At 69.3% G+C, this 56098-nt stretch carries 54 protein-coding genes (1 of these 54 running past the window's edge); 32 read left to right on the forward strand and 22 right to left on the reverse strand.

From position 1 onward, the window contains the following. Nucleotides 1-158: 158 nt before the first annotated feature. Together G406_RS0124270 and G406_RS0124275 are read right to left on the reverse strand one after the other, a co-directional pair. A complete protein-coding gene (locus G406_RS0124270) occupies nt 159-1010 on the reverse strand; it encodes a mycofactocin-coupled SDR family oxidoreductase (RefSeq protein WP_028935763.1) in 852 nt (283 codons plus the stop codon). Between the two features lie 35 nt (nt 1011-1045). Continuing rightward, complete coding sequence (locus tag G406_RS0124275) at nt 1046-2044, reverse strand: DODA-type extradiol aromatic ring-opening family dioxygenase (protein WP_028935764.1); 999 nt, start codon at nt 2042-2044, stop codon at nt 1046-1048. A 237-nt stretch (nt 2045-2281) separates the two neighbouring features. Between G406_RS0124275 and G406_RS0124280 the strand changes: the two genes are divergently transcribed. The 10 genes from G406_RS0124280 to G406_RS0124325 all read left to right on the forward strand — a co-directional run bounded on the left by G406_RS0124280 (nt 2282) and on the right by G406_RS0124325 (nt 12554). Further along, nucleotides 2282-3190 (forward strand): dihydrodipicolinate synthase family protein, encoded by a 909-nt coding sequence (locus tag G406_RS0124280; protein WP_028935765.1) that lies wholly within the window; start codon nt 2282-2284, stop codon nt 3188-3190. Then, entirely contained in the window at nt 3187-4065 is an 879-nt protein-coding gene (locus tag G406_RS0124285) for a dipicolinate synthase subunit DpsA (RefSeq protein WP_028935766.1), read from the forward strand. Before G406_RS0124280 ends, G406_RS0124285 begins: the two co-directional genes overlap by 4 nt. Then, a complete protein-coding gene (locus tag G406_RS49520; protein ID WP_051342601.1) occupies nt 4062-5672 on the forward strand; it encodes an N-acyl-D-amino-acid deacylase family protein in 1611 nt (536 codons plus the stop codon). Before G406_RS0124285 ends, G406_RS49520 begins: the two co-directional genes overlap by 4 nt. 8 nt (nt 5673-5680) lie before the next feature. Continuing rightward, entirely contained in the window at nt 5681-6793 is a 1113-nt protein-coding gene (locus G406_RS49525) for an FAD-dependent oxidoreductase (RefSeq protein WP_051342603.1), read from the forward strand. Nucleotides 6794-6820: 27 nt separating this feature from the next. Then, nucleotides 6821-7597, forward strand: coding sequence for an SDR family oxidoreductase (locus G406_RS0124300; protein WP_028935767.1), 777 nt, complete (start codon nt 6821-6823; stop codon nt 7595-7597). Nucleotides 7598-7718: 121 nt separating this feature from the next. Beyond that, nucleotides 7719-8162, forward strand: a complete 444-nt coding sequence (locus G406_RS0124305; protein WP_028935768.1) for an ester cyclase — start codon at nt 7719-7721, stop codon at nt 8160-8162. A gap of 153 nt (nt 8163-8315) precedes the next feature. Further along, complete coding sequence (locus tag G406_RS0124310; protein ID WP_169736777.1) at nt 8316-9722, forward strand: aldehyde dehydrogenase family protein; 1407 nt, start codon at nt 8316-8318, stop codon at nt 9720-9722. Between the two features lie 56 nt (nt 9723-9778). Next, the gene (locus G406_RS49530; RefSeq protein ID WP_156935133.1) at nt 9779-11254 is read left to right on the forward strand and encodes an amidohydrolase family protein; all 1476 of its coding nucleotides are present in this window, start codon (nt 9779-9781) and stop codon (nt 11252-11254) included. Between the two features lie 198 nt (nt 11255-11452). Further along, nucleotides 11453-12043 (forward strand): TetR/AcrR family transcriptional regulator, encoded by a 591-nt coding sequence (locus G406_RS54505; protein ID WP_156935134.1) that lies wholly within the window; start codon nt 11453-11455, stop codon nt 12041-12043. A gap of 85 nt (nt 12044-12128) precedes the next feature. Next, complete coding sequence (locus G406_RS0124325) at nt 12129-12554, forward strand: pyridoxamine 5'-phosphate oxidase family protein (protein WP_028935771.1); 426 nt, start codon at nt 12129-12131, stop codon at nt 12552-12554. Nucleotides 12555-12572: 18 nt separating this feature from the next. Here G406_RS0124325 and G406_RS0124330 read toward each other — a convergent pair whose 3' ends face one another. The 3 genes from G406_RS0124330 to G406_RS49540 form a co-directional block, all read right to left on the reverse strand. Further along, complete coding sequence (locus tag G406_RS0124330; RefSeq protein WP_028935772.1) at nt 12573-13016, reverse strand: ATP-binding protein; 444 nt, start codon at nt 13014-13016, stop codon at nt 12573-12575. A 185-nt stretch (nt 13017-13201) separates the two neighbouring features. Next, nucleotides 13202-13765, reverse strand: a complete 564-nt coding sequence (locus G406_RS0124335; RefSeq protein WP_028935773.1) for a Chromate resistance protein ChrB — start codon at nt 13763-13765, stop codon at nt 13202-13204. Between the two features lie 28 nt (nt 13766-13793). Further along, complete coding sequence (locus tag G406_RS49540; RefSeq protein ID WP_084216359.1) at nt 13794-14459, reverse strand: TetR/AcrR family transcriptional regulator; 666 nt, start codon at nt 14457-14459, stop codon at nt 13794-13796. A 132-nt stretch (nt 14460-14591) separates the two neighbouring features. Between G406_RS49540 and G406_RS0124345 the strand changes: the two genes are divergently transcribed. Next, entirely contained in the window at nt 14592-16133 is a 1542-nt protein-coding gene (locus G406_RS0124345) for an MDR family MFS transporter (RefSeq protein ID WP_028935774.1), read from the forward strand. On the opposite strand, the gene G406_RS0124350 is transcribed toward G406_RS0124345, so the two are convergent. Next, entirely contained in the window at nt 16134-16643 is a 510-nt protein-coding gene (locus G406_RS0124350; RefSeq protein WP_028935775.1) for a MarR family winged helix-turn-helix transcriptional regulator, read from the reverse strand. It abuts the gene before it with no gap. Nucleotides 16644-16741: 98 nt separating this feature from the next. On the opposite strand from G406_RS0124350, the gene G406_RS49545 reads away from it, so the two are divergent. Further along, the gene (locus G406_RS49545) at nt 16742-18253 is read left to right on the forward strand and encodes a DHA2 family efflux MFS transporter permease subunit (protein WP_051342611.1); all 1512 of its coding nucleotides are present in this window, start codon (nt 16742-16744) and stop codon (nt 18251-18253) included. A 9-nt stretch (nt 18254-18262) separates the two neighbouring features. On the opposite strand, the gene G406_RS0124360 is transcribed toward G406_RS49545, so the two are convergent. Beyond that, on the reverse strand, nt 18263-19525 hold the full coding sequence (locus G406_RS0124360; protein ID WP_028935776.1) for a M20 family metallo-hydrolase: 1263 nt from the start codon (nt 19523-19525) through the stop codon (nt 18263-18265). Nucleotides 19526-19605: 80 nt separating this feature from the next. Beyond that, nucleotides 19606-20988 carry a dihydropyrimidinase gene (gene hydA, locus G406_RS0124365; RefSeq protein ID WP_028935777.1) on the reverse strand — a complete coding sequence of 461 codons (1383 nt, stop codon included), beginning with the start codon at nt 20986-20988 and terminating at the stop codon, nt 19606-19608. 294 nt (nt 20989-21282) lie between these two features. Here hydA and G406_RS54510 point away from each other — a divergent pair, with 294 nt between their 5' ends. From G406_RS54510 to G406_RS0124390, 5 genes are read left to right on the forward strand one after another with little or no spacing between them, the layout of a single operon-like run. Continuing rightward, nucleotides 21283-23286 (forward strand): SCP2 sterol-binding domain-containing protein, encoded by a 2004-nt coding sequence (locus G406_RS54510; RefSeq protein ID WP_051342612.1) that lies wholly within the window; start codon nt 21283-21285, stop codon nt 23284-23286. A 7-nt stretch (nt 23287-23293) separates the two neighbouring features. Further along, nucleotides 23294-24178 (forward strand): FAD binding domain-containing protein, encoded by an 885-nt coding sequence (locus G406_RS0124375; protein ID WP_028935778.1) that lies wholly within the window; start codon nt 23294-23296, stop codon nt 24176-24178. Then, nucleotides 24175-24699: a (2Fe-2S)-binding protein gene (locus G406_RS0124380; protein WP_156935135.1), complete on the forward strand. Its 525-nt coding sequence runs from the start codon at nt 24175-24177 to the stop codon at nt 24697-24699. The genes G406_RS0124375 and G406_RS0124380 overlap by 4 nt, the downstream gene beginning before the upstream one ends. Next, entirely contained in the window at nt 24692-27040 is a 2349-nt protein-coding gene (locus G406_RS0124385) for a xanthine dehydrogenase family protein molybdopterin-binding subunit (protein WP_051342614.1), read from the forward strand. Before G406_RS0124380 ends, G406_RS0124385 begins: the two co-directional genes overlap by 8 nt. 1 nt (nt 27041) lies before the next feature. After that, a complete protein-coding gene (locus tag G406_RS0124390; protein ID WP_028935781.1) occupies nt 27042-28055 on the forward strand; it encodes an LLM class flavin-dependent oxidoreductase in 1014 nt (337 codons plus the stop codon). A 13-nt stretch (nt 28056-28068) separates the two neighbouring features. Here G406_RS0124390 and G406_RS49555 read toward each other — a convergent pair whose 3' ends face one another. The 3 genes from G406_RS49555 to G406_RS0124405 form a co-directional block, all read right to left on the reverse strand. Next, complete coding sequence (locus G406_RS49555) at nt 28069-29115, reverse strand: LacI family DNA-binding transcriptional regulator (RefSeq protein ID WP_051342615.1); 1047 nt, start codon at nt 29113-29115, stop codon at nt 28069-28071. 7 nt (nt 29116-29122) lie between these two features. Next, nucleotides 29123-30583 (reverse strand): uridine transporter UriT, encoded by a 1461-nt coding sequence (uriT, locus tag G406_RS49560; RefSeq protein ID WP_483826427.1) that lies wholly within the window; start codon nt 30581-30583, stop codon nt 29123-29125. Nucleotides 30584-30648: 65 nt separating this feature from the next. Next, a complete protein-coding gene (locus G406_RS0124405; RefSeq protein ID WP_028935782.1) occupies nt 30649-31581 on the reverse strand; it encodes a nucleoside hydrolase in 933 nt (310 codons plus the stop codon). Between the two features lie 314 nt (nt 31582-31895). Between G406_RS0124405 and G406_RS0124410 the strand changes: the two genes are divergently transcribed. After that, a complete protein-coding gene (locus G406_RS0124410) occupies nt 31896-32591 on the forward strand; it encodes a GntR family transcriptional regulator (RefSeq protein WP_037078320.1) in 696 nt (231 codons plus the stop codon). A 12-nt stretch (nt 32592-32603) separates the two neighbouring features. On the opposite strand, the gene G406_RS0124415 is transcribed toward G406_RS0124410, so the two are convergent. Next, nucleotides 32604-33344 carry an SDR family oxidoreductase gene (locus G406_RS0124415; RefSeq protein WP_028935784.1) on the reverse strand — a complete coding sequence of 247 codons (741 nt, stop codon included), beginning with the start codon at nt 33342-33344 and terminating at the stop codon, nt 32604-32606. Between the two features lie 103 nt (nt 33345-33447). On the opposite strand from G406_RS0124415, the gene G406_RS0124420 reads away from it, so the two are divergent. Further along, nucleotides 33448-34008 (forward strand): TetR/AcrR family transcriptional regulator, encoded by a 561-nt coding sequence (locus G406_RS0124420; protein WP_028935785.1) that lies wholly within the window; start codon nt 33448-33450, stop codon nt 34006-34008. A gap of 24 nt (nt 34009-34032) precedes the next feature. Here G406_RS0124420 and G406_RS0124425 read toward each other — a convergent pair whose 3' ends face one another. Next, nucleotides 34033-35001 (reverse strand): LysR family transcriptional regulator, encoded by a 969-nt coding sequence (locus G406_RS0124425; RefSeq protein ID WP_245607208.1) that lies wholly within the window; start codon nt 34999-35001, stop codon nt 34033-34035. 57 nt (nt 35002-35058) lie between these two features. On the opposite strand from G406_RS0124425, the gene G406_RS0124430 reads away from it, so the two are divergent. The 3 genes from G406_RS0124430 to G406_RS0124440 all read left to right on the forward strand — a co-directional run bounded on the left by G406_RS0124430 (nt 35059) and on the right by G406_RS0124440 (nt 38295). After that, nucleotides 35059-36216 carry an acyl-CoA dehydrogenase family protein gene (locus tag G406_RS0124430; protein WP_028935787.1) on the forward strand — a complete coding sequence of 386 codons (1158 nt, stop codon included), beginning with the start codon at nt 35059-35061 and terminating at the stop codon, nt 36214-36216. Nucleotides 36217-36231: 15 nt separating this feature from the next. Beyond that, complete coding sequence (locus tag G406_RS0124435) at nt 36232-37374, forward strand: CaiB/BaiF CoA transferase family protein (RefSeq protein ID WP_028935788.1); 1143 nt, start codon at nt 36232-36234, stop codon at nt 37372-37374. Between the two features lie 177 nt (nt 37375-37551). Beyond that, nucleotides 37552-38295, forward strand: a complete 744-nt coding sequence (locus G406_RS0124440) for an IclR family transcriptional regulator (protein ID WP_084216442.1) — start codon at nt 37552-37554, stop codon at nt 38293-38295. Nucleotides 38296-38322: 27 nt separating this feature from the next. Here G406_RS0124440 and G406_RS0124445 read toward each other — a convergent pair whose 3' ends face one another. From G406_RS0124445 to G406_RS0124455, 3 genes are read right to left on the reverse strand one after another with little or no spacing between them, the layout of a single operon-like run. Next, nucleotides 38323-39387 (reverse strand): oxidoreductase, encoded by a 1065-nt coding sequence (locus G406_RS0124445; RefSeq protein WP_028935790.1) that lies wholly within the window; start codon nt 39385-39387, stop codon nt 38323-38325. After that, nucleotides 39388-40182, reverse strand: coding sequence for an alpha/beta fold hydrolase (locus tag G406_RS0124450; RefSeq protein WP_028935791.1), 795 nt, complete (start codon nt 40180-40182; stop codon nt 39388-39390). 43 nt (nt 40183-40225) lie between these two features. Continuing rightward, a complete protein-coding gene (locus tag G406_RS0124455) occupies nt 40226-41353 on the reverse strand; it encodes a CapA family protein (protein WP_028935792.1) in 1128 nt (375 codons plus the stop codon). Between the two features lie 117 nt (nt 41354-41470). On the opposite strand from G406_RS0124455, the gene G406_RS0124460 reads away from it, so the two are divergent. Genes G406_RS0124460 through G406_RS0124470 form a run of 3 tightly spaced genes read left to right on the forward strand, consistent with a single transcriptional unit; the run spans nt 41471 to nt 45143 of the window. Then, on the forward strand, nt 41471-42667 hold the full coding sequence (locus G406_RS0124460; protein WP_028935793.1) for a dipeptidase: 1197 nt from the start codon (nt 41471-41473) through the stop codon (nt 42665-42667). 11 nt (nt 42668-42678) lie between these two features. After that, nucleotides 42679-43971 carry an MFS transporter gene (locus G406_RS0124465; protein ID WP_051342616.1) on the forward strand — a complete coding sequence of 431 codons (1293 nt, stop codon included), beginning with the start codon at nt 42679-42681 and terminating at the stop codon, nt 43969-43971. Continuing rightward, nucleotides 43968-45143, forward strand: a complete 1176-nt coding sequence (locus tag G406_RS0124470) for an amidohydrolase (protein ID WP_028935795.1) — start codon at nt 43968-43970, stop codon at nt 45141-45143. Before G406_RS0124465 ends, G406_RS0124470 begins: the two co-directional genes overlap by 4 nt. 138 nt (nt 45144-45281) lie before the next feature. On the opposite strand, the gene G406_RS0124475 is transcribed toward G406_RS0124470, so the two are convergent. After that, nucleotides 45282-46694 (reverse strand): amidase, encoded by a 1413-nt coding sequence (locus G406_RS0124475; protein WP_028935796.1) that lies wholly within the window; start codon nt 46692-46694, stop codon nt 45282-45284. Between the two features lie 238 nt (nt 46695-46932). On the opposite strand from G406_RS0124475, the gene G406_RS49565 reads away from it, so the two are divergent. Next, nucleotides 46933-47163 (forward strand): hypothetical protein, encoded by a 231-nt coding sequence (locus G406_RS49565; RefSeq protein ID WP_037078323.1) that lies wholly within the window; start codon nt 46933-46935, stop codon nt 47161-47163. A 58-nt stretch (nt 47164-47221) separates the two neighbouring features. On the opposite strand, the gene G406_RS54515 is transcribed toward G406_RS49565, so the two are convergent. Then, nucleotides 47222-48049 (reverse strand): HlyD family secretion protein, encoded by an 828-nt coding sequence (locus tag G406_RS54515; protein ID WP_051342617.1) that lies wholly within the window; start codon nt 48047-48049, stop codon nt 47222-47224. A 1-nt stretch (nt 48050) separates the two neighbouring features. Then, on the reverse strand, nt 48051-49640 hold the full coding sequence (locus G406_RS0124490) for a DHA2 family efflux MFS transporter permease subunit (protein ID WP_051342618.1): 1590 nt from the start codon (nt 49638-49640) through the stop codon (nt 48051-48053). Nucleotides 49641-49784: 144 nt separating this feature from the next. On the opposite strand from G406_RS0124490, the gene G406_RS49575 reads away from it, so the two are divergent. Beyond that, nucleotides 49785-50498, forward strand: coding sequence for a TetR/AcrR family transcriptional regulator (locus tag G406_RS49575; protein WP_084216362.1), 714 nt, complete (start codon nt 49785-49787; stop codon nt 50496-50498). A 90-nt stretch (nt 50499-50588) separates the two neighbouring features. On the opposite strand, the gene G406_RS0124500 is transcribed toward G406_RS49575, so the two are convergent. Both G406_RS0124500 and G406_RS57300 read right to left on the reverse strand, forming a co-directional pair. Next, the gene (locus G406_RS0124500; protein WP_028935798.1) at nt 50589-50843 is read right to left on the reverse strand and encodes an SDR family oxidoreductase; all 255 of its coding nucleotides are present in this window, start codon (nt 50841-50843) and stop codon (nt 50589-50591) included. Next, nucleotides 50840-50989, reverse strand: a complete 150-nt coding sequence (locus G406_RS57300; RefSeq protein WP_156935136.1) for a hypothetical protein — start codon at nt 50987-50989, stop codon at nt 50840-50842. Before G406_RS57300 ends, G406_RS0124500 begins: the two co-directional genes overlap by 4 nt. Nucleotides 50990-51135: 146 nt before the next feature. On the opposite strand from G406_RS57300, the gene G406_RS0124510 reads away from it, so the two are divergent. From G406_RS0124510 to G406_RS49585, 3 genes are all read left to right on the forward strand, one after another. Continuing rightward, the gene (locus G406_RS0124510) at nt 51136-51714 is read left to right on the forward strand and encodes a Clp protease/crotonase-like domain-containing protein (RefSeq protein WP_028935799.1); all 579 of its coding nucleotides are present in this window, start codon (nt 51136-51138) and stop codon (nt 51712-51714) included. Nucleotides 51715-51744: 30 nt separating this feature from the next. Then, entirely contained in the window at nt 51745-52590 is an 846-nt protein-coding gene (locus G406_RS0124515; protein WP_028935800.1) for an SDR family NAD(P)-dependent oxidoreductase, read from the forward strand. 111 nt (nt 52591-52701) lie between these two features. Next, nucleotides 52702-53313, forward strand: a complete 612-nt coding sequence (locus tag G406_RS49585; RefSeq protein ID WP_156935137.1) for a TetR/AcrR family transcriptional regulator — start codon at nt 52702-52704, stop codon at nt 53311-53313. A gap of 397 nt (nt 53314-53710) precedes the next feature. On the opposite strand, the gene G406_RS0124530 is transcribed toward G406_RS49585, so the two are convergent. After that, nucleotides 53711-54595, reverse strand: a complete 885-nt coding sequence (locus G406_RS0124530) for an SDR family oxidoreductase (RefSeq protein WP_028935801.1) — start codon at nt 54593-54595, stop codon at nt 53711-53713. An 84-nt stretch (nt 54596-54679) separates the two neighbouring features. Between G406_RS0124530 and G406_RS0124535 the strand changes: the two genes are divergently transcribed. Together G406_RS0124535 and G406_RS0124540 are read left to right on the forward strand one after the other, a co-directional pair. Then, nucleotides 54680-55255 (forward strand): TetR/AcrR family transcriptional regulator, encoded by a 576-nt coding sequence (locus G406_RS0124535; protein ID WP_028935802.1) that lies wholly within the window; start codon nt 54680-54682, stop codon nt 55253-55255. A 198-nt stretch (nt 55256-55453) separates the two neighbouring features. Next, nucleotides 55454-56098: the 5' portion of a dienelactone hydrolase family protein gene (locus G406_RS0124540; RefSeq protein ID WP_245607209.1), read on the forward strand. Its footprint extends 174 nt past the window's final position; 645 of the gene's 819 nt are visible here — the first part of the coding sequence; it begins with the start codon at nt 55454-55456; its stop codon lies beyond the right edge, outside the window.

Raw genomic sequence — 56098 nt, forward strand, 5'->3', positions numbered from 1 at the left:
GAACCCGCGCGAGGCCGGCGCCAGCCGGGGGTTGAGAGCGGGCGGCCACGCCAAGCACACTGAAAGCCAGCGGGGATGCACCTGTCACGCCAAGCACACTGAAAAGCCAGCGGGGATGCACAACCGACGAGCCAGCGGGGATGAACCCAGTGAACCGGTCAAGCGTGCGGGAGCTTGAACGGCGCCAGCGCGCCCGCGTCGACGACCAGGGTCGTCCCGGTGACGAAGCGGGCATCGTCGGACGCCAGGTACAGAACGGCGTTGCTGACGTCGAGCGGGTCGATCGCGGCGATCGGGAACGCGTTCTGCGCCCGCAGGGCCGCCATCGCCGCTTCCCGGGTCCCGTGTGGATCACCGCCGGTCAGCAGCGTGTAGAGGTACTGGTTGTTGATCATTTCGGTGTCGACCGTCGTGGGATGCACGGAGTTGACCCGGATGCGGTGGCTCGCCAGCTCCACCGCGAGGGACCGCATCAGTCCGACCACGCCGTGTTTGGCCGCGACGTAGTGGGCCGTGTGCGGAATCGCGGCGAGCCCGGCGGCCGAGCTCGTCATGATGATCGATCCGCCCGCGCCCTGGTCGATCAGGATCGGGATCGCGGCGCGCACGGTGTTCCACACACCGGTCAGATTGATGTCGATCATCGTCTGCCATTCGAGCTCGGTGAGCTCCCAGGCCTGGCCGAAACCCATCACCCCGGCGTTCGCGACGACGATGTCCAGACGGCCGAGCTCGGCGACGCCGTCCTGGACGGCGGCGCGTACCGAGTCGAACCGTCGGACGTCGGCCACGTGCGCGACCACCCGGCGGTCGAGCTCCTCGACGAGCCTGATGGTCTCGTGCAGATCGGCCTCGGTCGGCCCCGGATAGTGGATGGACTCGATGTCGGCGCAGACGTCCAGCGCGATGATGTCCGCGCCCTCGGCAGCCAGGCGAACCGCGTGGCTCCGTCCCTGCCCCCGGGCGGCGCCGCTGATCAGCGCCACCTTCCCGTCGACCCTGCCGCTCATCTGCTCTCCCGAGGTCCGACCTGCACGGCGACTCACTAGCTCCAGGTCCCGAAGGCCATCCCGCACCCGGTACCGGCCGCCGACCGGTAGCAGGGGATGTAGTCGATCTCGTCGAAGGACAGGTCGGCCAGCGCGGCGCCCAGCACGAACCAGTTCTTGACCTCCGAGTTGCCCGACTGGAGGTGCTTCTCGGGAATGTCCAGGACGGCGCTGAAGTCGCCCGTCTTCATCGAGTCGAGCACCTGCCGGTCGAGCTTCTCGTCGACGACGAAGTGGCTCAGCCCGCCGGATGCCACGATCCCGACGGTCTTGTCGCTGTCCCAGCTGTCGATCGCCGAGCGAATGGCACGGCCGAACTCGAGACACCGTTTCGTGCTCGGCTGGTTCGGCGCGTAGAAGCAGTTGACGAAGACCGGGACGAGCGGGCGTACGTCCTCACGCATGATGCGCCGGTGGATGTAGGTGTACGCGTGACTCATCGAGACGTCGTCGGATTCGAGCAGGACGGTCGATGGGTCGAAGCCCTGCTGTCCTAGTGAGGTGATCAGGTGCTCGCCGAGGCCGGCATCGGCGGGATAGCGGGTCGGCTTCTCGTCGTACCAGCCCCACAGGCCGTGCCGCAGGTTCGGTGGGACGTGGTCGATGTCCGGCGGGACGTTCATCATGTGGTCGCCCCGGTACACGGCGAACGACGGCATGTTGGTGTCGTGGAACAGCTCCTGCTGGTCGTCGCCGATGGCGATCACCACGTCCGGAGCCGCCGCCGTGAGCGCTTCCCCGGCCTTCCGGATGGCCGTCTGACAGGCCTCGTACGCCGTCGCGAAGTACTCGTCGGTGAGCCGCTCCCGGATCCCGGGATCGGCTCGTAACGCCAGCTCGTCGAACGTGTAGAGCTCGCCGTCCGTGCCGAGCAGCTTCTCGCCGAGGAACTTCGGGAGATCCCGGTCCTTCTCGATGAACGACGGCCACTGTTCGAGTGGCGTGCTCAGCATCGGACTGTGCGAGGCGCCCAGTCCGAACACAACCTTCGCCATGGTTTTCGCGCCTAACTGTCGCAACGGATATGGGTCGAGGGGACTCGACGGTCATAATGACCTGCGGTCAGTATATGGACCATGGAAGCTAGGTCAACCACAAAGTTTGTAGTTGACACAGACATGACTGATAGTCACTATTGGGCTGCCTTCGAGGACGGTGCGGTCCGATCAGGACCCGGAACAGCCTCGGACCACCACGGGCGGCACGCCGCCGATGAGGGAAGGACCACCCGCATGGCCCGTCGACTGTTCGGCATCCTGCCGACGCCCTTCCTCGCGTCGGGCCGGGTGGACCTCAACGCCGCGGTGGAGAACCTGCGGCGAGCCACTCGGCTCCACAAGATCAACTCGGTGCTGCTCGGCGGCGCCTACGGAGAGTTCACCGGCCTCACCGACACCGAGCGGGTCGAGCTGGTCGAGGCGGTCCACGAGGGGTGTCCGAATGCGGAGATCATGGGGTGCTCGGCAACGCTCTCGACCGCCGGGACGATCGAGCTGAGCCGCCGCATGAGCGCGGCAGGAGCGTCGCTGAGGATGGTGACGGCGCCGCTTGCGCAGGAGCTGACCGATCGGGACGTGATCCGGCACTTCGCCCGGCTCGGCACGGAGCTCGGCCGAGGGCTCGTCGCCTACAACAACGTCGTGTTCGGCCGTGACCTGTCGCGGGAGGTGCTGGCCTCGGTCCTCGACGACGAGGCGTACGTCGGGATCAAGCAGGGCACACCGTCGATCAGGTCGTTCCTCCTCACGTTGGAGCTGGCTCGCGGCGCGGCCGCCCAGCCCTTTGTCATCGCGGCGTCCGATCTGGTCGCGCCGATGACGCTGGCGGCGGGCGCGGACGGACTGAGCTCGACCAACGTGTGGGTGTTCCCCGATGCGGTGCTGGGCACGATCGAGGCGATCGAACGGGGTGACGTCCAGGCCGCCGCCCGCCTGCACCGGACGTGGTCGGACTACCGGGAGCTCGCCGGACGGCTCGGCCAGCCGGCGACCGTCAAGGCCGCGATGTGCCTGCGTGGGTACAGCGGAACTCGGGACGTGCGGGCTCCGCTGGCCGCGCTCGACGACCCCGAGCGTGCCGAGCTGGAGAAGGTCATCGCGCGCTGTGATCAGGCGTACGAGCGCGAAGCACGGAACCGATGAGCCCCTCGGTGCCGCCGATCGCGGTCGTCGGGGGCGACGAGCGCGAGTCGCGGCTGGTCAGCAGGTTGGTTGCGGCGGACGTTCCGGTGCGTACCTTCGGCGTCCCCGCCGAGGACGTGGGGTGCTCGTCCTCGGCCGAGGCGGTGGCGGACGCGCACTGGCTCGTCTGTCCGACCCCCGGACTGCATCCGGACGGCTCGCTCTACGCACCGTCGCACGACGGCCCGATCTTCCTGCACGAGCTGGTCGGTTTCGGCAGGCGGCTCGGCCAAGGTGGCATCGTGCTGGGCCGGGCGCCACGGGGCATCCAGGCGTTGGCCGCGGCGCGTCGCGTACCGCTGCACGAGATCGCCGACGACGAGGACATGCGGCGCCGGTTCGCCGTGGCGGCCGCTGAAGGTGTCCTCGGCATCGTCATAGCGGAGACGAAGCAGGTGTTCGGCGATCTTCGGATCACCGTGTTGGGGACCGGGCGCACCGCCTCGGCGATCGTCGAACTCCTGCATGCGTGCGGAGCTCTCGTGCGGGTGGCGGGCCGGCGGGAGAGCGGTCTGGCGGACGTACTGGCCCGGGGCGCGATGCCCGTCTCCTACGCCCGGCGCCACGAAGCGATCGTCGGCTCCGACGTCGTCATCAACACGGTGCCCAGCCCGGACGCCGTTCCGGACGAGCTGCTGCCGCGCTGCGCCGGGAAGCTGATCATCGACATCGCCTCACCGCCGGGCGGTCTCCAGCACGAGTACGCGACCTGGCGCGGGGCCGAGGTCCGATGGGCTCGCGGCCTGGTCGGGCGCCGGGCGCCGATCACCGCCGGTGACGCGCTGTTCGACAAGCTGCTCGGCCTCGTCGACGCCGCTCGGGAGCCGACCCGATGACCAGCGAACAGGTGATCCGGGGTGGCCGCGTGATCGACGGGACCGGCTCGCCGCCCTTCGACGCGGACGTCGTCATCGGCGGTGGCCGCATAGTCGACGTGGCCAGGGCCGGCGGACCGGTCGGAGCACGTCGAGTGATCGACGCCGAAGGCATGATCGTGTGCCCCGGGTTCGTCGACATCCACACGCACTGCGACTACACGCTGCCTCGGTCACCGCGCGCGAGCTCGTACCTCCGCCAGGGCGTCACGACGCTGGTTCTCGGCAACTGCGGCATGTCGCCGTTCCCGGTGCGGGGCGAGCCGTACGGGAGCTTCCTGGCGCGGGACCTGGACGTCAGCTGGGAGTCACCGCGCGAGTTCCTCGCGATGCTCGCCGCGCTCCCGCTGGGTCCGAACGTGGCGCAGCTCGTCGGACACGGCAGCATCCGCGCCGCGGTCATGGGCTTCGCGGAGCGCGCGCCGAGCGACGTCGAACTCACGCGGATGCAACGGTGTGTGACCGAGGCCCACGAGGCGGGTGTGTACGGACTGTCCTCCGGTCTGATCTACGCGCCGGGCTGTTACGCCGAGATCGAGGAGGTCGCCGCGCTCGCCTCGGTGAGCGCCCGGCACGGCGGTTTCTACGCCACACACCTGCGCGACGAGGGTGACGGGCTGCTGTCCTCGGTCGAGGAGGCGTTGGAGATCGCCCGGCGCTCCGGTGCCCCACTGCAGCTCAGCCACCACAAGGCGATCGGACGCGCGAACTGGGGACGGACAGCGCAGTCGCTCGGCCTGATCGACCGCGCCAGGGCCGAGGGGCTCGACGTGTTGTCGGACCAGTACCCGTACACCGCGACGTCGACCTCGCTCGAGGTGTACCTACCGACCTGGACCCTGCGCGGCGGATCCCGAGGCCTTCGGGAGCTGCTGGCCGACCCGGCGTCACACCGGACGATCGCCGACGAGATTCGCACCGGCCACGGACAGCGGGACTCCGGTCTGCGCCGGTTCGAGCCCGAGTCGATCCTGATCTGCGGAGTGGCCGGAACGGAGTCACCACTGTCGGGCAAGCGGCTGTCCGAGGTCCGGCCGGACCTCGACCCGGTCGAGGTGCTGCTGGAACTGCTCGGCTCCTACGGCGACCGGGTCGAGATCGTGGCGTTCAGCCTGTCCGAGGCAGACGTCCGGCGGGTCCTGCGCCACGAGGCCGTCTGCGTCGCCAGCGACGGCTGGGTGCTCGGGCCGGAGGCCGGTGGCACACCACATCCACGCAGCTACGGGACCTTTCCCCGGGTGCTCGGCCGGTACGTCCGGGACGATGGCGTGCTGTCGTTCGAGGAGGCCATCCGCAAGATGACCTCGATGCCGGCGTCCCGGCTGCCCGGCGCCGACGTGGGCCATCTCAGACCGGGGGCCCGCGCGGACGTCGTGGTGCTCGATCCCGAGCGCATCGCGGACACGGCCACGTTCTCCGCGCCGCACGGCTTCGCCGTGGGGATCAGGTCGGTTGTGGTCAACGGCGAGCTCGTGATCGCCGATTCCGAGGAAACCGGTGCCGCCCCGGGGCGGGTGCTGCGCTCGCGCGGCGCGGTACGAGATCAGTCAGCCGGTCGGTCGAGGTAGGAGAGTCGATGAGCGTACGAACCGCGGAGATAGTCGGCGCCGGTTTCGCCGGCCTGACAGCAGCAGCGGCACTCGCCCGGCGCGGATGGTCGGTGCGGGTGCACGAGAGCGCATCGGAACTGCGGGCCTTCGGTGCGGGAATCTTCCTGTGGGAGAACGGATTACGGGTGCTGGCGGAGATCGGCGCGCTCGACCGTGTCCTCGAAGGCAGCTACGAGGCGCCGAGCTGGGACGATCGCACCGCTGACGGCGAGCTGATGGCCGCCATCCCCATGCCGCTGCCCGGCGGCGGACGCATGGTCACGATGACGCGCCACCATCTGCACACCGCGCTCGTCGAGTGCGCGGAAGCGGCCGGAGCCACGATTCTGACCGGCCGGCACGCCGCCGGGGCCGATCCGGAGGGACGGCTGTGGTTCTCCGACGGCGCCGTCACCGCCGACGTGGTCATCGGCGCGGACGGCATCAAGTCGGCCGTCCGGGACAGTCTGGGTCTGCCGGCGCGGCTCGAACGATTCGACGTCGGTGTCTACCGCGTGCTGGTCGACCGAAAGCTCGCGCCGGACCATTCGATGTGGCGCCACTACGTCAACTTCTGGGACACCGTCAAGAAGCGGCGCATTCTGTACGTTCCGTGCGCCGGTGACTCGCTGTACCTGCTGCTCGGCGCGAAAGCCGACGATACCGAGGCGCTTCGGGTGCCGTTCGATCGATCGACCTGGCAGGCGAGCTACCCGTTGCTGGCGGACGCGATCGGTGGCATCGCCGACAACCCGCGATTCGACTACTACGAGCGGGTCACGCTCACCAGCTGGCGCGCCGGTCGGGTGTTCATCGTCGGTGACGCCGCGCACGCGATGCCCCCGACGCTGGGCCAGGGCGCCGGCACCGCCATGGGCAACGCCTTCCACCTCGCGGTCTGCCTCGACTCGTTCCGGGATGTCGAGACCGCGGGACGGGCATGGGAGCGGGATGCGCGACCGGACACCGATACGACCCAGCAGGTATCGGTGAACCGGCTCGAGGAGCTCTTTCCCGAACAAGGGGCCCGCCTGCCCGAGCACTGGAAGGACGACGAGGTCGGAATCTCGCGACGGGTCCCACGAACCGTGCATCAGTGATGGTCGCTCCACGGAGAGGAACGTGTCATGGAACTCGGAATCGCGGGCCGGGTCGCGGTCGTTCTCGGCGCCGGGGGAGGTCTGGGAAGCGCGACCTGCCGGGAGCTCGCCGCCGAGGGCGTCGAGATCGTCGCGTGGGACGTGTCGGAGAAGGCGCTCGACGAGCTCGCCCTCACGGTCCCTCGGGGCCTGCGCACGGTGGTCGCCGACCTGGGCTCGACGGCGAGTATCGATGCGGCGCTGGAGACCACGACGGCCGGCGGGCGGCCCCCGTCGATCCTGGTCAACCTGACCGGCGGGCCGCCGCCGGGCCCGGTGACCTCGGTCGAGCCTCGGACCTGGACGGCGCAGTTCGACGGGATGGTCGCCTCGATCATGCGGGTGACCTCGGCCCTGCTGCCGGCCATGCGAGCGCAGGGCTGGGGACGGATCGTCACCGGGACGTCGTCCGGGGTGATCACCCCGATCCCGAACCTGGGCATCTCGAACTCGTTGCGCTCCGCGCTGGTCGGGTGGTCGAAAACGCTGTCCGCCGAGGTCGCGGCGGACGGGGTGACGGTGAACACGGTGATCCCGGGACGGATCGCCACCGTGCGAATCGTGGAACTGGACCGTAGCCGTGCCGAGCGTTCCGGGCGGGCCGTCGAGGACGTGCGGGCCGAGAGCATCGCGACGATCCCGGTCGGACGCTACGGCCGTCCCGAGGAGTTCGCCAAGGTCGTGGCTTTCCTGGTCAGCGAGCCTGCCTCGTACGTCACCGGGACCGCGGTCCGGGTCGACGGCGGGCTCATCCCTTCAATATAAATGAACGCCGGTCATATTTAGCTACGAGAAGTCCGGTTACCGGTATTGACACTCGCAGTGCGAGAACACCAAAATGAATAGCAGTCATTTTCCAGATGTTTCCAGCGTAGGAGGCAATGGCATGGGTACTGATCAGAGTGCGCCGTCGTCGATCGACGAGCTCGTTCGGCGATACAACAAGGCGTGGAACGATCACGATCTCGAAGCGATTCTCGCCATGCAGACCCCGGATTCCAGTTTCGTCGTCCACGGCATGCACGAGCTGTTGAAGTGGGAAGGGATCGATGAGTGCCGCAACGCCTTCGAGTACCTGATGAAGGCCTGGCCGGACTACTCGATGACCAGCACGAGCCTGCACGTCGACGGCGACAGCTGGGTGTGCCACCAGAACCTCACCGGCACGCTGGCGCTGCCGTGGCAGATGGGCGGCAGGACGTACGAACCGACCGGGAAGACGATCACGATCGAGATCGTGGACCTCATCCGCTGTGAAGGAAATCTGGTCAAGCTGAAAGAGGGATGGATGGACGGGCTGTCCATTCACAAACAGCTGACCGAGAGCTGAGCAAATCGTGTGGCGGCTCCCGTGCGGTCAATTCGCATATCGCGCGGGAGCCCGCGCGGTGGACGTCTCTGTGTGTTGTGACGCGGCAAGGGGATATCTGTGACGACAGTTCATGAGGTTTCCGGGCAACCGTTGTCCATCGATGGTGCGATCGTGGACGACTGGGTGAAGGAGGTGAGTGTCTACAATCCTGGCCATTCCACCGAGATCGTCGGCTTTTTTCCCGAGCTCGGACCGGAGCACATCGATCGCGCCGTACGCGCGGCGGAACGCGCACAGGTGGCGTGGGCCGGCCTGGGCGCGGCCGAGCGTTTCACCCGCCTGTCGACGGCGGGCGAGGCGGCCGACGCGGTCCCCGGTGTGGCTGAGCTCCTCGCCAGGGAGACCGGGAAGACCCTCGCCGAGGCGCAGCTCGAACCGGGCTTCTTCGCAATGCTGCTCCAGAGCTTCGCGCACGGGCTCGACTGGCTCGACGGTGGTGACGTCCTCGAAGACGTCGGGCAGGGCGCGGCGTGGCGGTTCAGGGAACCGTTCGGCGTGGTCGGGGCGATCGCGCCGTCGAACTATCCACTGCTGCTGTCGACCCTCAAGGTCGTACCGGCGCTGCTCACCGGCAACTCCGTCGTCCTGCTCGCCCCGCCGACGGCGCCGTTCGGCACGGTGCGGTTCCTGCAGGCCGCCGCGGACGCGCTCCCGCCCGGTGTGCTGACCGTCCTGACCGGTTCCGGTCCGGTACTGGGGCAGCGCCTGGCCGAGCACGAGCGGGTCCGGAAGATCTCGTTCACCGGTAGCGTCCCGACAGGGCAGGCCGTGGCCAGAGCGGCGGCCGCGAACCTGAAGTCCGTGGGACTGGAGCTGGGTGGCAACGACCCTGGCATCGTCCTGGACGACTGCGTCCTCGACGACCGGTTCTTCCGTTCGATCGCCGGCGCGGCCTTCGCGGCGGCGGGCCAGGTGTGTTTCGCGCTCAAACGGCTCTACGTCCCGCGACGGCTGATGCCGACGATCGTGGACGGCCTGACGGCGGTACTCGACGGTTACGTCGTCGGCGACCAGCTCGACCCGGCCGTGACGATGGGACCGGTGCACACCGAGGCATCGCGTGCGCGGGTGAGGCGCCTGGTCGACGAAGCACGTGCGGGCGGTGGTGTCGTGCACACCCGGGGAAGTCTGGCGATCGACGAGGACGAAGGGTGGTACCTGCGGCCGGTCGTCGTCGCCGACGCACCGAGCTCCTCGCGCCTGGTGCAGGAGGAGCAGTTCGGCCCGGCACTGCCGATCGTCGGCTACGACTCGATCGAGCACGCGACCGCGATGGCCAACGAGACGATCTACGGGCTGGGTAGCTCGATCTGGACCGAGGACGAGTCCAGGGGCGTCGAGCTGTCCCGTCGCCTGGTAGCCGGCGGGACCTTCATCAACGGCCACGGCTTCTTCGCCATGGACTTCAGGATCTGTCTCACCGGAGCGAAGCTCAGCGGTGTCGGCCAGGACGGAGCGGGTGCACATGCCCTCTCCGCCTATACCGAGCCCCACGCGGTGAGTGTCACACCGAGCTGACCCCATCGGCATCAGCTCGGACAACGACGAGGAATCGGGACATCGGAGAGTGTGGCGTGACTGAAGGTCGACGTAATCGGATCCTGATCAAGGGGGGATACGTCCTGACGATGAACCCCGCCGACTGGGAGCTGGAGGTGGGCAGCGTCCTGGTGGAGGGCGACATCATCATCGATGTCGCCCCGCACATCGAGGCGCCGGACGCGGAGGTGATCGATGCGACGGGCATGGTGATCATGCCTGGTTTCGTCGACACCCACCGGCACACGTGGCAGTCACTGCTGCGCGGGCTCTACTCGGACACGAGCATCATCGAGTTCCTCGGCAGCCTTCGTAACCGGGTCACGGCCAACTACACCGCCGAGGACGCCTACGTGGCGAACCTGGTGGGAGCGCTGGAAGCCGTCGACGCAGGCGTGACGACCTTCATCGACTACTCGCACTGCATCCACACACCCGAACACGCGGACGCACTGGTCCGAGGTCTTCAGGAGGTCGGGATCCGTGCCGTGTACGCCTACGGCTACAGCGGCTCGAGCCTGGTGACCGATCCGAAGCTGAAGGGGTTCCGGACGTTCGAGGAGAAGGTCGCGGATTCCCGCCGTATCGCCGAGACCTACCTTTCGGCCGAGAACGGGTTGCTGACCAGGGGCATCGCCATCACGGAGACGGCGATCGCCCCGTTCAACCGGACGATCAGCGAGATCCGGGCGGCGAACGAGCTGGACGCGACGATCATCACGCACACCGGCGCGATGTGGGGCTCGGCCTGCACGAACGGCGTCCGCGAGCTGCGCCACCACGGCCTGCTGCACGAGAAACAGGTGCACGTGCACTGCTGTTCCCTGGAGGACGACGACTTCCGCATGCTGGCGGACGCCGGCGCGAAGGTGTCGATCGCACCGGAGACCGAGATGGGCATGGGAATGGGCAGGCCACCGATCCGCAAGTGCATCGAGCACGGGATCAAACCCACGCTCAGTGTCGACGTGGCGTCGTTCAACTCCGGTGACCTGATCGGCCAGTGCCGGACGGGACTGCTCTTTCAGCGGGCGATGGACAACGACGAGTTCCTCCTCCGGGGCGACATGCCACTGAGAATGGACCTGAAGGTCAGGGACGCGCTGCGCTGGGCGACGATCAACGGGGCGGAAGCGTGCAGCCTGGGCAGCAGGATCGGTTCGCTGGTGCCGGGCAAGAAGGCGGACATCATCCTCGTCGGTGGACTCTCGATGAACATGATCCCTCGCCCCGACATGGTCGGGAGCGTCGTGCTCCAGGCGAACTCGACGAACGTGCGCACGGTGCTGGTCGACGGCAGGGTGCTCAAGCGGGACGGTGTCCTGGTCGACGTCGATCTGAGCCGCATCCGAGAGTTGGCGACCCGAGCCCAGACGGCGTTGTTCGAGCGGGTCACCGAGGGCGGGCCGATGCTGCCGCCCATCGGTCACGACTGGCTGACCCGGATGAACAAGGTGTGGGCCGACAACCTGGCAGAGTCCGGGTTGCCCAACCGATGGCAGATGGTCTGAGCCCGTGCCGGCACTGTGATGACCAGCGGTCGTAATGATCTGACGGTACCGACCTGTCGCCCCGCCGGGTGACCGGGAAGCGGCTAGACTGCGGGACGTGCGTCGAGCAGCGGGGGTAGCTGTCATGACAGTGACTGTCGGTCATAGCCGTGCTGGTTTTCGGTGTGCTTGTTCGGGCCGGCCGGCCGCGGTTCGGCGATGAGTCCGGCTCCGGTGTCGCGGGTCAAACGGCCGGAGTCGCGTAGGCAGGAGTTGCTCGACGCGGCGCTGAAGGTCTTCCTCCGGAAGGGGCCGGCCACCGTGTCGGTGGAAGACGTGACCTCCGCCGCCGGTGCGGCGAAGGGCACCTTCTACCGCTACTTCAGCTCCCGCGACGAGCTGACCGAGGCTCTGCGCGATCGGTTCACCAGGGCGTTCATCGCTGTCGCCGCGGAGCGGACGGGCGAGGCGTCGGCGGCGGGATGGTGGAGTCAGCTCGAGGCGTTCGTCGAGTGCTTCATCGAGTACGGCGTCGAGCACCGCAGGGAACACGAGGTGCTGTTCCACACGGTGGCACCGCCGGTCGCATCGGGCACCGACGGCAGGCTCGTCGAGTGGCTGGGCAACTTCATCAGATCCGGGATCGGCGCCGGTGCGTTCGTGGTCGAGGAGCCGGACGTGACCGCGATGCTGCTGATCAGCGCCAGTCACGCGGTGGTCGACGCCGCGAACAGCGGCAGGTACGAGCGGGAGAAGCTCACCCGCGCTCTCCTGCGGATCTGGCGTAAGACGCTGCAGCCAGGTGAATAGCCGGGGCGCACGAGCCTCGACACGATCAGACCGCCCGAAGCCGGGCACGACACAGCTCGGCGCTCCGCCGACCGGAGGTTGACGTATGTCCACGATCCCACCCGCCGACTCGACGTTCGGTGCGAAGCTGCGTGTCCGGTTCGACCACGAGATGGTCGTGTGGCTCACCACCGTGGACGGGAAGGGTGTGCCGCAACCGAACCCGGTCTGGTTCATCGCCGAGGAATCCGGCCTGCTCGTCTACAACCAGACCAGCGCGGCACGGTTGCGGAACATCGCCGATCGGCCGGCAGTGGCGATGAACTTCAACAACGGCGACGGGAACGGTGACATCGTCGTGCTGACCGGCATCGCCGAGGTCGTCGACGACGTGCCGGCCGCTGACGCGCACGAGACGTTCATGCGGAAGTACCGGCACCAGCTCACCAAGGTCGGCTTCGACCCGGCCGGCTATGCACAGACGTTCCCCGTGCCGCTCAGGGTTCACATCACCGGAGTCCGGGGCACCTGAGTCGCCGCCCCGGCGGGCTCAGCCGCCTTCCGGACCTGGGTCCGGGTCAGAACTCGACGGCCGGGAGCGCAACGGGTTGCGCAGCAGCACCCGGGTACCCCGCTCGTCGACGTGCACTCGCACGGATTCGACCAGGCCCTTCATCAGGGCGATGCCGTGCCCGGTCGACCCCTCGGCCGGAGCCCGCCAGGTGCCGTAGTCGACGACCTCGATGCACACCGCGGAGGGCTCCGTCCACAGCACCAGCTCCACGCTGCCCAGAACCCCCGGGTCGTAGGCATGGTCCATGACGTTCGTCATCGCCGCGTCGACCGCGATGATGACGCTGGCCTCGTCGTCATCGCTCAACGCCAGGCTGCTCAGCCATCTGTGGACCTCGGCGCGCACCGTGACGGCCAGGTGTGGATCGGCCGGCCAGCTGTAGCGCAGATATCCCTCCGAGGCGGGCGGCTCAACGATCATTGCTTAGGCGTCCTCGCGCGGTCCGTCCGATGCACCTGACATACCGACATTATCGGTCGCGAGGCCCGGCCGACACCGCTCACGGTGTCATCGCGTCGGTTACCGGGCGCCACGGCTCGCACAGATCGAGTACACGCCGCACAGAGGCTGGGGCCTCTGTGCGGCGTGCACTCGGTCTGTGCGAGCTATTCGGGGTTGTCGGGCTCGGGGGTGTGGACTCCCATCGCCTCGTCCCGGAAGGCCGCCAGCTCCTCGGCGGCGGCTTCGACGGCCGCTCGTGCGTCCGCTCCGAGTGGCGCATCGAAGTAGTCCCGCGCGGCGATGCGGGACATCCAGCGGCGGAACCGTTCCAGATCGACCTCGGACTCCTCCACCTCCGCGTAGATCACCCGCCCCCGCTTGCGCTCGTACTCCAGCTCGGAGGAGAACATCGGAAGTCTGTCCAGCACCTCGGCGTACTCGGCGTCGATCGCGTCCTTCATCTCGGCGATGATCCGGTTCTCGGCCGCGCGGTCGAGTAACGAGACCCGCCGCATCTGCCCGACGCGACCCACGCGGCGTGTCTCGTCCAGCATCCGTCGCACAGCCTCGATGACCTCGGGCCGTGCCGGCACCATGAACGTGGATTGGTCCACCAGGTAGGCGCCGAGCGAGCCCCAGCTCCGCCAGGTGAACTCCTGCCACTTCGGCTCGGAGCCCGCGACGGGCATGCTCGCCCACACCCAGGCGCCGTCCGGGTCGTCTTTCATGTCCACGTCCCAGGAACCTACCCGCCCGTCACCGGGCAGGCCCGATGGAAGCGACGGGCGGCGGTTCCTGGTCCAGGACGAGGGCGGTGAGCTCGTCCACGAACTGGGGGACCAGCCGGGCGGAGCGGGCGGTGGGGTTGGAGTGGTAGAGCGCCATTCGGCCGTGCGCGGCCATGAAGACCACCACCGCGGCCCGGTCGGCGGGCAGTCGCAACCGCCGGCCGGCGTCCTCGGCGAGCTGGAGCGAATGCTGGAACAGAGCGAGGATGTCGATCACCGGGCTGGGTGCCGACGGCGGCGCCTGGGACGGCCTGCGGAACAGGATTCGGTAGTGCCCGGGATGGTTGATGGCGAAGTCGCAGTAGGCGTGCAGCTGGTCGTGCACCCGCCGCACCGGGTCGACGTCCCGCGTGGCGTCGCTGCTGTCGCCCGCGCGCTCGATCCGCTCGCGCAGCCGCTGGATCTCGTGCTCGAGCAGCCCGTCCAGGAGCGCGGCGCGATCGGCGAAATGTGCGTAGATGCTGGCCGGAGCGATACCGGTGGCTCGGGCCACCCCTCGAATGGTCAGCCCGTCCTCGTTGTCCAGCTCTGACAGCAGCCGGCTCGCCGCATCCAGGATCTCCGCGTGAAGCCGGTCGCCCTCGCCCCACCGGTTGCGGGTGCGAGCTGCCGAGCCGCTCGACTGGTTGCTCACGCCGTCATTCTCCCTGAGCCGGACCTCGGGGCGGGGAGAACCTCTCACCTGGGTCTTTCACGGCTTACCGAACAATTGTAAGCTATCTCAGCGAACAGTCGTTCGTCGATCTTGTCGCTGAGGCGGGTGAGCATGTCGACGTCCACGCGCACCGAGGCGCCGGCGCCCGTCGCGGTGGCGACGCGACCCATGTCGCCGCCGCCCGACGCCACGTGGGGTCTTTCGCTCGCGGTTGTCGTCATCGGTGTGTTCATGTCGGTGCTCAACACCACCAGCGTGAACGTCGCGCTGAGCCGGATGGCGGCCGACCTGGCCGCGAGCACCGACGACATCCAGTGGGTGTCCACGGCCTACAACCTGTGCCTCGGCGTGGTCGTGCCGGCCAGTGCATGGCTCGGGGACCGGCTCGGGCTCAAGCGGTTGTACCTGTGGTCGCTGGTCGGGTTCTGCGTCGGCTCGGCGCTCTGCGGTCTGGCGACCGACCTGACCAGTGAGATCGTGTTCCGTGTCCTGCAGGCGGCGCCGGGCGGCATGTTGCCGGTGACCTGCATGACCATCCTGTACCGGATCGTGCCCAAGCAGCGGATCGGCACCGCGATGGGGCTCTACGGGCTGGGCATGGTGGTCGCCCCGGCGGTCGGCCCGACACTGGGTGGCTACCTGGTCGAGTACGCGAGCTGGCGACTGGTGTACTTCGTCAACCTGCCGGTCGGTCTGATCGGCCTGGTTGCCGCGGCGGCGGTGCTTCCGAAGCTGGAGGGCCGTCCGGGCCGGCGGTTCGACGCACCGGGTTTCGCCTGCATCGCGGGCGGCTTGTTCGCGCTGCTGCTGGCGGCGTCGGAGGGGGAGGACTGGGGCTGGACCGGGTACCGGGTCCTTCTGCTGGTCGTCGTGGCGGTGTTGCTGCTGGCCCTGTTCGTGGTGATCGAGCTGGAGGTCGACGACCCGCTGCTGGACGTGCGTGCGCTGCGCAACTGGCCGCTGGTCAACTCGCTGGTCCTGATCGCGCTACAGGCGATCGGGTTGTTCGCGGTGTCCTTCTACGTCCCGATCTTCCTGCAGGAGGGCCAAGGCCTCACGGCGCTGAACACCGGATTCGTACTGCTGCCGCAGGGGCTGGTGATGATGCTGTGCATGCCGCTGGCCGGCCGGATCACCGACAGGTTCGGTGCCCGCTGGCCGGCGGTGGCGGGGCTGGCGATCTCCGGGGTCGGCCTGCTCATGCTCGCGCGCATCAACCCGGACATGACCCGGGGAGAGTTCATCGCGGCGCTGATGCTGCGTGCCGTGGGCCCTGGCCTGGCCATGATGCCGATCACCACGGCCGGCATCTCGTCACTGCCGCCGCACCTGGCCGGCGCGGGCAGCGCGTTCAACCAGCTCGTCCAGCGGGTCACCGCGGCCCTCGGGCTCGCCATGCTCACCGCGTTGGCGACCGGACGGCAGGCCCAGCTGTGGGCCGATCGTTCGGCCCTGCTCACGCCGGCCGACGAGCGGGTGCACACGATGGCCGCGCGTGGCGCCGAGGGGCTCGCGCCACTGTATGAATCGCTCCAGCTTCATGTGTTGGCTCAGGCGTACAGCGACGTGTTCCTGCTCTGTGGGGCGGTCACACTGGCCGCCATCCCACTGGCCCTGTTCATCCGACGACCCGCTACCGGCGGTCCCGCGTAGTCACTCGTCGGCGCCGGGCCCGGCGGCTGCCTCGGCGCCGTCGGAGAGGCTGTGCAGCTTGCTCGGGTCCACGTGGGCGAGCAGGGCCTTGCCGATCCGGACCAGGTCGGCCTGCATGTCCGGGCTGAGCGGGGCGAAGAAGTTCTCCCGGATGCTGCGCGCGTAGCGCGGCATGGCGCGCTCGATGAGCGCCGCCCCCTGCTCGGTCAGCACAGCGCTCCAGCCGCGACGGTCGCCCGCACTCACCTCACGCCGGACCAGCCCGTCGGCCTCCAGGCGTCCGATGGCGTGGGTCATCCGGCTCGGCTTGGACTCGGTCTGCTCGGCCAGTTCGGTCATCCGCATGGCCTGGCCGGGGGCGTGCCTCAGGCGCCACAGGATCTCGAAGTACGTCCGGGACAACCCGATGTCGTTCTGCAGCTCCTGGTCCAGCCGGGCCATCATCGCGACCCAGGAGGTGTTGAACGCCCGGAAGACCCGTAGCTCCTCGGGATCGAGCCAGTCAGCCATACCTGAACCTTAGTCCGGACGGCTCTGCGCTCCCGGTGCCGATCGCATGAACTTCGGCGCTGGATAGTCCAGCACTGAAATACATGCTATAAGTGGGCATGCCCTCGGCGTCGTCGACCACACCTCAGACGCAGAAGTGGCTGGCGCCGCTGCTGGTGCTGATGGTCGGCAGCTTCCTGCCCCCGATGGACAGCGCGATCGTGAACATCGCCATCCCGTACATCCAGAAGGACCTCGGGGGTAGCAGCGACGACGTCGCCTGGGTCAGCACGGCGTTCTCGCTGAGCCTCGGGATCTTCGTGACCACCAGCAACTGGCTGGGCAACCGGCTGGGACCGACGTTGCTGCACCGGCTCGTGCTGATCAGCTTCCTGGCCGGGTCCACGCTGTGCGGGCTCGCCTGGGACCTGAACAGCCTCATCATCTTCCGGGTGCTGACCGCCATCCCCGGCGGCGTCATCCCGGTGGTGACCATCACGATGATCTACCGGATCGTTCCGCCGGAGAAGATCGGCGCCGCGATGGGTCTGTACGGTCTGGGCGTCGCGGCCGCGCCCAGCTGCGGGCCCACCATCGGCGGCCTGCTGATCCAGGACCTGAGCTGGCGCTGGATCTTCCATTTCAAGACCCCGATCGGCATCGCCGCCGTCATCGTCGGACTGTTCCTGTTGCCGAATCTGCCCCGAGGAGAGACGAGGCAGAAGTTCGACTGGTGGGGGTTCCTCACCTTCAGCTACGGGCTGGCCGCGATCATCGTGGTCTCGTCCAAGGGCCAGAAATGGCACTGGGACTCCTATCTCGTCCTGATCCTGGCCACCAGCGCGGTCCTGTCCCTCGCACTGTTCGCGGTCATCGAGAACGAGGTCGAGAACCCACTGATCGACCTACGGGTGTTCCGGTACCTGCCGTTCGTGAACTCGCTGCTGCTGATCGGAATCCTGACCATCAGCATGTTCGCGACGATCTACTACCTGCCCCAGTTCCTCCAGAACGCACAGGGCCTTTCGGCGGGGCCCACCGGTCTCGCCCTGCTCCCCATGGGGCTGATGCTGATCGTGCTGATCCCGATCGCCGGGGCGTTGTACGACAGGTTCGGTCCTCGGCTACCCGCGCTGCTGGGACTGGTCGGCAGCCTGTACGGGGCCTATCTGCTGGCCACCGGCTTCAACGTGGACATGACCAGGCCGCAGGCGGCGACCTGGGTCATGATCTCCGCGCTCGGCGCCGGACTCGCGATGATGCCGATCATGACCAACGGGCTGGGCTGGCTCCCACCGCACCTCGTCGGTCACGGGGGCGCCGCGAACAACGTCGTGCAGCGGGTCTCCGCGGCGCTCGGCGTCGCGGTGATGGGCATCGTGCTGTCCCGGGTCAACGCCCAGCTCTCCTCCGACACGAGCTCGCTGCAGACGGTGACGACGCTGCCCCAGTACGAGAGCGCCGACCGGCAGACCCTGCTCGGTCTCTACAAGACCGCGCAGACCCACGTGCAGGCGACGTCCTACGCCGACATGTTCGTGCTCACCGGCGGTGCCGCCGTCGTCGGAGTGCTCCTCGTCCTGATGCTGCGCAAACCACCACCGGCACACCCGTCCCCGCTGAACCCGTGAGTGCTTGGCTCACCGCGCGCGGTCGAGCTCGAGGAGCGCCTCGGCGTGCACCCGGATCCCGGTGCTGATGTCCTCGAGATCCGTCCATTCCTCCGGGCAGTGGCTCCGGCCGTCCCTCGACGGCACGAAGATCATGCCCATCGGGCACAGCCGGGCGATATGGACGGCGTCGTGGGTCGCGCCGCTGGGCAGCGCCTCCCAGCCCACGCCCAGCGAGTCGGCCGCCGCGGTGATCACCTGCTGCACATCGGCGTCGGCGGGGAGGCACTCGTTGTCCACCGACCAGGTCAGGTCGGCGTCCACGCCGTGCTCGGCCGCCCGCAGACTGATCTCCTCACCGAGCCTGCGCTGCGCGTCGGAGAGCCAGCCGACGTCGACGCTGCGCATCTCCGCGTACATGCGGATCCGTGCCGGCACGACGTTCGGCGAACCGGGCGGCGCGTCGAGCCGGGTGGTGGTGGCCACGCCGTGCACCGGAGCCCCGCATCCCTGTTGGCGGACCGCGAGCACGGCCTCGGCGGCGGCGACGAGGGCGTCACGGCGCGCGGCCATCGGCGCGGTCCCGGCGTGGTCGGCGCGACCGACGAAGTCCGCGACCAACCGGTGGATGCCCGCGATGGCCGTCACGACCCCGATGGCCGTGCCCCGCTGTTCCAGCACCGGCCCCTGCTCGACGTGCAGCTCCAGGTATCGGTGCAACGCACCCCGCCCGGCGAACCGCGCTGCGGCCTCGAGGACCCCCGACGGTTCCAGGCCGAACTCCGCGTAGCGCTCGCCGAGACGGACGCCGTCGCGGTCGCGCCGATCGAGGTGGTCGGTGGTCAGCTCACCCGCGAGCGCCCTGCTGCCCAGGCAGCTGAGCCCGAACTCGTTGGACTCCTCGCCGAGGAAGTCGACGACGAGAAGGTCCCGGTCGAGCTCGATGTCGTTCTCCCTCAGCATGCGGACGACCTCGATCGAGCCGAGCACCCCCACCACGCCGTCGAACCGGCCGCCTGCCTCCACCGTGTCGGTGTGCGACCCGGTGACGAGCGCCGGCGCCGACGGCACTCGGCCCGGCAGGACGCCGACGATGTTGCCTGCCCCGTCGGTCTCGACCCGTAACCCGGCCGCGCGCATCCGGGAGGCGACCCACTCGCGCGACGACCGGTAGGGCTCGGAGAAGACGGTCCGCGTCCAGCCCGCGCGCGTGGGTTCTCGCACCGTGGCCAGCTCGTCGAGGTCCGCCCCGAGTCGATCCGGACTGGGCTGCAGGCGCTCCGAGACCGTCATGCTGTCGGCTGTCCTTTCTGATCATTCCTGGCTCGTGAGTGCTGGGTGTGGCTATGGCCAGACTCAACACTCACGAGGTCCTAGCGGGTGGTGCGGGCGATGAACCGGCCTCGGCCCTCGGCGCCCACGAAGCGTCCGTTCCTGGCCACCAGGTCGCCGCGGGCGTAGACGGCGTCGATGGCTCCGGGCAGGGTCCACCCCTCGTATGGGGTGTAGTCCATGTTCTGGTTCTGGGTGGCGGCGGAGATCGTCGTGGTCCCGTCCGGGTCGAGCACGACGATGTCGGCATCCGCCCCGGGAGTGATCGAGCCCTTGCCCGGCAGCCCGAACTGGCGTGCCGGGGCGGTCGCGACGAGGTCGACGAACTTCTCCGGCGACAGCCGCCCCTGACGCACTCCTTCGGCGTACATGACGATGAACCTGTGCTCGACGCCCGGCCCGCCGTTGGGCACGGCGCGGAAGTCGTGCTCGCCGAGGCGGCGCTTCTCCTCCAGGCAGAACGGGCAGTGATCGGAGCTCACGACGCCGAGCGTTCCCGCCCGCAGGCCCCGCCAGAGTGCGTCGCGGTGCTCCTGGGTGCGCAGCGGGGGAGTGAGCACGACCTTGGCCGCGTCGAATCCCGGTGCGTCGTAGAGGGATCTGTCGAGAGTCAGGTAGTGGGTGCACGTCTCACCCGCGATCGCCCAGTCCCGGGACCTGGCCTCGGCCACCGCCTCGACCGCGCCCTCGGTCGACAGGTGCACGAAGTACAGCGGGGAGTCGGCCATGCGCGCGATGCGGATGGCCCGGTGAACCGCCTCGACCTCGGTGGCGGGGGGCCGGGCGATCTCGTGCGAGCCGGGACCGGTCCGTCCGGCGGCCACGAGATCCGCGGCGAGCCTGTCGATGACGTCGCCGTTCTCGGCGTGCACACAGACCTGGCCGCCGAGTGCCGCCGACTTTCGCAACACCTCGAACATGTCACCGTCGTGCAGCATGATGCTGCCCCGGTAGGCCATGAAGACCTTGAAACTGCTGACGCCGGACTGGACGATCTCCGGGAACTCGTCGGTCGCGCCGTCGTACAGGTCGGTGACGCACATGTGGAAGCTGTAGTCGATCACGGCCTTGTCCTCGGCCTTCGCATGGTGATCGGCGAGTGACTTCAGCAGGGTCGTGCCGGGTGGTTGCATCGCGAAGTCGACCAGGGTCGTCGTCCCGCCGCAGGCCGCCGCCCGCGTGCCGCTGGCGAAGTCGTCCGACGTGGTGGTGCCCATCATCGGCGAGTCGAGGTGGGTGTGGACGTCCACACCGCCGGGGAACAGCAGCCTGCCGCTGACGTCGACCCGCTCCACGTCGTCGCCGAGCGGCACGTCGTCGAACCGCCCGACCGCCTCGATGCGTCCGTCCCGCACGAGAACGTCCAGGTCGGACGACCCGGTGCTGTTCACCACGCGGCCTCCGGACAGCAGCAGCTTCGACATTGCTCGGCTCCTCACTCGGCCCGAGAACCGGGCCACGCAGCATGCCAATCGATTGTGCAATCGGAGCAGAAGTGTGTGATGCGGTCAAGTGTCAGCGGCCTCGTGACCGATGAACTCACTGCTTGCGGTTCATAGACGCATATCCATCCGCAGATGCGGAGATCAAGTTATTTTGGTATCCCAAAGTATTGACACCGGCATGTGCCCTGGCAAACATGTGTGCATTCCGTCGCCCGGCGGCCGCCGCTTCAGCAGACGCGTCCGGCCGGTGCAGCGCTCCATCGAGGAGATCCCGTGATCAAAGACCCGGTATTACGCGTCCCGCCGCTCGAGGAGTCCTTCCACGACGACCCCGAGGTGGTCCGTCGCGCCGTCACCGAGGACTACGCGGCGCACGTCGTGCCGAAGAGCGCACGCAGCGGCCGGTGGTCGATGGCGATGGCCTGGTACGCGCTGGCCAGCGCGATGGCGTGGCTGATCACCGGTGGGCTGGCGGCGGTGCAGGTCGGCCCGGCGGACGCGCTGATCGGCTGCGCCCTGTCGGTCGGGGCGTACAGCGTGCTGTGCGCGGCGATGGCGACGTACTCGGTTCGCTCGGGGACGAGCATCAACCTGTTCTCCCGCATGTTGTTCGGCTTCGGCGGTGGTTCGATCGCCACCCTGGTGCTGTACCTGATCGCCACCTTCTACGCGACGTTCGAGGGCGCTGTGGTCGCCCACGCCTTCCACACTGTGTTCGGCGGGCCCGGTGAGTGGTTCTGGTTCGTGGTGGTCGTCGCCTACAGCGTGCCGCTCGCGGTCGGTGGGGTGCGGGTCTTCCTCGACAAGTTCAACGGGGTACTGCTGCCGGTCTACCTCGCCGGGCTGACCGTGGCCGTGGTCTGGACGATCGCCGAGCGGGGCTACCACCCGGGCTGGCTGTCCGGTGCCGGCACGGCCACCGTGTCCGGCCCCGGCTGGCTGTACGCCTTCACCCTCTACATGGGCGTCTGGGTGCTGATGATGTTCACCGGCGACATCGCGCGCCACGCCCGCCCGGCCGATCTGCGCTTCCACCGGTGGTTCACCTTCGGGCCGGTGTTCCACGGACTCACCCTGTTCGTCAACGCGGCGGTCGGGATCTTCCTGGCCGAACACCTGGTCACCGGCGCGCTCACCGAGCTGTCCGCCGTGGACGGGATGCTCGTCATGATGGGCGTCTGGGCGGTCGTGTTCATCTGGGTGACCCAGACGCGGATCAACACCGCGAACTACTACGTGGCCTCCACCAACCTGGCCAACCTGGCGGGGCGCGTGGTGCGCAGGCCCGTCCCGCGCTGGTTCTGGGTGGTGGTCCAGGGCGTCGTCGTGTTCTTCCTGATGCTGCAGGACCTGCTGAGCAAGCTGCAGATCGGGCTGGAGTACAGCGCGATCATCACGGTGGCCTGGGTCGGGGTCGCGGTCGCCTTCATGCTGTGGTCCTGGGTGCGGGGCACCGGGCCTGAGCAGCTCGAATACCGGCCGGGACGGGTCCGCGCGGTGCACCGGCCGGGTGTGCTGGCCTGGGTACTGGGCAGCGCCGTGGGGATCGGGCTGCTGAACCTGGCCGGCGTCCCCGGTGCGACGTGGTACGCGCCGGCCGCGTTCGCGGTGTCCTTCGTCTGCTACCTCGGCGCCCTGCTGTGGGACTCCAGGGTCGGTGAGGTGCCGGCCCGGCCGTACGACCCCCGCGACGAGGTCGCCGACCCGTGGGAGTCACGCATCCGATGTCACGCCTGCGACCGGTCGTACGTGGCACAGGAGATGGACCGCGATCCCTCGGCCGCGCACCACGCGATCTGCTGCGAGTGCGCGGCACAGAGTCCCGCTTTCCTCGCCGCCGCCCGGCGCGAGTCAGCCCAGTCGACAGGAATGAGGACCAGCGTGAGATGCCAGCTCGGCATCCGGGTGTTCGTGTTCTTCCTGAACCGCACGCCCGAGGTACGAGACATGCTCGACCACTGGGATCGGACCTTGCAGTTCGACCTCAGCGGGGAGCCGCCGTTCCACGTCATCGTCGAGGACGGGCGGGCGCGGGTGTGCACAGGCAGGGCCGCCGAGTCACACGTCGTGTTCGAAGCGCCGGCGGCGCTGTTCCTCCGGATGATGCTCGACACCGCGGCCGCCGACGAGGCGTACGTGAACAAGAAGTACGAGGTCCACGGCCCGCCCTCGGACGCGACCCGGTTCCGCACGCTGGGCGAACGGGTCCAGGACCACCACCCGGCGGTGTTCGGTCTGCTGCGCAGGCTCGGCCCCGTCGTGGCCCGAGTGAAGTGAGGTCTCGATGCCCACACTCATCTTCCAACCACAGGACTACCTCTTCCCCGCCACCGTCGACGAGGTGCTGCGCGTGCTGGACGCGCGGGGCTCCTCGGCGCAGATCATCGCCGGTGGCACCACGATCCACGAGCTCGCCTACCGCAAGGCCATGGGTGAGGTCCGGACGCTGGTCGACGTGACACGCCTGCCGCTCGGCACCATCGCGTCGAACGGCGAGCGGGTGCACGTGGGCGCGACGGTCACGTTCACCGACCTGGCCCGCCATGTCCGGGCCGGCCGGCACGGGAAACTGGCCGTGCTGACCGACGCGATCGCCGGCATCCGCCCGATGCAGATCCGTAACGTGGCGACGGTCGGCGGGAGCATCGCCTCCAGCCTGCCGTTCTTCGACCTGCCGGCCGCGCTGGTCGCGCTCGACGCCCGGGTGACGACGCTCGGCCTCGGGGCGGCCCGCCGCACGACGCCGATCGAGCAGTTCTTCTGGGACTTCTTCCTGCCGGACCTGCGGTTCGGCGAGATGGTGACCGAGGTCGAGTTCTCCATGCCGCCCCCGGACTCCGGTGGCGCGTTCATGAAGTTCGAGACCAACTCGGTGGACTGGGCACTGGTCAGCATCGGTGTGCAGGCCCGGGTGCGCAGCGGGCGCTTCACCGACGTCCGCATCGCGCTCGGCGGCGGCGTCGGCCGCAAGGTCACCAGGGCCATCTCGGTGGAACGGCTGCTCATCGGGAGGCCCGCCACGGCTGAGGAGATCGAACGGGCCGCCGCTGCCGTCTCCGACGACGTCCGCACGTTCAGCGACTTCCGAGGCTCGAGCCGCTTCCGGAACCACCTCCTCAAGGTCTACATCACCCGATGCCTGGTCCAGGCGGTTGTGAGGGCGCAATGACACAGATCGACAGTTCGACAGCCGACGAGACGGGAACCGAACACCGGATGCTCCGGCTCACCGTGAACGGTGATCCGGCAGCGCTGGTGGTGACGCCCTACGAAAGCCTCAACTCCGTCCTGCGCGACCGGCTGAACCTGACCGGGACCAAGCGCGGCTGCGACACCGGTGGCTGCGGGACCTGCACCGTGCAGGTCGACGGGCAGGCGATCTACTCCTGCATGTACCCGGCGCTGCGCGCGGAAGGCAGGTCGGTGCGCACGGTGGAGGGACTCGGCCGCGACGGTGAGCACCACCCGCTGCAGACCGCGCTCGTGGAAGGCGGCGGTGTGCAGTGCGGCTACTGCACGCCCGGCGTGCTCATGGCCAGCTGCGCTCTGTACGCGGAGAACCCGGACACCGACGCCGACGACCTCGCCGAGGAGCTCGCCGGCAACCTGTGCCGCTGCACCGGCTACGTGAAGCTGATCGAGGCGCTCGCCGGAGCCGGCGAGCAGATGCGGCGGGACGGCCATGTCTGAGACCCTGTCCGGGCCACTGCCCGGCGCCGACGAGTTCGCCAACATCGGCAGGCGGATCCCGAAGTTCGACGCCATCCACAAGGCCACCGGCCGGCTCAGGTTCGTCGGCGACGTCCGGCGGCCCGGAATGCTCGACGCGAAGGTCCTGCGCAGCCCGCACCCGCACGCGGAGATCGTCCGGATCGACACGTCCCGGGCGCTGGCCATCCCCGGGGTGAAGGCCGTGATCACCCACGCCGACGCACCGAGCCACCCGTACGGCCGCGAGTTCGCGCTGCCCCCGGAGTACATGCCGAGGGACAACTTCATCATCCCGGACAAGGCCCGCTACGTGGGTGACGTCGTCGCGGCGGTCGCGGCGACCAGCGCCGACGTGGCAGCCCGCGCGGTGGCCGCGATCGACGTCGAGTACCGGCTACTGCCCGCCTCGCTCGACGCGACCGAGGCGATCAAGCCGGGTGCCGCGCGCATCCACGACACCGTGCTGTGGGGCGAGGAACGCGACGAACCGCGCGGCAACGTCCTGCGCAAGGTGGAGATGGGCGTCGGTGACGTCGACGCCGGATTCGCCGAGGCCGACGTGATCATCGAGAACACGTTCAGGGTCCCCAAGCAGCAGCAGAGCCCGATGGAACGGCGCTGCATCGTCGTCGACCCGATGCCCGACGGCCGGCTCGAGATCTGGTGCACCACCCAGTCCATCCATGGCCTGAGGCACAACCTGGCGCGGGCGCTGGGCGTTCCGTACAGCCGGATCAACGTGCACCAGTCGTTCCTCGGCGGCGCGTTCGGCGCACGGCTGGACATGAACGTCGACGAGCCGATCGCCGCGCTGCTGGCGATGAAGGCGGGTGCGCCGGTGCGCCTGCAGCTGACCAGGGAGGAGGACATGATGTCGACCAGCCGCCACCCGGCGACCGTGCGGCTGCGCACCGGCGCCCGCCGGGACGGCACACTCGTCGCCCACGAGATGGAGGCGCACGTCGACACCGGCGCGTACGCCTGCTCCGGCGAGTGGGTCACCAAGTGCATGGGCGGCTGGTTCATGTCCATGTACCGGGTGCCGCACCAGAGGTTCACCGGTCACGTCATCTACACGAACACCCCGCCGGCCGCCGGATTCCGGGGTTTCGGGAACCCGCAGGCGAACGTGCCCATCGAGTCCCACATGGACATCCTCGCCGACCGGCTGGGGATCGATCCGGTCGAGATCCGGCTGCGCAACTACATCCGTGAGGGCGACGCCTACTTCGCGCAGGGCCCGAACGTCATCGACCACATCAAGAGCTGCGGGGTCGAGGAGATCCTGACCTCGGGCGCGCATCGGATCGGCTGGGAACGGCGTGCCGAGTTCGCGGCGCGCACCGATGACCGGGTGCTCAAGGGGATCGGTCTCGGCCGGGCGTTCCACACCTCCGGGTGCGGCCAGGCCAACGAGGTGTCCGACATCCTGGAGTACGCCGGGTCCACGCTCAAGGTCAACGAGGACGGCACGGTCAACCTGACCACCGCCCTGGTGGACATGGGCACCGGCAACCTGATGGGCCACGCGCAGATCGTCGCCGAGACCCTCGGCATCCGCGCCCAGGACGTCCTGGTCAACAACACCGACACCGACTCATCGCCCTACGACGTGGTCACCCACGCCAGCAGGAGCACCTACGTCTCCGGGATGGTGGCCAAGCTCGCGGCCGAGAAGCTGCGCGACCGGATCCGGGAGCTGGCCGGGCGCATCCTGGAGGCCGAGCCGACCGACATCGAGCTCGTCGGCGGGCGGGCACAGGTGCGGGGAGCCGGCCGGTCGGTGAGCATCGAGGAGGTCGCCAGGACCGCGCAGATGCGCCAGTGGGGCACGATCATGGCCGAGGAGAGCCGCCGTGCCGTGACCACCGCATCGCACTTCACCTGCAAGTTCGTCGAGGTCTCTGTCGACACCGAGACCGGTACCATCACCATCGACCGGGTCGTCGCTGGCTCCGACGTCGGCCAGGTCATCAACCCGGTGCTGGTCGAGGGACAGATCCACGGCGGGGCCGCTCAGGCCTTCGGCTACGCGCTGATGGAAGAGATCCAGATCGACACCGAGACCGGGCGCACGCTCAACCCCGACTACCTGAACTACAAGATCCTCACCTCCCGGGACGCCTGCCGCGACTTCGAGGTGTTCTTCGCCGACACCTACGAGGACACCGGGCCGTTCGGCGCCAAGGGCATCGGCGAGTCGGCGAACAACGACGGCGCGAGCGCGGTGGTCAACGCGGTGGCCAACGCGATCGGGGTGCACCTCACCGATCTCCCGATCACCCCGGAGAAGGTGTTGCGCGCGCTGGGCAAGATCTGACATGACCACGCCCGGGCGGTCTCCGATCGGCGTGCTCCTGCCGGGGTGGGCCTCGGCGGAGCGGGGCGACGCCGACGTGCTCGCCGAGACCTGCCGCGCCGTGGTCCACGCCGACCGGCTCGGGTTCGGCACCGCCTGGTTCACCGAGCAGCACGCCCCGATGTTCGGCGCGATCTCCGGCCGGATCGCGGCACCCCAGCTGCTGGTGGCGCACCTGGCCGGGATGACCGAACGGATCGGGCTCGGGACCGCGGTCCGTCTGGTCGCCGGAGCCGACCCGGAACGCATCGCCGAGGAGCTGGTGACGCTCGACCTGCTCACCGGCGGTCGCGTCCGCTATGGGATCGGTGCGGGATCCGCTGGCGAGGAAGGTGGCCCGGGGCCCAGGGAGGTTCGCCGGGCCGCCTTCCGCCGGACCGCCGGCCAGGTCGTCCACCTGCTGCGGTCCGGGGGAATCGGCCACGACCTGGGGTTGTGCATACCGGACCTGAGCTCGACGCTGCTCGTCGCCTCGGCCGACCCCCGGTCGGTCCAGCTGGCGGCACGCAACGGGCTCGGGTTCTTCGTCGGGATGTTCGGCGGGGCCCGGCACCGGCAGCTGGTGGCGGGGTTCCGCGCGGACGGTGGCACCGGCCAGGTCCGCGCGTCACGGCTGGTGTACGTCGGGGAGGACGACCACGAGGCACGGCGAACGGCCGCGTCGGCGGCCGACCACTTCTGGCCCCGGTTCACCCCGCCCACCCCGGGCTGGCGAAAGAGGGTTGCCGAGGATCCGGGGCCGTGGTCCCTGGACGACGTTCGTGCCGAGCTGGGCTGGATCGTCGGCGGGCCGTCGACCGTCAGGTCCGCGCTGGCCCGCTATGTCGAGGACTGCGGCCTCGACGGGCTCGACATCTGCTTCGACGTCCCGGGGCTGTCCGCGGAGGCAGGCGAGCGATCCATGGACCTGTTCGCTCGGGAGGTACTGCCGGGCCTGGAACCGGTGCTGGGCCGACGACCCGTCCTGGCCGGCTGAACCGCGACGCCGTTCAGCCCACCCGTCGGCGGATGTCCTCGGCGGCCACCAGCGATGAGGCGCGTACGACCAGCCGGGGAGGCAACGGTGGGAGGTCCACCGTCCGGCCCTCGATCATTCCGATGAGGGCGCGCGCGCCGCGCCGACCCAGCTCGCCCACATCGATCCGGACGCTGCTGAGTGGCACCGGCAGGTGCGCGGCGATCGGGTCGTCGTTGTAGCCGACCAGCGCGACGTCGGCCCCCGGGGTCAGGTCGTGCTCGAGCAGTGCGTGCGCCGCGCCGATCGCGCTGTAGTCGTTGATCGCGAAGACCCCGGTCGGAGGCGGTCCTTCGGCGAGCACGCGGCTCATGGCCGCGTAACCGTCGTCCACCTGCAGCCCGGTCCGGACCACTCGCACCGACCCGGCGGCGCCCAGCCGGGTGTGGACGCCGTCGCACAGCCCGGCGATGCGGTCGTGGAAGGTCGGGATCCGGTCCGGCGTGCCGAGCACCACGATGTCGCGGTGCCCCTGGTCGAGCAGGTGCTCGGCGACCGCCTGACCACCGGCGTACTCGTCCGCGACCACCGACGGATGGTCGGGTGGCCCCTGCCGGAAGACCGAGACCACCGGGAGCCGTCCGAACATGCCGTTGACCGGGCAGGGCTGCCCGATGAGTGAGTCGGCGAGCAGCAGACCGTCCACACTGCGGCCCCGGTAGGTCTCCAGCGCACCGAGCCGCACCGCGTCGTCGGAGCCGGTGGACGTCACGACCGCGAGGTAGCCGGCGACACGCGCCGCGTCCTCGATGCCGGCGAACAGGGCCGCCATCGCGGCGTCGGTGATGGTCGGCACCAGCACCCCGAGCATCCGGGAGTGCCCACTGCGCAGCGTCGCGGCGGCATGATGGGGGCGATAGCCGAGCTCTGCGGCGACGGCGTGCACCCGTGCGATGGTCGCCGGGCTCACCCGATGGGCCTCGTCACGCAGCGCCCGGGAGACGGTGGACCGGTCCACCCCCGCCGCGGCCGCGACGTCGGCAAGGGTGACCGCGCCCGACCGTGAGCTCCCCGTCTTCACCGCCTCATTATGACCTTGCCGGCACCGCGCCCTCTCGAACACGGCGCTCCTCGGCTTCGGCGGGGCGAGGAATGAAGAACGACAGCGCGAACGCACCGAGCAGGATGATCGCGCCCACCAGGAGCGCGGCGGCATATCCTCCTCGCGGGTTGCTCCCGCCGGACGCGAACGCCGTCTGGGCCGCGTAGATCACGATGAAGCTGAAGCCGGCACCGAGATTGAAGCCTGCGGTGTTCAGCCCGGGCAACGAGCCGGGTCTGACCGACGGCGACAGAACGACCCCGAGGCCGTTGAGCATGATGTTGGCCATCCCCGCGTACGTCACCCCGACCGCGATGGACAGCAGGAGGATCGCGCCCCTGGACACGCCGCCGAGTGTGAGGACGAAGATCGCCAGAGCGACGACACTGCCCACGATGCCGACCCGAAGCATCAGGCGGTACCCGAGCGACGCCGCCAGCCTGCCACTGAGCGGACCGACGATCAGGCCCGCGATCGCGTACGGCGCGAGCATCCACCAGGAGACCTCCTCGGCGGTGAACCCGAGACCGACGGCCCTGTCCTGGGCGAGCGCCGGCACCACTCCGTTCATCACGGCGAAGACACCCGCCAGCGTCAGGAACGCGGTGCCGACCACCGCCCAGGTGGCGCGTTCCTTGAGCTGGGCCGTGGACACGAGCGGGTGCGGGCTCCGCGCCTCGGTCCGCCAGAGAACCGCGAACGACCCGAGCGACACCACGACGAGCAGCACCAGCAACCCGATGGGCATGTCGCCGAACTCGTTCACCGAGACCAGCAGCGATCCGATCGAGAGGACGAACAGAGCCGAACCCGCCCAGTCCATCCTCGGGCGCTGAGCCGCCGTCGATTCGGGTGTCAGCAGGCGGGTCAGCGTCGCCGCCACGACGGCGACGAGCGCCATCGTCCAGAACAGCGACGGGTAACCGTAGTTCACAGCGAGATGACCTCCCAGCAGGGCATCGACTCCGGCGATCCCGCCGTTCACCGCGGCCACGATGCCCATCAGGAGGCCGTACCTCTTCGGGCTGGGTACGAGGTCCCGCAGTATGACCAGGCAGATCGGGATGATCGGGCCGGAAATCCCCTGCAGGAGACGGCCGACGAACAGAATCGCGACGTTCGGCGACAACGCTGCCACCACACTCCCGAACGCCATCACGGTCAGCATTCCGACCAACACCCGCCGCCTGCCGATGAGGTCGCCGAGTCGTGGCATGAATATGGAGAACAGTGCCGCGGAAGTGAAGAACGCCGACTGGGTGGCCGCTACCGCGTCATCCGATGCGTGCAGTTCTCGCGCCATCGTGACCAGCGCGGGGCTGAGCATGCTGGAATTGAGCTGGAAAGCGAGGATCGCCGAGAGGAAGGCGATCATGATTCCGGCTATGTCGCGTCGCCGCGGTGTAGTTGCGTCTGCTCCCACCGCGCTGTGGACAGCATTCATCATCGATTCCTTCGAGCCCGTAGGATTGTGACGCTACTGCGACCGTTCGGTGCGTTCGCCGAGGAAGCTCAGGCGAGTGCGGTGATCGACTCGATCACGAGATCCCAGAACCTGTCGACGTCGAGTTCCATCGCGACATCGACGTTCGCGTCGCGGTTCAGCATGTTGTGCAGGTCGACACAGGTCGCGCCCGCCGTGTGCTCACCGGTCGTCTCGACGTCCACGTGGGCCCGCTGGATGGAGGCCACGGTCCGGTCGATCAGTATCGCCACGGTGATCGGGTCGTGGAGCGGCCCCTCCGGCATTCCCTCGACCTTGTTGTAGGTACCGCAGAAGTAGCGCAGCAGCTCGACACCGAACGCGCTGGTCCGGTTACCCACGTCCGCGATCCGCTTGATCACCTCTTCGGTGATCAGAGCTTGGTGGGTGATGTTCAGGCCCACCATCGTCAACGGCACACCCGACCGCAGGACGATGTCGGCGGCTTCCGGGTCGGCCCACGCGTTGAACTCCGGATAGGCGCCGACGTTTCCCCGGCCGGTCGACCCGCCCATCCAGATGATCTCCTTGACCCTGGACACCAGCTCCGGCCTCTCGGTGAGGAACGTCGCGATGTTGGTCAGCGGACCGGTCGGTACGAGTACGACCTGCTCGTCCGACCCGGTGATCGTGTCGGTGATCAGCTGGAGGGCGCCGCGTTCGTCGAGCGGGACGGTCGGCTCGGGCAGCTCCGGCCCGCCGAGTGCATTCTCGCCGTGAATCCAGGTCGCCGGGCGAGAGGGACGGTGCAACGGGTCGGCCGCACCCGCGGCGATCGGAATTCCGTCCACTCCCGCGACCGTCAGTGCGATACGCGCATTGTGCGTCGTGTACTTCAACAAACCGTTTCCGCTGACCGTGGTGATGGCGCGGACGTCGATCAAGGGATTTCCGAGTGCCAGCCAGATGGCGAATACGTCGTCGTGGCCGGGATCGCAATCGATGATGACGGGTACCGACACATTTCCTCCATGCTTTGACGGTTGGTGCGGCAGCCAGCAGTGGTGCGGAATCAATTACCGAACGGCACCGACCGCGGGAGAATCGAGGGCTTGCCGGGCCGTGGCTGTTCCATATGGTGGCCAACGTGCCGGGCCCGTGTCAACAGTTTGGGATACCAAAATCTGGCGCTCGTGCGCTCGCCGGCTCACCGGGGTGGGCGTCACGGCGGTCATCGGCGGGCGGAGCCGGGGCGGGCCGACCGTCGACGGAGGTCCCCGATCCGTGCGTTCCGATCTGCCAGACTGACGACCGAGAACGGAAGAGGTGGGTCGTGATGCCGACCGGCGGCGCATCCGGGCACGATTCGGGACCTGCGAGCGAGCTGGCCGCCGCGCGGCGACGAGTGGTGTCGCAGCTTCGTCAGCTGGTGATCGAGGGCGCGCTCCAGCCTGGTGAGAAGGTCGTCGAGCGTGCGATCGCCGAACGTTTCGAGGTGTCCCGCAGTCCGGTGCGAGAGGCCGTCCGCACTCTCATCCATGAGGGCTTCCTGGTCGCCGAGTCTCCTCGTCGTATCGTCGTCCGTCGCCTGTCCCGCAAGGACGTCGAGGAGCTCTACGAGGTTCGTGAGGGCATCGAGATGACGGCGACCGGTCTGGCTGCGCTGAAGGCGACCGGGAACGAGGTCAGGAGCCTTCACGAGCTCCTGGACGAGATCGCCGCGACCACCGACGAGGCCCGGCTGCATCGGCTCAACGCCGACTTCCACGTGCTGCTGACCCAGATGGCGGGCAACAGCTTGCTGAGCAGCATCGCCCACCCGCTGGAGGGTCGCCTACGGTGGCTCTACCAGCAGAACTCCGACTGGGAGCGGCTCCTCGCCGAACACCGGGCGATCGCTGATGCCGTCGCTTCGGGGGACGAGATCACCGCCCGCACGCTCGCGGTGAACCACGCGCGGTCGAGCCGCGCCCACACCCTTGCGGTGCTGTTCCCGGACGACGCGGGGGAGCGCGCGTCCGCCGGGTCGTGACCAACGCGGTCGTCAGTTCTGGCGGGTGGGCCGGATGGTGATGTCGCCGATCTCGACGTCGTCGGGCTGTTCGACCGCGAAGGCCACGGCGCGGGCGACCGCATCGGGTTCGATGCCGAGTGTCTCCATCCGCTGTCGTGCCTCACTCCGGAGCCCGGGGTCCTCGACGTGGTCGAGCAGTTCGGTGCGCACGAATCCGGGTGAGATCGAGGTCGTGCGCAGGACACCGTCGGTGGACTCCTGACGCAGCGCCTCCAGCAGCGTGCGGACCGCGTTCTTGGTGCCGGCGTAGACGGCCTGGGTCGGAACGATCTTGATACCCGACGTCGACACGATGGTCACGAGATGCCCTCGCCCCTGCCGGCGGAACACCGGCAGCGCGGCCGCGATCCCGTGAAGGACGCCGCGCACATTGACGTCGATCATCGCGTCCCAGTCGTCGACGTCGAGTTCACCCACGGGAGAGGTTCTGGCGATTCCGGCGTTTCCCACCAGAACGTCGAGGCGCTCGAAACGCTCGACCGAGGTGGCGACCAGCCGCTCGAGGTCGGCGCGCCGGGTGACGTCGGTGGGTACCACCTCGGCGCGGCCGCCAGAGGAACGAATCCGTTCGGCCAGTGCGTCGAGCCGATCGGTGCGCCGTGCGCCCAGCACCACCGCGGCGCCCTGGCCGGCGAGCCGCAGGGCGGTGGCTTGCCCGATACCGCTGCTGGCTCCGGTGATGGCGACGACCTTGCCGCTGATTCCGGTCATCGAGGTACCTCCCGCTACTAACCTGACAGTTGTCCGGTTGTCTCTTCCTCACGCTACCGGACAAGTGTCCGGTAACCTGAGACCGTCCTGGGGAGGTGAGGAAGTGGCTGCTCGTGTTCAGCGCTCGGACGCGGTCGCCAACCGTGAGCGCATCGTCGCCGTCGCCCGCGCGACGCTGAGCGACTCCCGCGGCGCGGTCGACGAGCTGCGGCTGCACCTGGTGGCGAAGGCCGCGAGTGTCGGGCAGGGCACTCTGTACCGGCACTTCCCGACCCGCGAGCACCTGCTGGCCGAGGTGTACCGGCAGGAGATGGGTGAGCTGGTCGACGCCGTGCCGGCGCTGCTCGCCGAACGCTCGCCGCTGGATGCGTTGGTTCGGTGGCTGGACCGGCTGGTCGAGTACGCACGGGTCAAGCGCGGTGTCATGGCGGCGATCGAGGCGTCCGCCTGGCAGGACCTGTACGCCGATCAGCACGGGCGGCTCGACGACGCACTCACGACACTGCTCGACCGGGGTGTGGCGGCCGGGGAGGTGCGCGAGGACGTCGACGCGGCCGACGTCATCCTGTTGCTCGGCGCACTGTCGCGGGTGCCGGCCTCGGAGTGGGACTCGCGGTCCCGGACGGTGGTCAGGGTCGTCCTCGACGGTCTGCGCCGCCGCTGACGGTGGCTCCCGACGACCGTCCGATCAGCCGGGGGCGGGCGCGTGGTGGAGCCGTGCCGACGGCCATCGACCGTCCCGGATGGCTGAGTGGACCTGCTCGACGAGTTCCCTGGCGACGACCTCGACCGCGGCCGGGACGCGGCCGGTCCGAGGCATGCCGAGGACGATCGAGCGCCAGGTCTCGGGCGCGCACAGGGGTGCCGCGCTGAGTGAGTCGAGGTCGTTCGCGATGGCGACGGCGGGCAGGATGGTCCAACCGTGGCCGGCGCGGACGAGCTGCTTCTGCAGATGCATCGAGTTGGTCTGCACGGCGACGTCGATCTCCACACCGGCTTGGTGGAGGCTGCTGGTGATCAGTGCGTGCAGGCCGTGACCCGGCGTGGGCATGATGATCGGCCGCCTCGCCAGCTCGGTGAGGCCGACCGGCTCCTCGGGGCTCAGGTTCTCGGCGAGCGGCGCGACCGCCCAGAGCTGCTCCCGTGCCAGGGATGTCACGTTCAGCAAGGGTGTCCCGGTGAGGTTGTAGAGCAGGCTCAGATCCAGGTCACCATCGTCGAGCCAGTGCTGCAGATGCCCCGAGTAGGCGGTCAACAGCCGCAGCTCGATACCGGGATGGTCGCGCAGTATCGCGCGAGTGAGTGGATCGGCCAGGAGTTCGGCCGTGCTCTCCAACAGTCCGACGGTGACGATCCCGGTGACTGCGCCGGTCGCGGGCGTCAGCTCGGCGCGGGCCCGGTCGAGCTCGGTCAGCGCACGCCGTGCCCGGTCGGCGAGGCCGCTGCCCGCCGGGGTGGGGCGCATTCCGTGGTGGGTGCGTTCGAACAGTGGAACGCCGAGCTCGTGTTCGAGCGCCCGGATCTGACGGGTCACCGCGGGTTGCACGAGGTGCAGCAGCTCGGCGGCGCGGGTCACGCTGCCGACCTCGACCACGGTCACCAGCGCCTTGAGCTGCTTGAGGTCCATCGGCTCCTCCGGGTCATCCCGGCCGCGCATGGGGCCATGACGGATTGGTATTTCAGACTCTAGGACATTCTGTTTCATGATGGACGAATGGACGAGCTGAGTGAGGAAGAAGCGGCGATCGTCGCCCTGGTGGGCGAGTTCGTCGACAGGGAGGTCCGGCCGGTCGCCAGGGAGCTTGAGCACAGCAACACCTATCCCGAGAAGCTCATCGAGCAGATGAAGGCCATGGGCGTGTTCGGCCTGGCGATCCCGCAACCCTGGGGTGAGGCCGAGGTGTCGGCTCAGTGCTACGCGGCGGTCACCGAGGAGCTGGCCAGGGGTTGGATGAGCCTGGCAGGCGCGATGGGCGGACACACCGTCGTGGCGAAGCTCCTCGTGACCTACGGGACACCCGAGCAGCGAGAGGTCTACCTGCCCAGACTGGCGACCGGCGAGCTGCGCGCCACCATGGCGCTGACCGAACCCGGTGGCGGCTCGGACCTGCAGGCGCTGCGCACCACCGCCCGCCGTGACGGCGACGAGTACGTGGTCAACGGATCGAAGACCTGGATCACCAACGCGCGCCGGTCGGGGCTGGTGGCACTGCTGTGCAAGACCGACGCGGCGGCGAGACCGGCTCACCAGGGCATCAGCATCCTGCTGGTCGAGCAGGGGCCGGGGATGCACGTGTCGCGGGATCTGCCGAAGCTCGGCTACAAGGGTGTGGAGAGCTGTGAGCTGTCCTTCGACGACCTCCGGGTGCCGACGTCGGCGCTGCTGGGAGGGGTCGAAGGTGTCGGCTTCGCTCAGATGATGCGCGGGCTGGAGATCGGACGCATCCAGGTCGCCAGCCGGGCTCTGGGCGTCGGCCGGGCGGCGCTGGAGGACTCGCTGCGCTATGCACAGGAGCGGGAGAGCTTCGGGCAGCCGATCTGGCGGCACCAGTCCATCGGCAACCATCTGGCCGACATGGCGACCAAGCTGGAGGCGGCCCGCCAGCTGGTGCGCTACGCGGCGCGCCGCTACGACTCGGGCGAGCGGGCCGACCTCGAAGCGGGGATGGCGAAGCTGTTCGCGTCCGAGACGGCGATGGAGATCGCGCTGAACGCGGTGCGGGTCCACGGCGGGTACGGCTACTCGACCGAGTTCGACGTCGAACGCTACTTCCGGGACGCCCCGCTGATGATCGTCGGTGAAGGCACCAACGAGATCCAGCGCATCGTGATCGCGCGGCAGCTGGTCGCCCGTCACCCGCTGCCGGCCTGACCGGGGGGACGCACGATGCACCATCCGTTGCGGGACATCACCGTCGTCGCTGTCGAGCAGGCTGTGGCGGCACCGCTGGCGACCCGCCAGCTGGCCGACCTCGGCGCACGGGTCATCAAGATCGAACGGCCGGAGGTCGGTGACTTCGCCCGGGGCTACGACCGGGCCGTGCACGGGCAGTCCAGCTACTTCGTGTGGCTCAACAGGGGAAAGCAGAGCCTGGAGCTCGACATCAAGGACCCGGCCGACCGGGCGCTGCTGGACCGGCTGATCGCGGGCGCGGACGTGTTCGTGCACAACCTGGTGCCGGGAGCGGTGGAACGACTCGGCCTGGACGCGGAGACCCTGCGCGCGGCGCGACCGTGGCTGGTGCACTGCTCGATCTCCGGCTACGGGCCCGACGGGCCGTACCGGTCGAAGAAGGCCTACGACCTGCTCGTGCAGTGCGAGACCGGGCTGGTGGCCTCCACCGGCACACCGGACGAGCCGGCGAAGGCCGGTGTGTCCATCGCCGACATCGCCACCGGCATGTACGCCTACAGCGGGATCCTCACCGCCCTCTACGACCGTGCGCACACCGGTCGGGGCGCGAGCCTGCACGTGGCGATGATCGACGCGCTGGGGGAGTGGATGACCCAGCCCGCGTACTTCGGCCGCTACGGCGGCGAGCCACCCCGCCGGACCGGCGCCCGGCACCCGTCGATCTCGCCGTACGGTCCGCACCGCACCGGCGAGGGCGCCGTGTTCCTCGGCGTGCAGAACGAGCGCGAGTGGGCCGTGCTCTGCCGGGACGTCCTGCTGCGCCCCGACCTGGCCGGCGATCCGCGGTTCGCGACCAACGACGAACGGGTGACCCACAACGACGAGCTGACCTCGATCATCGAGCAGGTGTTCGCCGACCTGGACGCAGGGCAGGTCGTCGAACGGCTCGATCGGGCGGGTATCGCCAACGCCTCGCTGCGCACGCCCGCCGATCTCACCCGCCATCCGCAGCTGACCGCCCGACAACGGTGGCACCCCGTGGACACCCCGCAGGGCGGCATCGAGGCGCTCCTGCCGCCGGTCACGGCGGACGCCTGGGACCCGGCGATGGGCGCGGTGCCCGCGCTGGGCGAGCACAACCGGTCGATCCGAGCGGAGTTTCCCGCGAACCCATGATCACCACCTAGTGAGGGCTGATTGCTCGCGGAGAATCAGCCCTCACCCGGTGGTGATCATGGAGTTGTGCCGGGATGCGAGACGGGCGTGCGCCCAGTGGTACGCTGCGGGCCCGATCGGGCCCAGGAAAGTGCGGATGTGACGGCGACCGAGAAACCGGCCAGCAGAGCGCGGTCGATGAACAGTGTCCTGAGCACCCTGCGCATCCTCGAGGAGGTCGCCGCACGTCAGCCCATCGGTGTGTCCGAGCTGGCGCGCGTGACGGCCATGCCCAAGAGCTCGGTGCAGCGCTGCCTGGTCACCCTGCAACAGGCGGGCTGGCTCCGCATCGTCGACGCCGACCGGACCCGGTGGGGTGTCACGATGAAGGCGCTCACGATCGGGCTGCGGGGGACCGGCGAACAGGACCTGCGCGACCTCGCCCGGCCGGTGATCAAGCGGCTCTCGGCGGAGACGAACGAGACCGTCCACTTCTCGCTGCGGGACGGCGACGACATCATCATCATCGCCACGGAGGACAGCACCCACGTCGTCCGGGTGTTCATGGAGGTGGGCAGCCGGGTGCCGCTGCGAGCCTCGTCGGCGGGTGTGGCGATCCTGGCCCGGCTGGAACCGGCGGAGGTCGAGTCGGTGCTCAAGCACCCGGTCGAGGACTTCGGCGAACCCGTACCGAGCGCGGAGGAGCTCCGTGAGGAGATCGCCAGCACGGCGCGGCGGGGTTACGCGCTCAACGGGTCGGCCTGGTTTCGGCCGCACGTGTCCTCCATCGGCGCGGCCGTCACCAACGCCTCGGACCGCCCGATCGCCGGGGTGACCCTGGCGATCCCGGAGATGCGCTACGACCCCTCCCAGGAGAAGGCACTGGCGCGGCTGACGATCGCCGCAGCGGAGGAGATCAGCGAGCTGATCTCCTCCGTCTGAGGGGCGCGGCTCAATACCCCGTCGGGGTCAGAAGGCCCGGTGGTACTGCTTCGGCCAGGACTCGAAGGGGTCGGCGCCCCTCGCGCGCAACGGCCAGTACGGGTCGCGCAGCATCGCTCTGCCCACCAGGACCGCGTCCACCAGGTTCGGCACCGCCTCGTCGAGATGGTGCGGCTCCGAGACCGCCCCCGACGCCGCGACGGGGAGCCCGGCGGCGCGGAAGGCCGGACCGTAGTGGGCGTTGTGCAGTGGCTCGGTGAGTCGCCGCGCCTCCGGGACCAGCGCGCCGGACGACAGGTCGAGCATGTCGACACCCTCGGCTCCCAGCCGGGCCGCGACGGTGATCATGTCGTCGGTGGTGAGCCCGTCGGTGAGCAGGTCCTCGGCCGGGAGCCGCACCAGGAGCGGCTTGTCCTCCGGCCACCCGGTGCGCAGGGCGCGCACCATCTCCAGCGGGAACCGCATCCGCCGGTCCAGGCTCCCGCCCCACTCGTCGCTTCGCTGGTTGGCCAGCGGTGAGAGGAACTCGTGGAACAGGTAGCCGTTCGCACCGTGCAGCTCCAGGACCTGGTATCCGGCGCGGTCCGCGTTGCGGGCGGCCAGCACCATGTCCTCCAGGATTCGCGATCCGTCCCGCGTCGTCATCTCGGCCGGGACGGCGAGGCCGGCGAAGGGCAGGGCCGACGGCGCCAACGGCTGCCACCCGCCCTCGCCGGGCGGCACCGTCTGTCGGGACCCGGCGTTGCCCCACGGCACTCCGTGCGAGGTCTTGCGCCCGGCGACCCCGAGCTGGATCGCGGGCACCGAGCCGATCGAGGCGATCGCCGAGGCGAGGCGCCGATGCCCCGCCACCTGCTCTGGTGTGTAGATCCCCAGGTCACGGGTCGTGGTGCGCATGTCAGGTGCGACGCCGGTGCACTCGACCATCACCATGCCGACGCCTCCAGCGGCGCGCGACCCGTAGTGGGCGACGTGCCAGTCGGTCGGGGCGCCCTCGGGGTCGGCGGAGTACTGGCACATCGGGGACAGCCACACCCGGTTGGGAAGCGTGATGTCCCGCAGGCGCAGCGGGCTCCATGCCATGTCCGACATCTAGTCGATCCTCTCCGCCAGAAGGAGCTTCGCGGTCGCTTCCGGCTGTTCGACGTGGAAGTGGTGGCTGCCGAGGTCGTGCACGACGAAGGTGATCTGGTCGCCGTACCGCTGCACCGCCTCCGGATCGAGGAGCGCGCGGACCGCGAGCGTCGACACGGGCGTCCCGATGTCGAGCAGGGCCTCGTCCATGTTCCAGCGGAGCATCTCGGCCAGGGTGGACGTGCCCACCGAGGGTGCGATGCCCGTCATCTTCCGGAACGTCTCCTCGGTGAACGCGGGGTCGGTGTCGGGGACCGAGCCCGCGTTCACCAGGCCCCGCATGCCGGCGGCGAAGTCGGCCTCGAAGGTCTGTACCAGCGCCCGGGCCGCGGTCTCCTCGATCGCCGGGTAGAGGGTGAGGTAGTGGAAGGCGTCGAGCCCGATCACCTGCGACACCAGGTCGGGCCGCAGGCGTGCCAGCTCGACCGCAACGACTCCACCGAGCGAGTGCCCGACGACGACGCAGCGCTCGACCGACTCGACGTCGGTGACCGCGGCGACGTCCTCGGCGAACTCCCGCATGCTCCAGGTGGTGCGATCGGACGTGGAGTCGCCGTGCCCGGCGAGGTCCACGGCGATCACCCGGTGATCGGCCGGCAGGAACGCGGTGACCTCGGTGAAGTCGGTTCGGCGGCATCCCAGGCCGTGGATGTGGACCCAGGTCGGTCCGGTCGCCGGGCCGCTCGCCGTGTAGCGGATCGACGTCCCGTCGGCGCGCCGCACGGTGCGGGTGGATACCTCGACGTTGGTCATGACAGACACCTTTCTGTGCTGCAATCGTGCACGCCGTACCGCATCACGGTACATCAGGGAGTGCTGTGCGGGTCGGCGACGAGACGGACGTGGCAACCGGGCAGGTGCCGTCGAAGTGGATGGCTCCGTCGGCGCCGATCCGGACCGCGGGATCGAGCTCGCGGGAGGCGTTCTCGACCTGTGTCCTGATCCGGTCGGTCGAGTCCGGGTCGGCGGGGTGGGGCTCACCTGCCGCGTCGAGCGTGATCGGCACGACCCTCGGCTTCGGCGGGCCCGTCGCGGGCAGCTCGACCTCGAACACGGCGCTGTCGAACCACGGTGTCCCCTCGAAGAGGCGCGAAGCCAGGTACGGCAGGCCGAAGTAGGTCTCCGGTGCTCGCAGCCCATCGGTGTGGAACAGGAAGTTGCCGAGGGAGTAGAGGATCAGGCCGTCGTTCCACCGCTCGACCGGGTGCAGGCAGTGCGGATGGGTCCCGGCCACGATGTCGGCTCCGGCGTCGACCAGACGTCTGCCGAGAGCCTGCTGGTACTGGGCCAGCGGGCCCTGGTTCGGTGGCAGGTAGGCGAACGGCACGCCCCAGTGCAGGCACACCACGACCCGGTCCGCCGCCGACCGCGCGGCGCGCACGCGCTCCTCGACCCGCAGCACGTCGGGCTCCCGCGCGGTGCTGCGCACGAACGGCGGTGTGCCCGGCTGTTCCTGTGCCAGGATGCCGTCCACCGCGAAGCTCTGGTCGATCCGCAGCGGGGCGATGCCGGGCCGGGTCGCCGTGGCGTTGGCGCCCGGCGGCAGGGTCGAGCAGAAGCTGAGGACGGCGACACGCTCGCCGGACGCGGTGGTGACGATGACCCCGGCATCTGCCTCGGCGAGCGTGCGACCACCTCCGGCGTGCCGGATCCCGACGCCGTCGAGGGCGTGCATCGTGCTGAGCAGGCCTTCGGTGCCGTGGTCGAGCGCGTGGTTCGTGGCCAGCGAGACGACGTCGACACCCAGGGCGCGCAGTGGACCGGCGGCCGAGGTGGGCAGCCGGATCGTCATCTCCTTCTCGGCCGGTCGGTCGACGTCCACGAGCGGCGCCTCGAGGTTCGCGATGACGAGATCCCCCGCCAGTGCGAGCGGCGCAACGGGCTCGCGGGCCAGGACGGTGTCACCGATGAGAACGATCTTCACTGGGCTTCTCCGTAGGGCAGGGCGGTTGACAGGGGCGGAGCACTTGGTTCCAATTGTGCCGTAAAACAGCATGAGCGTGCCACTATGAAGAACAAAGGTTTCGGAGGCGAGCCCGCGATGTCACCCAGTCGCTACAGCGGATACCGGTCCTTCTCGTACCTGGACGCCGGGACCGACTACACCGAGTTCGAACCCTCGGCGGACATCGGTCGGCTGCCCCCGCACGACCTCGGGCTGACCAAGGGTGAGATCGAACGTGCCGAACGCCTGCTGGCCGACAACGTCGTGGTGTCGCTGCACGACCATCCGGTGCGACTGCCCCGGCACGCACGCACCGAGCTGCTCGACTGGAATCGGGAGGCACGTCTCGCCTACGGCTACGAGGGGCTGAGCCGCTCGGGGCTCGACGCGGTGTTCGACAACCTCGGGTGGGGAGCCTGCGAGTCGCGCAGCGGTTGGAAGTGGGACGACGTCATCACCGACCTCGGGATGCGGTTCTGCGACTTCGCCCACCAGGACTACGTGGTGCGCGCCGAGTCGGTCGCCGACATCCGGCGCGCCCACGCCGACGGAAGGCTCGCCGTCGTCGCCGGGCTGGAGGGCGCGGCACTGATCGAGAACGAGGTCGACCGGCTCGACGTGCTCTACGGGCTGGGGGTGCGGCAGATCGGCATCGCCTACAGCGACGCCAACGCACTCGGCAGCGGGCTGCGGGAACACAGCGACGGAGGCCTGACCGCGCTCGGCCGCCGCGCCGTCCGGCGCATGAACCAGCTGGGCATGGCCATCGACGTGTCGCACTCGGGTGACCGGACGGCGCTCGAGGTGGTCGAGGCGAGCGAGCGACCGGTGCTCATCACGCACGCCGGGGCACGAGGGGTCTGGGACATCCCCCGGATGAAACCCGACGAGGTCATCCGGGCCTGCGCGGAGTCCGGCGGTGTCATCGGGATCGAGGCTGCCCCTTACACGACCGTGAGCACCCGGCACCGCAGCCACAGCATCGAGTCGGTGATGGACCATTTCCGGTACTGCGTGGACCTGGTCGGGATCGAGCACGTCGCGTTCGGGCCGGACACCTTCTTCGGTGACCACCTCGACCTGCACCACGTGATGAGCGCGAAATGGGGTGTCGCGGACACCATCCGGTCCGGCCCCGAGTTCGAGCCGGTCGAGGCCGTCGCCGGGCTGGAGAACCCGGGGGAGTGCTTCCGCAACATCACCCGCTGGCTGGTGAAACACGGCTACCCCGACGCGGAGATCGCCGCGGTGACCGGCGGGAACGTACTGCGCGTGCTCGAGAAGATCTGGTGAGGGGATCCGTCGTGACGACGAACAAGGTCCTCGGTGCCGCGATGATCGGCCATGCGGTGGAGTCGTACGACTTCGTGATCTACGGGGCGTCCGCGACGGTCATCGCGCGCCACTTCTTCCCGAGCGGCGACCCCACGTCGGCCATGGTGTCGACGCTGGCGGTGTACGGCCTCGCGTTCGTGGTGCGCCCGCTCGGCGCCGCGGTGTTCGGGCCCGTGGGCGACCGCCTCGGCCGACGCGCCGCGCTGTCCGCGGTGGTCCTGATCATGGCGGTGTCGACCGCGGCGATCGCCGTGCTGCCGACCTACGGCTCGGCCGGCGCTCTCGCGCCGTTGCTGCTGTTGTGTTGCCGGCTGGCGCAGGGCATCTCGATGGGGGCGGAGTACACGAGTGCCGCCTCCTACGTCATGGAGCAGGCACCGGTGCGGCGACGCGGGCTCTGGGTCAGCGTCGTGAACAGCGCGACCTTCGTCGGTTCGGCGTTCGCGGCCCTCGCGCTGCTGGCCCTGCGGCTGGCCTCGCCGGAGGCGTACGCCGACTGGACCTGGCGGCTCGCGTTCCTGCTCGGCGGCGTCATGGCGCTGGTCGGTCTCTACATGCGGCTGCGCCTGGAGGAGACGGCGACGTTCCGCGCCCTCGAGGAGTCCGGTGCGATCGCGGTGCGGCCGGTGCGGGAGTCCTTCCGCGACTGGCGGCTGTTCCTGCTGTTGTTCACGATCTTCGCGCTGCTCGCCGTCGTCGTGCACAACCTGCTCGGCTACTTTCCCACGTACCTGGCCACGACCGGTGCCGTCGCGGAGGACACCGTCCTGATCGCCGGGGTCGTGGCGCTGCTGGTCTGCGCCGCGGCGTGCGTGCTGACCGGTGTGCTCGTCGACCGGTACGGCCGCAGGCCGGTGCTGGTGGCCGGGGTGCTGCTCGCGACGGTGGGTTCGGTCCCGGCCTACTTGCTGGCGGGTGGCGGGACGCTGCTCACCACGCTCGGCGCGGAGATTCTCCTGGTGCTGCCCGCCGCGGTCGTCGGGATGTCGGCGACGATCGTCGCGGTCGAGATCGTGCCGCCGCACATCCGGGCGACCAGCACGGCACTCGCCTACAACGTGGCGTACGCGGTGTTCGGCGGCACGGCCCCGATCCTCGGCGCGTTGCTCACCTCCTGGTTCGGTCGCCTGGCTCCCGGCGTCTACATCTCGGCGCTGGCGGTGATCGCGCTGGTCGTCGTGCTCGTCGCGCTGCCGGAGACGCGGGAGGAACCGGTGGGCACCCCTGATCCGCTGGTTGCCGACGTACGGGAGGCGTCATGACCTCGGTGAAGGAACGGATCGCCGCCGAGTTCGCCCGGCACGAACCCGCGGTCGTCGATCTGTCGCGGCGGATCGGGGCGGACCCGGAGATCGCGTTCGAGGAGCACCGGACGGCCGCCGCCGTCGTCGAGCTGCTCACCGCGCACGGTGGGTTCGACGTCGAGCGGGGCATCGCGGGTCTCGACACCGCGTTCTCCGCGACGGTCGGCACCGGGCCGCTGGCGATCGGGCTGTGCGCCGAGCTGGACGCGCTGCCGGGGATCGGGCACGGCTGCGCACACAACGTCATCACCGGTGCGTCGGTCGCGGCGGCGCTCGCGCTGGCCCCGGTCGCGGACGAGCTGGGTCTCACGGTCCGGCTCCTCGGCACGCCGGCGGAAGAGGTGCTGACCGGCAAGGCGATCATGCTGCGCGAAGGCGCTTTCGACGGTCTGCACGCCGCGATGATGATGCACCCGACGCTGAAGGACATGGCCACGCCGCACATCCGCGCGGTCCGGCACTGGTCGATCGCCTACCGAGGACGCACCGCGCACGCGTCGCGCCCGTTCGAAGCGCTCAACGCCGCGGACGCGGTGACCGTCGCCCAGGTGGCGATCGGGTTGCTGCGCCAGCAGAAACGGGACGCGGACCGGGTGCACACCTGGGTCAAGGAGGCGGGCACGGCCGTCAACGTCATCGCGGGCGCCGCGACGGTCGAGTGCATGGTCCGGGCGGACGGGCTCGCGGACGTCGACCTGCTGTGGCCCCGGGTGCGCCGCTGCTTCGAGGCGGGTGCACTCGCCTCGGGGGTGTCGATGGAGGTCACCGAGGTCGCATCCGCCAACGGCTTCCGGCACGACCACGACCTGGCCGGGTTGTTCCAGTCGAACGCCGAGGCGTTGGGCCGGACCTTCCCCGACTACGCCGACCGTTCGCTGGGATCGACGGACATGGCCGAGGTGTCGGTCCATCTGCCGGCGATCCATCCGGTGCTGTCCTTCGACTCACCGCCCGAGGACGGCAACCACACCGCCGCGTTCGCGCGCGCCGCCTCCGGGCCCGAGGGCGCGCGGGCGATCCACGACGGCGGCCTCGCGCTGGCCTGGACGATCGCCGACGCCGCGCGGGACGAGACCCTGCGCGGCCGCCTCATCGGTCCCGGCCCGTTCGTGTGGGCTCCGGCGAGCTGACCGGCGACCTCGCAGAGCATCCGGTATGTGAGCCACACCGCGCACCGTAAGTCCACACCGCGCTATGTGCACATAGCGCGGTGTGAGCACATGGTGCGCGGTGTGGGACGAGAAGGGCACGAGTCGGCTCCAGCGGTCTCAGACGATGACCGGGGTGAGGGACTCGCCCATCCACCGCGCGATAGCGACGGTGTGAGCGTCGGTCCCTGGCTGGCCCATGACCTGCAGGCCGAACGGGAGGCCGTCCACCCCCATGAGAGGGACGTTCACCGAGGGAGCGCCCAGCAGCGAGCTCGGGAAGTTGAACCCGGGGTCCCCGGTGGGCCAGCGGGCCGGCGGCTCGCCGGGCACGTCGCCGGCCCAGACCGGCGCCGGTCCGCTGGAGGTCGGCAACAGGACGGCGTCCACCCTCGGCCCGAGGAGCGCGTAGGTGGCGGTCACGGCAGCGCGGGTGCGGAGTGACTCCTCGTAGCCCGCAGCGCCGAGCCGGTCCGCGGTGTCGAAGAAGAACCGCGTGGCCCGCGCGCTGAACCCGTCGGGGTGGTCCGCCGCGATGTCCCGGAACGCCCACGAGTGCTCCCACGCCAGGATCCCGCTGCCCAGGTCGGTGACACCGACGAGGGCGTGCTCGAACCGTTCCACGACGGCGTCGCCACCGCGGCGCAGTACCCTCACCCCAGAGGCTTCGACCTGGTCGACGATCTGCTCGAACGCCCGTCGGCTCAGCGGGTCCAGCCTGTCCCAGGCCTCGGTCTCGACGACCGCGACGGTGCCCGGCATGCGCGCGGGCGGCGGAGCGGCCGGACCCTGCAGCGCGGGCCGGCCGGGGTCGCCCCCGGCACGCGAGGCGATCGCGATCGCCACCAGCCACATGTCCTCCGGTGACCCGGCGTGCACGCCGTGGGAGGTCATGCTCGCGGTCTGCCGCTCACCGCGGTTGATCGCGCCCTGCGTCGGTTTGAGGCCCCACACGCCGTTGAAGCTCGCCGGTCGCATGAGAGAGCCGCCGGTCTGCGTGGCGATCGCCGCCGGAACCATGCGTGCCCCGACGGCGGCGCCCGACCCGGAGGAGGAACCGCCCGGTGTGCGACGTGGGTCGAAGGGATTCGTCGTCGGGCTGGGCTCGGGCCCGCCCAGCTCCGTGGTCACCGTCTTCCCGAGCACGATGGCCCCGGCCTGCCGCAGTGCCCACACCGCGGCGTTGTCCCGCCTCGGGAAGTTTCCCGCGAAGGCCTTGCAGCCCATCTGGGTGGGCATGTCCCGCGTCTCCAGCAGGTCCTTGATGCCGATCGGCAGGCCGTCGATCGGGGACAGCGGCCGACCCCGGCGCCAGCGCGCTGTGCTGGCGTCCGCCTGCTGCCGTGCACCTTCCTCGTTGCGCACGACCCAGGCCCGCACGACCGGTTCGCGTTCCGCGATGGTCGCGAGACATCGCTCCAGGTACTCGCGCGGGGAGTCCGTGCCGTCGCGGAAGGCCTCGGCCGCGGTGTGGAAGCGCAGGCCTTCGAACGTCGCGGGGTCATAGCGGACGACGGCGGGTGCGGACGTCATGGTCGTCTCCTCACTCTCGGTGCACGACAGTGTGTGCATCATAGCGGCACAACCATGCTGCATAATGGTACGAATCGAGAGATTTCGAGGTGAGGCGTTCCAGGAGCCGTCGCACGATCGGCTGCAGCTCGCTCGTTGATGCCCGGACCGTGGTAAATATGTTCCCCACGGGGCAAATGGGGTCAGTGAGACTAATGAGTCTCAAGCTGATGCTGTGACATGGACGGTGAGTTCGCGCGTGAACCTCAAGAAGCTGCTCGGGATCGTCGCGGTCGTCTTCGTGCTGTTCTGGATCATTTCCGCGCCGACCAGTGCGAGCGGATCCATGAACCACATGATGTCCAACCTGAACGACGCCGGCAGTTCGATGACCACCTTCATGGGCAACCTGCTCGGCGGCGGCAGCAGCGGGGACAGCGGGTACAGCCGACGGCACAACGACGACAGGTCGGACATCTACCGGCGCTGACTCCGAACAGTCCGACCGAGCAGCGCGAGGTCGGGGTGACCACGGGAGCCGTGTGGGGTCAGCTCCGGTGGATGTGGACGGTGACGTTCTGTCCGGGGGTGACCCGGGCGTCACCGGTGTGTGTGAAGAGGATCTTGACGGGGATGTACTGGTCGACCCGTTGCGGGTTCTGCGGGTCGGTGTCGGGGCCCGGGTAGATCGGCTGCTCGTGGCTGAGCGGGTCTGTGCCCGAGTCGTTCTCCAGCTCCGACGCCCCGGCGGAGGCCGCACCGATGACCGCCACCGTCCCGGTCACCGGCACGTCCGGTGCGGAGTCGACCACGATGTCGACCGAGGCACCGAGTCTCACCCCGGAGATCTCCTCTTCCGGCACCCGAGCGGTGACATAGATGCTGGTGGGCTCGTAGGCAACGGCCAGCAGAGTTCCCTCGGTGACATATGTTCCCTCGGTGACCATGGTCTGGGCCACCGTGCCCGCGCCGGGGGAGCGGATCGGTTTCTTGGGCTGGGCTCCACTGCCCTGGACCTCGATCCGGCCGACCTGTTCGTGGGGACGTATCGGGGTGCCCATGTCCAGGCCCCAGTCCATGACCACGCCGGTGCCGGGTGCGTTGATCTGCACGGCGTCGCCGTCGACCTGTGCGTTGTCCGCGATCACCCACAGCCGGTCGGTCGTCAGGTACCGGGTGCCCAGGGTCGCTACTTCCAGCAGGGCGAGCACCACGACGGCCGCTACTCCGATCTTCGTCGTCCGGGTCCAGGGGCGGCGGGAGGACGTCGGCGATGTCCGGTCGACGGGACCGTCCTGGGGCGAGGCGTCGACGGGTGAGGCCTCCTCGGGCGGTGCCGGGGAGGGCGAGGTCGGTGTTGTCGTGGAACTGGTCATCTCAGTGCGCCGCCGGTTTCTGGCCGTCCGGGGCTACCGGCCGGCCGGTTGGCAGGGTCAGGGCCAGTAGCGAAGCCGCCAGGACCAGGACAGCAGCGACCAGGAACCCGTTGGCGAAGGACAGGGTCTGCGCCTCGTTGTTGAGCTGTTGCCACACACCCAGCAGGCCCCTCGGTCCCTCCTGCGCCATCTGCGAGAGGGCCTGGTCGCCGTTGGCTCCTCGGCTGGGCATGAGGGCTGCCCGGTCGGCGTAGAACTGGGCGTGTTTGGCGTTGATCAGTGCGGTGATCACGGCGATGCTGAACGCCTGGCTGATGCGTTGGAACAGGGTGTTCAACGCGCCGCCGTCGTCACCCATCGACGGTGGCAGGGCCGCGAGGCCCCCGGTCATGATCGGCATCATGCCGAGTCCCAGGCCGAGACCCACCACGCACTGGGCGATGATCAGATGCTCCACCGTGGTGTCGGGCCGCATCTGCGCGAGCATGAACAGCCCGGCCCCGGTCAGGAACATCCCGATCGCGGCAGGCCAGCGTGAGCCGATGGCGTCGTAGATCCGCCCGGCGATCGGCATCAGCACCATGATCACGAGGGCGTAGGGCAGGGTGATCAGCCCGGTCTGCCAAGGGGTCTTGCCTTGCACCGCCTGGAGGAACTGCGGCACGTTGAACAACATCGCGAACATGCCGCAGAACAGCACCCCGATCAGGATCAGGGACTTGACGAAGGCGATGTTGCCGAGCGCGCGCAGGTTGAGCAAAGGATGTTCCACCTGCAGCTCGATCACCACCCAGATGATGATCATGTTGGTGCCCAGCGCGAACAGTCCCAGGACGCTGTAGCTGCCCCAGCCCCAGGTGCTGCCTTTCTCCAGGGCCAGCAGCAGGGCGAACAGCCCGACCACGATGGTGAAGAAGCCGGCCTTGTCCAGCGGTGCGCCTCGCTTACCGTGGTCGGTGGGCAGCACGTACAGGGCGGCCAGCACGGCCAGCACTCCGATCGGCACGTTGACCCAGTAGATGTAGGGCCAGCTCATGTACTCCACGAAGTAGCCGCCCAGAGCTGGTCCGACGCCGGGGGCCAGCGACACGCCGAGACCGTAGAGGCCCATCGCCGCGCCGATCTTGGCCGGCGGCACCATCCGGTAGACCAGCACGATGCAGGTGACCGGGATCATCCCGCCGGGGATGGCCTGGAGAACCCGGAACACGATCATCTCGCCGAGCGAGGTGGAGAAGCCGCACAGCAGGGAGAAGAAGGTGAACAGGGCCATCGACCACACGTACAGCCGCTTCTGCCCCACCCGGTTGCCCACCCAGGCGCTGATCGGGACCACCGCGCCCTCGGTCAGGCCGTAGGCGGTGGAGATCCACTGGGCGTCCTCGATCGTTGCCCCGAAGTCCTTGCGGATGTTCGTGATGGCGATGTTGACGATGGTGATGTCCAGGACCGCCATGAACATGCCCAGGATCAGCACCGCGAGTGGCAGACCCCAGGCGGCGGCCGCTGGTCCCGGCGGCCGAGGGGACGGCGGCGCGGGACTGGGTGCGGCCGTCCGGCTCACGGACTCGTCCGTGGGGGCGGCGGTCATCGATGCCACCTCGGACCACGGCCGGGGGAGCTTGCCGACCTGCGCGTGCCGCTCATTCCTCCATCGTGCTTTCGATCCCACGAGTTCGCAATAAGAAACCACCGGTTTCGTTAATGAGACGCTGGCCACTAGTACTATGTCGTCATGCCCAGCACAGATGACGCGCACTGCACGAGCTCCCGCGCCGAGTCCGGAGTCAGCTGGGGCTGCGCCGACGGAGGCAGAGCGGTCCGCCGTCGAGGGGAGCTGCTGAACGAGGTCATCTTCCAGGCCTGCCTGGACGAGCTCCGCGAGCACGGCTACGCCGCTCTGACCATGGATCGGGTGGCGGCGCGAGCCGGCGCCAGCAAAGCCACGCTCTACCGCCGATGGCCGGACAAGGCGGAGCTGGTGGCCACCACCATGAGCCGCACCTGTCCGGTCCATGCCCCGCCGCCCGACGTGGGTTGCCTGCGGACCGAGCTGCTCGCCGTGCTGCGTACCGGCGCCGAGGATCTTGCCGGGCCCACCGGCGCGGCCGCCCGCGGCCTGATCACCGAGGTCGTGCGGTATCCCGAGCTGGCCGAACGTCTGCGTGAGCCGATAGCCGACCCGCTGATCCCGGCCACGATGGAGGTCCTGCGCCGGGCCGTGGTGCGCGGTGAGATCCCGGCCACCGCGCTCACCCCGCGAATCGCCTCGGTCGGCAACGAGCTGTCGTTCCTGCATTTCCTGCTGCGCGGCGCCCCGGCCTCGGAACAGGTGCTGGTCGAACTCGTCGACAACGTCATGCTGCCCCTGCTGCGCGGTCTCGGCTCACCTCGCAACACGGCCGGAGCGCAGCGGGGCGCGCCCGACGTCGACACAGACCGGGCGTGATCCGGCGATCGGGCTGTGTGCCCGGGGAGCCGGACCGGCGAGGCGCCGACCGGCTTCGGCGGCCGTGTCACGGACGGCGGGCACCGGCGTTCAGACGGCCCGACCGCCATCGACGGTGAGTACGTGGCCGGTCACGAAGGACGCATCTGTCGAGGCCAGGAACAGTGCCGCGTTCGCGATCTCCTCCGGGTCGGCGATCCGGCCCAGCGGGATGACATCGTCGTAGAGCGCCGCGCGGGTGGTCTCGTCGGTGCCCGGACCGAGGAACTCGGGGAACATCGGGGTGTCGATCGCGCCGCGGGCTAGCGCGACGCCGTCGGCGACCACGTACTCGAGGTCGCTCATGACGCGATCACCACGCCGTCGTCGATCAGTCGGGCGATGCCGTCGGGGTCGTAACCGTGCTCGCGCAGGACGTCGACGGTGTCCCTGTCGATCGGCCCGGGAACGCTCCGTACGGCGCCCGGCGTCCGGGGTCCGCCCATCTTCACCGGGATTCCGACACCCGATAGCCGTCCCGCTCCACCACTAGACCCCGGTGCTTGACCTGCGGATCGTCGAAGACCTCCTCGTGACACCGAGCCGCGCTAAGGATTACGATACCGTGTAGATAAATAATCGAACGAAAGAGGCTCCGATGGAGCAGGGGGAGTGCGTCCTGTCCCCCGGGCACGTGCGGCTCCGGCGTTCGAGCGTCGACGCTGTGCTCACCCTCGATCGGCCGGACCGGCTCAACGCCCTCGACGACGCGATGTTCGACGACCTGCTGGCCGCGCTCGCCGACCTGGCTCGGGGCGAGCGGCTACGGGTCGTCTGCATCACCGGGGCCTGGCTGGCCATCGCCACCTGGTGTGACCTGCGTATCGCCTGCAGCTCGGCGGTGTTCGCCACGGCATACCTGAACACCGGTCTGTCCCGTGAACTCGGTGGACCGCGTGCGCTCATGTTCGACTCGCGGGTCGACGAGGTCAGCGCTCGGCTCGCCACCTCCGCTCCGCTGCCGCTGTGCGCGATCAAGGCCAACCTGACGGGAGTTCGACGAGCCCGTCCTGGTGCACTACCTCGACCGCGAGGCGCGCCGCCATGTCGGGGTCCGGGTCACCCAGGACGCAAGGGAAGCCGCGGCCGCCTTCGTCGAGAGGCGGCCGCCGGTCTTCCGTGGTCGCTGAGAGCTGCGCCATACTCGGGCATATTTAGTTACCTAATAGTGTCGTAATGGTGGTCCGCTGAACGAGGAGGAGACGACATGTCAGTGTGGTTCGTGACCGGAGCATCAAAAGGATTCGGGGAGCACATCGTGCGCGAGGCGCTGTCCCGAGGAGATCAGGTCGTCGCCACCGCGCGGCGGCCGGAGACGGTCACCGAGACGTTCCCCGACGCGGGCGACTCGCTCGCGGTCGCCGCGCTCGACGTCACAGTGGAAGCACAGGCGCAGGCCGCCGTCGACCTGGCGCTGCACCGCTTCGGGCGGATCGACGTCCTGGTCAACAACGCCGGCCGGGGCCTGCTCGGCGCGGTCGAGGAAGCCAGTGACGCCGAGGTGCGCGCGGTGTTCGACACGAACGTGTTCGGCCTGCTCGCGGTCACCAGGGCGGTCCTGCCGGTGATGCGCCGGCAGGGCTCCGGCCGGGTGTTCAACCTCAGCTCGGTCGGCGGTATCGCCGTCGGTCAGGGCTGGGGTGTGTACGGCGGCACGAAGTACGCCGTGGAGGGGCTGTCCGAGGCGATGCGTCAGGAGCTCGCTCCGCTCGGGGTGCAGGTCACGATCGTCGAGCCGGGCGTGTTCCGCACCGACTTCCTCGACGACAGCTCGCTGCACACCGTGGCCGCGGAGATCGAGCAGTACCGCCAGACCGCCGGCAGCACCCGTGAGTACGCGGTGACGAACAACCACCGCCAGCAGGGTGACCCGGTGAAGCTCGCCGAGGTCATCGCCGATGTCGCCGCCGCCGACCATCAGCCGGTCCGGCTGCAGCTCGGTGCCGACTGCGTCGCGCGGGTGTCCCAACGGCTCGACGCGATCAGGGCGGAGCTCGACGAATGGCGCCCGGTCGCGGAGAGCACCGCGTTCGAGCAGACTCCGGCGAGCTGACCCTGTGCCGCCGAGCCGTTGCCCGGCCCTGCGCCGGGCAGCGGCCCGGTCGATAGGGTCAGCACGGCGACGTCGCCGGAGACATCCGGCCCGGCGGTGAGGGAGGAGCACGTGTCTGCACCGGTCGAGCCGGATGACGTGCCGCGGCGCCGCGGCCGGCCCCGCTCGACCGAGGTCGACGAACGTGTCTTCGCCGCGACGCTGGAGCTGCTGAACACCGACGGCTTCCAGGGCATGTCGATGGACAAGGTCGCGGCCGCCGCCGGCGTCTCCAAACCGACGCTCTACCGGCGCTGGCCCAGTAAGGCCGATCTCGCGGCGGCGGCCATCGCGCACACCCACCGCACCTGGCCGACACCGGACCCGGTGGCGAAGGTCGCGCTCGTCGCCGAGCTCCGGGACGTCCGCGAGACCTACCTGCACTGGAACAACATGGCCATGGTCGGCACGCTGCTGGCGGAAGAGGACCGCCATCCGGAGCTGCTGGAGGCCTGGCGCACGCGCATCGCCAGGCCCCGTCGCCGGCGCATCCGCCAGATCCTGCAGCAGGGCGTCGCGGATGGCTCCGTGCGCGCCGACACCGATCTCGACGTCGCCACCCATCTGCTGGTCGGCGCGTTCTATGCGAAGTACACCGTGGGAGACCACTTCGACCCGGAGTGGGCCTCGGATGTGGTCGAGATGGTCTGGGCCGGGATCGCACACCCCTCGGGCAGCTCCTGAACCGCCGACGTGGCGAAGCAGGTCACCGCGCGACGCCTGTCATGGTCGCCGCCGGGTGCTGATCGCACGGTGCTCAGCGGACGGCATGGCCCAGGTTCGCACCGGCCGCGGCGCACGGGCTCGTCGCCGTGCTGTCCACGACGCCGGCGTGCATGCCGCGGCCGGCCGGGACGCTCGACATCTGCGCCCGTCACGCCGGGCGTCGCGGTGTGACTCACCGCTAGCCGATCACTTACGGTTATCAGCCGGCTCGGCTGGGTAGTAGTGACGAGATCGCTCCCGGCGAAGCCCGCCGCCCTCGGCGACAGCGCGGCGGAACGCCTGGCTGGTGGAGACCGCCGGTCCCCACCAGCCGGGCCGGCTCGGCACGAGAGGATCGTGCACGTCGTCGTCCTGTCTAGGGCTGAAGATTCTCGAGATCCGCGAGCAGCCTCGGATGGGTGGGCGTCCAGCCGAGTGCCTCGCGGGTATGGGTGCTTGAGGATGGCTGATCCAAGGCGAACACCGGCCCGAGAGGGCCGAAATGAGCCTCCGGACGCGACTCGACGGGCAGGTTCAGCCGGCGCCCGATGACGGCGACGATGTCCCGCACCGCGTCGCCCTCGTCGTCGACCGCGTGCCACGCCGTCCCGGCCGGGGCTGACTCGAGGGCGAGCCGGAACAGCACAGCCGCATCGAGCGCGTGCCCGGCCGGCCAGCGCTGCGCACCGTCGCCAGGGTAGGCAGCGACACCGGTGCGCCGGGCGATGTCGGTCAGCTGGCCCGCGAAGCCGCCTTGCCCCTCGTTGTGGACGGTGCGCGGTAACCGCACCGCCGAGGCGCGGACGCCTCGTGTGGTCAGGGCGAACAGGTCGTTCACGGCCTGTCCACGACCGGCGAGTGGCCCGGCGATGACAGGTGTCGGGTCGGCCTCGGTCGAGGGGCGGCCACCGGTGTGCGGGGTGCCCGAGGCGACCACGATCGGCTTGTTGGTGCCGAGCAGGACGTCGCCGAGTGTCGCCAGCGCCGCGACCTCCTCCCTCGTCGCCCGTTCGATCGTCTCGACGGTGCTGAAGTCGTGACTGAACGCGAGGTGAATGACGCCGTCGGTCTCTCTCGCGCCCTGTCGCAGCACGTCGAGGTCGGAGAGCGAGCCCCGGACGGTGTCGGCACCCGCCGTGTCGAGCGTGCGCGCCGACGCGTCCGACCGGGTGAGCGCGAGGACGGTGTGGCCGTGGGTGAGCAGCTCGGCTACGACGGCCGAGCCGATCAGGCCGGTGCCGCCGGTCACGAAAACACGCATGAGAACTCCAGATAGCGACGGGACTCTTGTCCTGTCACCGTAGCACCACGACGGGACAAAGGTCCCATCGTCTACGATGGGTGCATGCCACGGTGGGAACCAGGCGCGCGCGACCGGCTCGTCGTCGCCGCCGTCGACCTGTTCACCGAGCAGGGCTACGACGCGACCACCGTCGCGCAGATCGCCGAGCGCGCGGGCGTCACCAAGAGCACCTTCTTCCGCCACTTTCCGGACAAGCGTGAGTTGCTCGTCGCCGGCCAGCAGACGCTGTGCCGGCTGCTCACCGAGGGCATCGCCGAGGCACCGGCGGGCGCCACCCCGCTCGCGGCCGTGGCGGCCGGGCTCCAGCGCGCGTCGACGTTGATGGGGCCGCACAACCGCGAGCTCGGCCCCCGGCTGAAGGCCGCCGTCGCCGCGAGCACCGAGCTGCAGGAACGAGACGCGCTCAAGAGCGTCGGCCTGGCCTCCGCGATCCGGGACGCGCTGCTCGCGCGCGGAGTGCCCGACCCGGTGGCGCAGCTCGCCGGCGAGCTCGGCGTGCTCGCCTTCAAGCGTGGCTACGCGACGTGGTCCGAAGGTGACTGCGACGGTGAGGAGCTGGCCGTGCATGCGCTGGCCGCGCTCGACGAGCTGCACGCCGCCAGCGCCGCGCTCGACTGAGCTCGGCCGGTGTGACGGCTGGTTTTTCACGGTGCGGTCCGGCAGAGCGCGGGGCGCGCAAGGTGGCGTGATGCGTGGTCTTCTTGGCCGGATATGTGTGAGTTTAATCGGGATCATCGATTAGTGTCGCAAACGTGGCGCTGGTCGCCTGTGCGGTGGCAAATTCCGAATACGACGAGAGGGGGCCAATTCATGGGAATGGGAAAGCTCGACGAATACGATCCGCTCGAAGATTTCGCGCCGCGCAAGATCACGCTGGGTGAGGCCACCAAGATGGTGCACGTGTCGGGTACCGGTCCGGGGGTCATCGTGATCCCCGAGGTGCCAGGCATCAGCCCCCATGTCGCGCGCTTCGCTCGCTGGGTGAGAGAGGCGGGATTCACCGTCTACCTGCCCTCGCTCTACGGACGTGACGGAGAGCCGGTGGATCTTGAGGTCGGCCAGGCCGTCTTCAAGCGCGTCTGTGTGAGTGCGGAGTTTCGTGCGTTCGGCGCGGGCGGGTCGGCGCCGGTGACTCGATGGCTTCGCGCGCTGGCGCGCCTTGCCCACGAAGAGTGCGGTGGACCCGGCGTCGGGGCGATCGGCATGTGTTTCTCCGGGAATTTCGCTCTGAGCATGATGCTCGAACCTTCGATGCTGGCTCCCGTTCTTTCCGGGCCCGCGCTTCCATTGGATGACGACGCGGGACTGCACATTGCTCAGGAGGAACTGCAGGTCGTCAAACAACGCCTCGACAAGGAAGACCTCACGGTGATGGCCTATCGCTTCGAAGGCGATCGCTTCTGTAAGCCGCAGCGGTTCGCCGCCTACCAGGAGGCGCTCGGTGATCGCTTCATCGGACGC

The sequence above is a fragment of the Actinospineispora spinosispora DSM 44797 genome (assembly GCF_000429025.1).
In the GTDB taxonomy this organism is placed as follows: Bacteria; Actinomycetota; Actinomycetes; order Mycobacteriales; family Pseudonocardiaceae; genus Pseudonocardia; species Pseudonocardia spinosispora.

Excerpts from the sequence above, each read along its gene's own strand:
- G406_RS0124275 (WP_028935764.1), bottom strand. The coding sequence starts at position 2,044 with ATGGCGAAGGTTGTGTTCGGACTGGGCGCCTCGCACAGTCCGATGCTG.
- G406_RS0124280 (WP_028935765.1), top strand. The coding sequence starts at position 2,282 with ATGGCCCGTCGACTGTTCGGCATCCTGCCGACGCCCTTCCTCGCGTCG.
- G406_RS0124390 (WP_028935781.1), top strand. The coding sequence starts at position 27,042 with ATGACCACGCCCGGGCGGTCTCCGATCGGCGTGCTCCTGCCGGGGTGG.
- G406_RS49520 (WP_051342601.1), top strand. The coding sequence starts at position 4,062 with ATGACCAGCGAACAGGTGATCCGGGGTGGCCGCGTGATCGACGGGACC.
- G406_RS0124410 (WP_037078320.1), top strand. The coding sequence starts at position 31,896 with ATGCCGACCGGCGGCGCATCCGGGCACGATTCGGGACCTGCGAGCGAG.
- uriT (WP_483826427.1), bottom strand. The coding sequence starts at position 30,583 with ATGATGAATGCTGTCCACAGCGCGGTGGGAGCAGACGCAACTACACCG.
- G406_RS0124380 (WP_156935135.1), top strand. The coding sequence starts at position 24,175 with ATGACACAGATCGACAGTTCGACAGCCGACGAGACGGGAACCGAACAC.
- G406_RS0124330 (WP_028935772.1), bottom strand. The coding sequence starts at position 13,016 with ATGATCGTTGAGCCGCCCGCCTCGGAGGGATATCTGCGCTACAGCTGG.
- hydA (WP_028935777.1), bottom strand. The coding sequence starts at position 20,988 with ATGTCGAAGCTGCTGCTGTCCGGAGGCCGCGTGGTGAACAGCACCGGG.
- G406_RS0124515 (WP_028935800.1), top strand. The coding sequence starts at position 51,745 with ATGTCAGTGTGGTTCGTGACCGGAGCATCAAAAGGATTCGGGGAGCAC.
- G406_RS0124375 (WP_028935778.1), top strand. The coding sequence starts at position 23,294 with ATGCCCACACTCATCTTCCAACCACAGGACTACCTCTTCCCCGCCACC.
- G406_RS49525 (WP_051342603.1), top strand. The coding sequence starts at position 5,681 with ATGAGCGTACGAACCGCGGAGATAGTCGGCGCCGGTTTCGCCGGCCTG.
- G406_RS0124440 (WP_084216442.1), top strand. The coding sequence starts at position 37,552 with ATGAACAGTGTCCTGAGCACCCTGCGCATCCTCGAGGAGGTCGCCGCA.
- G406_RS0124535 (WP_028935802.1), top strand. The coding sequence starts at position 54,680 with ATGCCACGGTGGGAACCAGGCGCGCGCGACCGGCTCGTCGTCGCCGCC.
- G406_RS0124285 (WP_028935766.1), top strand. The coding sequence starts at position 3,187 with ATGAGCCCCTCGGTGCCGCCGATCGCGGTCGTCGGGGGCGACGAGCGC.
- G406_RS0124300 (WP_028935767.1), top strand. The coding sequence starts at position 6,821 with ATGGAACTCGGAATCGCGGGCCGGGTCGCGGTCGTTCTCGGCGCCGGG.
- G406_RS0124510 (WP_028935799.1), top strand. The coding sequence starts at position 51,136 with ATGGAGCAGGGGGAGTGCGTCCTGTCCCCCGGGCACGTGCGGCTCCGG.
- G406_RS49575 (WP_084216362.1), top strand. The coding sequence starts at position 49,785 with ATGCCCAGCACAGATGACGCGCACTGCACGAGCTCCCGCGCCGAGTCC.
- G406_RS54505 (WP_156935134.1), top strand. The coding sequence starts at position 11,453 with ATGAGTCCGGCTCCGGTGTCGCGGGTCAAACGGCCGGAGTCGCGTAGG.
- G406_RS0124415 (WP_028935784.1), bottom strand. The coding sequence starts at position 33,344 with ATGACCGGAATCAGCGGCAAGGTCGTCGCCATCACCGGAGCCAGCAGC.
- G406_RS0124345 (WP_028935774.1), top strand. The coding sequence starts at position 14,592 with ATGTCGACGTCCACGCGCACCGAGGCGCCGGCGCCCGTCGCGGTGGCG.
- G406_RS0124435 (WP_028935788.1), top strand. The coding sequence starts at position 36,232 with ATGCACCATCCGTTGCGGGACATCACCGTCGTCGCTGTCGAGCAGGCT.
- G406_RS0124450 (WP_028935791.1), bottom strand. The coding sequence starts at position 40,182 with ATGACCAACGTCGAGGTATCCACCCGCACCGTGCGGCGCGCCGACGGG.
- G406_RS0124270 (WP_028935763.1), bottom strand. The coding sequence starts at position 1,010 with ATGAGCGGCAGGGTCGACGGGAAGGTGGCGCTGATCAGCGGCGCCGCC.
- G406_RS0124530 (WP_028935801.1), bottom strand. The coding sequence starts at position 54,595 with ATGCGTGTTTTCGTGACCGGCGGCACCGGCCTGATCGGCTCGGCCGTC.
- G406_RS49545 (WP_051342611.1), top strand. The coding sequence starts at position 16,742 with ATGCCCTCGGCGTCGTCGACCACACCTCAGACGCAGAAGTGGCTGGCG.
- G406_RS0124325 (WP_028935771.1), top strand. The coding sequence starts at position 12,129 with ATGTCCACGATCCCACCCGCCGACTCGACGTTCGGTGCGAAGCTGCGT.
- G406_RS0124360 (WP_028935776.1), bottom strand. The coding sequence starts at position 19,525 with ATGACGGTCTCGGAGCGCCTGCAGCCCAGTCCGGATCGACTCGGGGCG.
- G406_RS0124445 (WP_028935790.1), bottom strand. The coding sequence starts at position 39,387 with ATGTCGGACATGGCATGGAGCCCGCTGCGCCTGCGGGACATCACGCTT.
- G406_RS0124305 (WP_028935768.1), top strand. The coding sequence starts at position 7,719 with ATGGGTACTGATCAGAGTGCGCCGTCGTCGATCGACGAGCTCGTTCGG.
- G406_RS0124335 (WP_028935773.1), bottom strand. The coding sequence starts at position 13,765 with ATGAAAGACGACCCGGACGGCGCCTGGGTGTGGGCGAGCATGCCCGTC.
- G406_RS54515 (WP_051342617.1), bottom strand. The coding sequence starts at position 48,049 with ATGACCAGTTCCACGACAACACCGACCTCGCCCTCCCCGGCACCGCCC.
- G406_RS0124425 (WP_245607208.1), bottom strand. The coding sequence starts at position 35,001 with ATGCGCGGCCGGGATGACCCGGAGGAGCCGATGGACCTCAAGCAGCTC.
- G406_RS0124490 (WP_051342618.1), bottom strand. The coding sequence starts at position 49,640 with ATGACCGCCGCCCCCACGGACGAGTCCGTGAGCCGGACGGCCGCACCC.
- G406_RS0124470 (WP_028935795.1), top strand. The coding sequence starts at position 43,968 with ATGACCTCGGTGAAGGAACGGATCGCCGCCGAGTTCGCCCGGCACGAA.
- G406_RS0124385 (WP_051342614.1), top strand. The coding sequence starts at position 24,692 with ATGTCTGAGACCCTGTCCGGGCCACTGCCCGGCGCCGACGAGTTCGCC.
- G406_RS0124350 (WP_028935775.1), bottom strand. The coding sequence starts at position 16,643 with ATGGCTGACTGGCTCGATCCCGAGGAGCTACGGGTCTTCCGGGCGTTC.
- G406_RS0124500 (WP_028935798.1), bottom strand. The coding sequence starts at position 50,843 with ATGAGCGACCTCGAGTACGTGGTCGCCGACGGCGTCGCGCTAGCCCGC.
- G406_RS0124460 (WP_028935793.1), top strand. The coding sequence starts at position 41,471 with ATGTCACCCAGTCGCTACAGCGGATACCGGTCCTTCTCGTACCTGGAC.
- G406_RS0124475 (WP_028935796.1), bottom strand. The coding sequence starts at position 46,694 with ATGACGTCCGCACCCGCCGTCGTCCGCTATGACCCCGCGACGTTCGAA.
- G406_RS0124430 (WP_028935787.1), top strand. The coding sequence starts at position 35,059 with ATGGACGAGCTGAGTGAGGAAGAAGCGGCGATCGTCGCCCTGGTGGGC.